Here is a 57,671-nt window from a genome sequence, read left to right as displayed (position 1 = left end):
AAGGATAGCTTTTAAAACAGGAGCAGAAACTGAGATTCCGGCATCTTTAAATGCTTGTTTTAAAATTGAAGTGAATTCTTCTCTATTTTTATACAGTTTGTCTTGGTCGAGTTGACGAAGCACATAAACAATTTGAGTCTGCAGTTTCTTGCCTTCTTCAATTTCGAAGTGCCCCGCATCTCCTTTTTTCTTCGAAGTAGCTAGATTACTAAATGCTTTTTGTTCGAGCACACGAGCAATTCGCTCTTCTGAAGTTTGGAAATTAAGTCGTAGTGGACGTTCTACTGTAATCTTTGAATATCCGAAGTCTTCATTATCAAAGATTTTCACGTGCTCATGTTCTTGAAAATCACCATATAATTTCACAATCTCGTCAATTTGATTATCCGTAATTTCATTTCGTTTACTACCCATCGACTTTTTCATCTTCTTTGAAAACCCTACTGCGTTGACTAATCGAACTTTTCCTTTTGTTAAAGGTGCTTTGTTATTTGTCAAAATCCAGATATAGGTCGCGATTCCGGTATTGTAGAACAAATCATTTGGTAGAGCGACAATGCCCTCAACTAAATCATTTTCTAAAACGTATCTACGAATTTCACTCTCACCGGAACCTGCATCACCTGTAAAAAGTGGAGAGCCGTTCATAATAATGGCTAAACGTGATCCTTGAGGATTCTCGGCAGATACAGGTTTCATTTTAGAAAGTAAGTGTAGTAGGAACAAAAGTTGTCCATCACTTGTTCGAGGTGTTCCTGGGCCAAATCGACCTTTAAATCCAAGCGTCTCAGATTCATCATTAATTATTTTTTCATGCGATTTCCAGTCCACTCCATACGGAGGGTTACTGATTAAATAGTCAAATGTTTCATTTGCAAACTGATCATTAGTTAAGGTGTTTCCAAGACGAATATTGCTTGCATCTTCACCTTTTATTAATAAGTCTGCTTTACAAATAGCATAAGATTCGTCATTAATTTCTTGACCAAAAAATTCTAGATGAGCAGTAGGGTTTTTCTTATGAAGATACTCCTGCGCAACTGAACCCATTCCTCCAGTTCCCGCTGCACAATCATAGAGAGTTTGAGTAAGACCAGGTTTACTTAAGATTGATGAGTCATCATGAAGAAATAAAAGGTTTGTCATCAGTGTAATTACTTCACGAGGTGTGTAGTGATCCCCTGCTTCAGCATTCTCGTTAAAACGGCGGATTAGTTCTTCAAAAACGTAACCCATCTCCACATTGGAAACGACTTCAGGGTGCAAATCAATCTCACTAAAACGCTTGATTGTTAAATAGAGAAGATTGTTCTTCTCTAACTTCTCGATTTGCCGATCGAAATCAAAGTGATCCATGATGTCGCGAGCTACTTTCGAGAATCCACGGATATAATCACGTAAATTGTCTGCGATGTTATCTGAATCCGAAAGAAGTTTATTGAAATCATAGTTACTTGTATTGAAGAAGTTTTGTTTTGAAACACGAGTTAGTACTTGTTCACGTGCTTCTTCGGCAAGGTTTTCATATTGTTTCTTAGAAGCTAGTACGTCTTCTTTTGTGCTCTCAAGTACGCAGTCAAAGCGGCGTAATACGGCAAGTGGTAAAATCACTTTTCCGTAATCTTCTGGTTTGTATGGTCCGCGTAATACTTCAGCGATTGACCAGATAAAGCTTACTTTGTCTTGAAAATTGATCATCTAGTATACCTCATTCTTGTTGATAGTTTTGTATGTATTCCCTTTCATTTTACCTATTCGGTAAGCGCTTTACTAGGTGTAAAGTAAAATTAGGAGGTGTTTGGAAGTGCAGATAGACCATTGAGGCTCAAAATTTGTTAGCACTATCTTAGATTAAGATATACGGAGCCTGTCACAGCCACAATTCTAGATCGACAGCTGACGAGCCACAGTTCTTCGACTCCGTCTCGAACTGAGTCTCATCATCTGCCAGAATTGAGTCTAAAACAGGCACCTCACCCCCCGTCTTACTTTTTGGATGAATTTAAATGTAGAGGACTCTTAAGTGTGTAGAGATCTGAAAAGTAACTTGTCTGTTTGTCTAAACTTGCTGTCCTAGACTGTGATTATACGAACAATGAATCGGGCCTTGCGTTAGCACAGCCCGCCCCAAGATACTCACATAGAGAATGCTTGAGTATCTAGATATAAAGGTAGAGGCAGAGCCGACTCGAATTTATGAGTGTTTGCAACTTCTCAGTAAAAAGAAGTACCGATATGTGTTTGGTCTGCTATCTGAGGTTGATTATGTGGAGAACTAAGAAGAATAGTGGCCGATTCGCTCAAAAAGCGAATCGGCCACTGTTGGTTTTTATTTCTTTGACAGAATCGAACCTCGGGTTGAAGAAGAAATTTCTATCGTTGTGCTTTTTTCTTTTCATACGGAGCCTGTCACAGCCACAATTCTAGCTTGGCAGTTGAAGAGCCACACTTCTTCGACTTCGTCTCGAACTGAGTCTCATCATCTGCCAGAATTGAGTCTAAAACAGGCACCTCACCTCCCATCTTTCTTTCTGGAGGAGTTCAAACTGGAGGAGTTCAAAGACTAAAAGAATAGCGGGGACAAGCACCTCACCCTTCCCGTCTTCTTTCTGGAGGAGTTTTAAAAACTTAAAGTAACGCCTTTGCCTTCTGAATTTGAAGACCGACTTGCTCAAAGCCTGTTCCACCAAGTGAGTTACGGCGGCGGACGGCCTCGCGCGGTGCAAGTGCTGTAAAGATATCGTCTTCAATTAAAGACGAGTAGTCTTTATATGTTGCAAGTGGCACATCTTTTAAGAAAATGCCTTGCTGGATGCAATAAAACACGAGACGCCCGGTCACGTCATGCGCTTCACGAAACGGCATACCTTTTGCTGCCAGATAATCTGCAAGCTCTGTCGCATTGGAGAAATCCGATTCGACAGCAGCTTCTAACGTTTCCGTGCGCACTGTCATCGACTGAATCATTCCAGCAAAAATCTTCAATGAACCTGTGACAGTTTGAACTGTATCGAACATTCCCTCTTTATCTTCTTGCATATCTTTGTTGTAGGCGAGCGGCAATCCTTTCAACACGGTCAGTAACCCAAAGAGATTCCCGTACACACGTCCCGTCTTCCCACGGATCAGTTCTGCCATATCCGGATTTTTCTTTTGCGGCATGATGCTCGACCCTGTTGAGAACGCATCCGATAATTCAATAAATGAAAACTCCTGGCTCGACCACAAAATGATTTCTTCGGCAAGACGAGAAAGATGCGTCATGAGAAGTGACGAAGCACTCAAAAATTCAACGATGAAATCACGATCACTGACAGCGTCTAAACTGTTTTCGTAGACACCGGAAAAACCTAATAATTCTGCTGTGCGTTCACGGTCAATCGGAAATGTCGTGCCAGCGAGTGCACCGGCACCAAGTGGCGACAAGTCCGTACGCTTCAAGCCATCTTGAAAACGCGCTTTGTCACGTTCAAGCATCCAAAAATATGTCATCAAGTGATGACCAAAAGAAATCGGTTGGGCTCGCTGCAGGTGCGTATATCCTGGTGCAATCGTTTCAATATGCTGCTCGGCTTGAGAAACCAATTGCTTTTGAAAGTCTTCGATAAGCACAATGATTTCTTCCGTACGTGTTTTTAAATAGAGATGCATGTCCGTAGCGACTTGATCATTTCGACTGCGTCCTGTGTGAAGCTTCCCGCCGACTGGACCAATCAAATCGATCAAATGTTTCTCTAGATTCAAATGGATATCTTCTTGAGCAACAGAAAAAGTAAGTTCTCCATTTTTTGCTTTCTCTTGAAGCGTTAGAAGTCCGTCCATGATTTTCTCCGCGTCACTGCGCGATAGAATGCTTTGCTCTGCCAGCATCTGAACATGTGCAAGGCTTCCAGTAATATCTTCTAAAACGAGCGCTTGGTCAAAGTGGATCGATGCACCAAAATCATCGACCCATTCCTCTGCCGTCTGTTGAAAGCGCCCTCCCCACAATTTCGTCATACTGTCACCTTCTGCTCCTGTTGTTTGTTCACGACTGCATGTACTTTTGTTGGAAGACCCCATAGTTCGATGAAACCGACTGCCGAAGCGTGATTGAATGCATCGTCTGTTGAGTACGTCGCAAGCTTTTCATCATACAATGAATTTGGAGATTTACGGCCTTCGACAATCGCATGCCCTTTGAACAATTTCACACGAACCGTTCCGTTCACGTACTGTTGCGTTTCTTTCAAAAATGCTTGTAATGCCGTGCGAAGTGGCGAGAACCAAAGTCCCTCATAGATGAGTTCTGTCAATTTTTTCTCCATCACCGGCTTAAAATGTGCAAGCTCTTTGACAAGTGTGATATCTTCTAACTCCTTATGCGCCACTAAAAGTGTGTGCGCTCCTGGAATCTCATACACTTCACGTGATTTAATACCAACTAAACGGTTTTCGACGTGATCGATACGTCCAACACCATGTTTACCAGCCACTTTGTTTAATTCTTGAATCAAATCGCTCAAGAGATACTCTTGCCCGTTCAACGCGACAGGGACTCCTTGTTTAAATTCAATCTCAATCACATCCGGTGTATCCGGTGTGTTTTCAAGTGCATTCGTTAAATCGTATGCGTCTTCAGGTGGTGCCGCCCACGGATCTTCTAGAATGCCACATTCGTTAGCACGTCCCCATAAGTTTTGATCGATGGAGAACGGGCTATCGAGATTAATAGGAATTGGAATGTTCTTTTCTTTTGCGTAGGCAATCTCTTCATCACGGCTCCATGACCACTCACGTACCGGAGCAATTACTTCTAGGTGTGGTGCAAGGGCCTGGAACGAAACTTCAAAACGTACTTGGTCGTTTCCTTTACCTGTACATCCGTGTGCAACGGCAGTTGCTCCGACCTGCTCTGCTACTTCGACTAATTTTTTTGCAATTAGAGGACGAGAAAGTGCAGAGACAAGTGGGTACTTTTGCTCGTACCATGTATGAGCCTGCATAGACGTAAGTGCATATTCCGTCGCAAACTCTTCTTTCGCATCAATCACGTAGCTCTCAGTGGCTCCGACAAGCAATGCTTTTTCTTTAATAAAATCGAGGTCCTTACCCTCCCCAACATCTAGGCAGACAGCCACTACTTCATATCCTTGCTCCTTCAACCATGTAATGGCAACCGATGTATCTAGACCACCGGAGTACGCTAAGACAACTTTTTTCATACTAAAAACCTCCATGTATTTTTATGCATAATGATTTATCAATATGCATATACTAGCATGGAGGTTATAAAAATACAACACTTTAATTGTTTATTCACCAATAATTTGTGACAGCTCTTTGTCATGAATCGGTGGAAACTCGATTCCACGGCGAGACAATTCCGCTTCGATGGTATCAATTGCCTTCTTCAAAACTTGCAACCGTGCATGTTTTTTGTCATCAGCTGCCACAACAAACCATGGGGCGTGCTCTGAATCGGTTTTTTCCAACATGTCTTGTGCTGCTTCTACATACTGGTCCCATTTGTCCCGATTACGCCAATCTTCGTCTGTTAATTTCCACTGTTTGAAAGGATCGTTTTTTCGTTTGATGAAGCGGCTGAGTTGTTCATCATTTGAAATTTGAAGCCAGTATTTGACGAGAATATAATCCTCATCACTCAATAGCCGTTCAAACTCATTGATTTCATTATATGCACGCTTCCATTCTTGCTTCGTTGCAAATTTCTCGATGCGTTCCACTAATACTCTGCCGTACCAAGAGCGGTCGAAAATGCTGATTTGTCCATGCATCGGCAATTTTCGCCAAAAGCGGTGCATATAATGATACCGTTTTTCGTGTGGACGAGATGCAGAAATGGGATGCACGATAAATCCACGGGGATCAAGTCGCTCTGTCAATCGTTTGATGGCGCCGCCTTTTCCTGCAGCGTCCATTCCTTCGAATACAAAAATCAAACCGACTTGCTGTTTGCGGAGTGTGAGTTGCAAACTTAACAGATGATATTGTAGTTTTTTCAGTTCCACCTTATAGTCTTCTTTTGATAACGTATTTTCTTTTTTCGGGATGTTATTTAACTGCACTTTCATTCAGACACCTCCAGTTTCTCCCTATTATAAGTGATTTCTGAAAATTCGGTAGCTAATCTTTGAAAAAGTTCATAGAATGCGGAATAATAACAACATACCCGAGAAAGGTGATGAGATATGTCGAAATTATTTGAACCTGCAAAGCTTGGTAAACTCGAGCTTAAAAATAAAGTGATCATGGCACCAATGTGTCAGTATTCTGTTGAGGCAGAGGATGGTCACCCTGAGGACTGGCATCTTGTGCACTACACATCGCGTGCGGTCGGCGGCGTCGGGCTCGTTATCGTCGAAATGACAGATGTCGAACCAGACGGACGCATCACAAATCGTGATTTAGGATTATGGGACGATGCACATATTGAATCACATGCTCGCCTTGTTTCCTGTGTAAAGAAAAATGGAGCAAAAATTGCCGCCCAGATTGCACACGCTGGACGCAAAGCAACAGATGCTGTACAACCGGTCTCCTCTTCTACAGTTCCCGTAACAACGGATGCGGACTGGAAAACCCCTCGTTCCCTTTCGACGGAAGAAGTACACGAGATGGTAAACAAATTTAAAAAGGCAACTGAACGCGCGATAGCAGCTGGGTATGATGCGATTGAGCTGCACGGCGCACATGGGTATTTGATCCACCAGTTCCATTCTCCAGCTATCAACAAGCGACAGGATGAGTATGGAATTGACCTTGCCCGCTTTGGAGTCGAAGTGATTCAAGCAGTCAAATCGGTCATGCCAGCAGACATGCCGCTTATCTTCCGAATGTCAGCGATAGAGTATATGGATGGCGGCTATGATTTGGAGCACGCACTAGACATTGCACAACGTTATAAAGAAGCAGGGGTGGATGTATTTCATATTTCAAGTGGTGGTGAAGCACCTCCTGGACAGAAAAAGCCATCGAATGAACCTGGTTACCAAGTTGGGTTTGCACGTGCGTATAAAAAAGCTTTCGAACTTCCTGTGATTGCTGTAGGGCGTTTAGAAGATGCAATCTTAGCAGAAAAAGTAATTGCAGAAGGCGATGCAGAATTTGTTGCAATTGGTCGCGGATTACTCCGTGATCCATATTGGGCCCTTCATGCACAAGAACAATTAACAGGTTCTGTCGTACCGCCAAAAGCCTACGAACGCGGTTTTTAAGTTCTTTCCCTCACATGATGGTTGTGAGGGTTTTTTATTGCAATTTTTTAGTAATATCGGCCTATAGTACCAACCCTTGAATTCAAAGTAAGTAGAAGGTTCTGTTTTTGAACTATTCATTGTTTTCTGATTAATTATTCATTATACTGAATCATTATAGAAAAGGAGGCAGTTTATGGAACCTATCAAAGAAAGCGGTTACACCCGAGAGTATCCATATGAAGAGATTTCTGAACAGAATAACTTCAAATCTCTCAAGAAACGAAAAAACAAATTCATAGTAGGTATTTCGATTTTCTTTTTAACAGCGTATCTAGCATTGCCCATCCTGACTTCGTACACGACGATTTTAAACACCCCTGTAATTGGTGATATTTCACTTGTATGGATTTATTCATTCCTGTTGTTTATTATGACCTGGACACTTTGCATGATCTACGTTAAAAAAGCAAATGGCTTTGATAAAGAGGCCGAAAAGATCAAAGAAGATGCAGTTGGTGAGGTGACACGATGAGTGGAGTAGGAATCTTTTTCTTCGTTGCTATCGTCGGGTTGACCTTATACGTTACATATCTTGCTTCAAAGCGCACGAACTCTGCCAGTGAATTCTATACTGCAGGAGGTGGCCTGACAGGATGGCAAAATGGAATCGCCATCGCCGGAGATTACTTATCGGCCGCGTCTTTCTTAGGAATTGCAGGAGCTATTGCATTATTTGGCTTCGACGGATTCTTCTTCTCCATCGGCTATTTGGTTGCCTACCTTGTTGTTTTATACATCGTAGCGGAACCATTACGAAATCTTGGTCGCTACACACTTGCTGATATGATTGCTGCGCGCTTCAATCAGAAAAAAGTACGGGGCGCAGCAGCGGTCAGCACAATCACCATCGTACTTTTTTATATGATTGCACAGTTAGTAGGTGCCGGTGCACTTATTCAATTACTTCTTGGCATTGATTATTGGATTGCTGTTTTGATTGTCGGTACTATGATGACAATTTATGTATTGTTCGGTGGAATGGCTGCAACCAGCTGGGTCCAGATTATCAAAGCTGTTCTTTTGATGGTCGGAACAGTTGTGATCTCTTTCCTCGTTCTCTGGAAATTCAACTTCAACATCTTAGGGATGTTCTCGGAGATGAAAACAGCGACAGCACACGGGGAAGCATATTTACACCCAGGTGTTCGCTATACAAATGGAATTGATACAATCTCTATGATGATTGCCCTTGTACTAGGTACAGCAGGGCTACCGCACATCTTGATGCGTTTCTTTACAGTAAAAGATGCAAAAACCGCACGCAGTTCTGTCGTCTATGCAACGTGGATTGTAGGAATTTTCTACATCTTGACGATTTTCCTGGGCTTTGGCGCAGCGGCATTTGTAGGTTCTGAACAGATTGTAGCAGCAAATGCAGCTGGAAATATGGCAGCTCCTCTCCTTGCAGAAGCACTCGGTGGCGACTTGTTGCTATCCTTTGTATCGGCTGTCGCATTTGCAACCATCTTAGCTGTAGTAGCAGGGCTTGTGCTTTCCGGCGCCTCTGCATTTGCACATGACTTGTATGGACAAATCATTAAAAAAGGAAAAGTGACTGAAAAAGAGCAGATGATTGCAGCACGTAGTGCATCGATCGCAGTTTCTGTTATCTCGATTATTTTGGCACTTGGCGCTCAAAACATGAACGTTGCATTCCTTGTGTCTCTTGCTTTCTGTATTGCAGCATCCGCTAACCTGCCGGTGATTATTTACACCATCTACTGGAAGCGTTTCTCAACAACAGGTGCACTGGCTGCTATTGTTACAGGTCTTGTGACAGCACTTGTCCTTGTAATTTTAAGCCCGAACTTATGGGCGGCAGATGGGTCCATGCTATTCACTGGTGAACCTCTCTTCCCTCTTACAAACCCTGCACTTGTTTCCGTGCCAGCTGGTTTCTTAGGAGGATGGATCGGAACACTCGTTGGGCAACGTGCTGATTTGAAAAAATATGCCGAAGTCGATGTTAAAGCAACCATTGGGTTGAAATAAAAAAAGTAGAGGGCCTCGGCTCTCTACTTTTTTGCGTATATGCGTTTACCGTACCGTTCAAATAGCAGCGGGGCAAGTTGCGCAAGCTTTGCACCCGCACCAAGATGACCAGGTACTAGTACTTCTCCTTTTGGAGAGTCAAGCTGCTGCATGACAATGTCTCCCACTTGTTCAATTGAGAGAATGTGTTTTCCTAGCGCTTTTTTATAACCACCTGATTGATCTGTTTTATCGATAAAGGGTGTATCGATTGGTCCTGGCTGCACGATACTAACGTCCACTCCTGAGTCCATCAGCTCCATGCGAAGACCTTGAACGTAACCAGTTAACGCGTGTTTTGAGGCAGCATACACACTTGCTTTAGGTGAGGCCATTCGACCTGCTAGTGAACCGATGAAAAGTAACAGCCCCTTGTTCTTTTGTTGCATGAACGGACTATGGTAGCGAGCAAGCAACATCGGTAGTTCTACATTGATCACTAGCATTTCACGAATTTCCTCAGGTGTTAGCGTGTCGTGTGTTTTAAAAAATCCCACCCCCGCATTGATGACCACAACATCATAATCTGTTTCAAGTAATTCAAGTGGCCAGTCTGTCTGTTCATGTTGCAGCGTCATATTCCATGCCACCGCACGAACTCCGACTGTTTGTAAATCAGCAAGTGCCTCTGCATTACGCCCTGTTACCGTCACTTTGTATCCTCTTTTTACTAGTTGATGCGTGACGTAGAGACCAAGACCACTAGTACCGCCTGTCACTAGTACTTTTTTAGGCATTACGATAATAAATCACCCCTTCACTCGTCACTTCTTCTACTAGTGAAAGATCCGAAAGATAGTCGACTTGCCCGATTGTCTCAGACAGGGTCAATCCAAGTTCTTTTTCGTAAACTTTTGGAAAGAGACGCTTCGTCAATTCAAAGATGGAGAGTGATTCATCTCCTAGCAAAGTTTGGACGTGCATCGCTCTCTGATGCTGTCTCTCGAGGCGGTATGTAATGAGCGGGTGCACATCTTTTACAACATCTCCATGCCCACTGTAGATTTGCTCTACCGGATAATCGAGCATACGTTTTAAAGAAGCATTATACTGCAGCAATGCTTTCGGTCGTCCGGATGATTTTAAGAGGGGTGGTTCAATCAATGGATTCGAAGAAATATGTGCAATCACGTGGTCCCCACCGATCATCCAGTTTGTCTTTTCATTGTAAAAAGATAATTGACTTTGGGCGTGTCCAAGTGTTTCGAGCACCATGATGTCCGGATGTCCTGGTAACTTTTCACCGTCTTGAAGAATACCATCTAAAGGACGATTTCCCATCAATTGGATTGGTCGTCTCATCTTTTCAATCCATTGATGATAGTGTTCTGGAACGCCTTCCTCTTTTAATTGTTCAAGGTAGAAATCGTCGTGATAGGAAAAAAATGCTTGATCTCGTTTAAACCACACATCATTGTATGCATGACCCAGCAACGAGGCATTCTCAAAGAGCTCTGTCCAACCGGAATGGTCTGGATGATGATGCGTTAACACGACTTGTTCGATATCAGCTGGAGCCACGTTTAGATCTTTCAGCTGGGCCTCTAGTAGTTGCCTAGCTTGTTCCGTTTTTGGACCGACATCAAAAAGTGTCAAGGAGTCCCCTTTAAGCAAATAGCTGTGCACATCTCCAACAGCAAAAGGAGTCGGAAGTGTTAGTGTATGAATCATTTTGGGCCTCCTAAAATGAATGGTTATTCATAGTGTACTATGAATGCAATATGACGTCACTAGTAGCATTGACAAGTTAGACGGACAACTCTATAATTCGAATCATTATACTTGAGGAGGCGTTTTCCATGAAGATTGTGTTTTTTGGAGCTGGTGCAATGGCAGAAGCGATTATTAGCGGGTGGGTGAACTCTCCCAAACTTCCTCCTCTTTCGTTGTACGTGACCAATAAGAGTGATGATCAAGCGCTCACAGACCTACAAACAAAATACAAAATTGAGCTCATGAAAGATCATCCAACATGCTTAGAGGATGCAGAGTATGTTGTGCTTGCGATGAAGCCAAAAGATGCTCAGCAAGCCTTCCAGGCGATTCAGCCTCTGCTCCCAAAGCATGTAACTGTATTGTCGGTGATAGCTGGTATTGATTTAGAGGTCTTGACTCATGCCTTTCCTGGCCATCCAATTGTGCGTATTATGCCGAATACATCCGCTACTATTGGGAAAAGTGCTACGGTTATGAGTCACACGCCTACAGTTATAGAATCGAACTTACACTTTGTAAAAGCATTGTTTGAAGCAATTGGAACTGTCGAGGTAATGGAGGATGACCAGATGCATGCCGTGACTGCGTTATCAGGAAGCGGACCTGCTTACATCTACTTTGTCACCGAAGCATTGCAACATGCCGCACAGAAAATCGGTTTACCACAAGAGCAAGCGAACGCGCTGATCTTACAAACATTAGATGGAGCTGTAGCAATGCTGAAAGAGACAAATGAAAAACCCGCCACACTAAGAAAGCGTGTGACGAGTCCTGGTGGGACGACAGAAGCTGGGCTGAAACAAATGAAAGACCTAGGTCTCGATACGGCGATTGTAAAAGGCATTGAAGCAGCCTGTACACAATCTGCTCATTTAGGGGAAGTTGTAAAAGATTCAATGCTGCCATCGCGCAGCAGTTTGTAATGCATAAAATCAGATGCAATAAAAGATGGACAGCCGCTCTCTTTTAGTTCCGCTAAAAGAGACGGCTCGTTTTCATTTGTAAACCGTGCACTGATATGAGTTACGATTAAATGTTTCGCCTGCGCTTCGTTTGCCACTTGTGCCGCTTGTCGGAACGTCGAGTGCCCATAGTCTTGTGCCATTTTCTTCCCTGTATCGTCGAACGTTGCTTCATGCACGACGATGTCCGCCTCTTTAGCAAGTGCAATAGAGGATTCAGTGAAACGCGTGTCACCTAGAACAGTAACTGTAAATCCTGGTTTCGGTTGTGAAGTAACATCTCCACTTTTGACTACTCGCCCATCTTCTAGCACGATATCCTCCCCTGCTTTTAACCGTCCAAGTAGTGGACCTCTCGGCACGTGAAGTTCACGTACTTTTTCCATTAACAATGTCCCAGGCTGATCATTCTGTTCAATACGAAATCCATAACACGGAATGACATGATCCAATCGTTCTGTCAGGACTCGGAACTCCGTATCTTCAAACACCACACCCGGTTCGATTTCAATAATTTCAAGTGGATACGTCAAGTGAGTGCGAGAAAGTTTGAGTGACAACCGGATATACTCTTCGATTCCGCGTGGCCCATATACCGTGAGTTTTTCCGTACCACCAAGGAACGAGCGTGATCCAAGTAGGCCGGGTAAACCGTAAATATGATCTCCATGCATGTGTGTGATGAATATCTTTTCGATGCGCCGAGGTTTTAGTGACGTATACAAAAGCTGATGCTGCGTTGCTTCTCCACAATCAATCAGCCAGTATGTGCCCCGTTCTTCCACGAGATTGACAACAATAGAGGTCGTATTGCGTTGTTTAGACGGCATACCTGCACCGGTCCCAAGAAAAAGTAGTTCCATTCAATCGTCCTTCTTTCGCCTATGATCGTTTAAAAAGTCTTTACTAAAACTTGATGTAGAGCCAGTTTTCTTCTTTAGTTTAATTCCTTTTTGAATGCTTGTTTTCCCGTATTTCTTCTGCAAATCTTCTATAAGATTTCGGACAGGCTCTTCTTTAGCAATTTGTTCATACGATTCAAATGTCAACTGCTCGGTGATTTCACCGGGTTCTTTTAAATCCTGTACAGTCACTCCAACAAGTCGAACAGGCTCTTCGTTCCAAAGTTCTGTAAACAGCTGCTTGGAAATTCTTGCGATATCAGCTTTTTTATAAATGGATTCTCGAAATGTGCGACTTTTCGACTTGTTCTGCCAGTCGTGGTAGCGCACTTGAACGTTCACCACATAGCCGACGTAGCCTTTTTCTTTTAAACGGTCTGCCACTTTTGTCGAGAGTTGGTCGATGTGTGCAAAAAGCGCTAGTTTGGATGTTTCATCAATGGACAACGTTTTTGAGTTCCCAACACTTTTCCGCTCATAGACTGAGTCAGGATCCACCAGCCGTCTGTCAATTCCATGTGCGCGTCTCCATAGTTTTTCGCCGTGTTGACCAAGCATTTCTTGTACCTGTTTTTCAGATAAACGGGCAAGATCCCCAATTGTTTGGATGCCTTTGTCATTTAGCTTTTTTTCTGTCTTGTCACCAACACCATGCATCTCTCCTACTGCAAGTGGCCATAGTACTTGGGGAACATCGCGTTTGCGTAAAATCGTAATGCCCATGGGTTTTTTCATACCACTCGCCATCTTTGCTAGAAACTTATTGGGCGCAATACCAATACTGCATGGCAAGTCTAGCTCTCGCTTGATTCGATCTTGGATCGTATGCGCGAGTTGGATAGCCTGTGCCCCTTCTACGATATCTGTGACATCTACATACCCTTCATCAATTGAAACCGGTTCAACGAGGGAGGTATAGTCGCGCAAGATAGCAAACATGGCTTGTGAGGCGATTCTGTAGCGCTCAAATGTTGGTGTAACGAAAAGAAGCGAAGGGCATTTGCGCTTCGCTTCCCAAACGGGCATTGTTGTATAAATCCCGTAAGCTCGTGCTTCATAGGAACACGTGATGATGATACCTTTACGCTCTTTTGGGTTGCCGGCCACTGCGACTGGCTTCCCTTTCAAAGTGGGATCATAGGCCTGTTCAACAGAAGCGAAAAAACTATTCATATCCAGATGAAACAAAATTCTCGCCTGTTCGGCCATATGCTTTCCTCCTTTAGCGTTTGATTAGATGTGTCACAACATCTGCAAGCTTTTCTAGCTGAGCGATTGGCATCGACTCGTTTGTCGTATGGATTTCTTCATAGCCGACAGATAAGATAGCTGTCGGGATCCCAAGTCCATTGAATACATTGGCATCACTTCCGCCTCCGCTCCGTTTAATGGATACTGGAATTTCAAGTGCTTCAAATGAGTGTTTTGCGTAGCTGACCACTTCGTCTTGTTCACTGAAAGAGAATCCTGGATACATCAATTCTGTCTTCGTCTCCGCCGACGCACCAAGCGACGTTGCAGTCGTCTCGAATGTATCAACCATATGCTTTACCTGGGCATTTACTTTTTCTTCTGTCAGTGCACGGGCTTCTGATAAGATATGGACTTCCGGACAGACGATGTTCGTCGCCTTTCCACCTTCAAAACGACCGATGTTTGCTGTTGTTTCGTGGTCAATGCGACCAAGATTCATCGCACTGATGGATTTTGCTGCGACTGTAATTGCTGAAATCCCTTTTTCAGGTGCTACTCCAGCGTGTGCCGGTTTTCCGGTGATGGTCGTCCAGAGCTTTGCTTGGAAAGGTGCTGCAACGACAATACCGCCAACCTCTCCATCGCTATCGAGTGCATAACCAAAATCAGCATCGAGTAGAGATGGGTCCAGTGCTTTTGCCCCAACTAAGCCACTCTCTTCCCCAACGGTGATAACCACTTGCAACTGACCATGGTGTGCTTCCGATTCGTTCACGCGACGTAACGCTTCAAAAAGTGCTGCAATTCCCGCTTTGTCATCTGCTCCAAGAATCGTCTCACCTTCAGACACGATGCGGTCGCCCTCGCGTACTGCTTTGATGTCTACCCCTGGTGTCACGGTATCCATGTGCACGGAGAACAATAGTTTTGGTAATGCTGCGTCTCCTGGTTTTGTTGCAATCAAGTTTCCAGCACCGAAGCCTGTTTTTTCTTTTGCATCATCTTCTAGAACGGTAAATCCTAAGTCTCCAAGTTTTGTCTTTAAGACGGGTGCAATGATTTGTTCATTTCCAGTCTCTGATGGAATTTCAACAAGTTCAATAAATTCTTCGAGTAGTCGTGTCATGTGTCTCTCCTTACAACGGGATATTTCCGTGTTTTTTCTTTGGCCGTGTTTCTTTTTTCGTGCGCATCATCTCGAGTGCTTGAATAAGTTTGATACGTGTCTCACGTGGATCGATGACGTCATCTACCATACCCATAGATGCTGCTACGTAAGGATTCGCAAATTTCTCGCGGTATTCTTCGATTTTTTCAGCACGCGTTGCTTCTGGGTCTGGACTTCCTGCGATTTCACGCGCAAATATAATGTTCGCTGCACCATTTGGTCCCATTACGGCAATTTCTGCGTTTGGCCAAGCAAATACAACGTCGGCTCCGATAGATTTTGAATTTAAAGCTACGTATGCACCGCCATACGCTTTCCGTAAGATAACTGTAATTTTAGGAACGGTTGCTTCTGAGTACGCATATAGGATCTTCGCGCCGTGGCGAATAATCCCTCCGTGCTCTTGCTTGATGCCTGGGAAGAAACCCGTCACATCTTCAAATGTGATGAGTGGAATGTTAAATGAGTCACAGAAACGGATAAAGCGCGCAGCTTTATCGGATGAATCGATGTCAAGTCCTCCAGCCATCACTTTGGGTTGGTTACAGATCAGTCCGACCGTTTCGCCTTTAATCCGTGCGAATCCAACTACGATGTTCCGCGCAAATTCTGATTGCACTTCTAAGAACGAATCGGCATCGACCACTTGCTCAAGAACGCGGCGAATATCGTACGGACGAATTGCTTCAAACGGTACGATATCAGCAAGGTCTGGACGCTCATCCGATTCTGGTTGTGTTTCCATGATTGGCGTCTTTTCTTCATTGTTCTGTGGCAAGTATGTAAGCAATTTTCGTACTTCTGCCAGCACTTCTTCTTCTGTAGCACCACGGAAATGCGCATTCCCGCTGATTGTGTTATGTACTTTTGAACCACCCAGGTCTTCTGAGGAAATCTTTTCGCCAGTAACTGTTTCGATTACTTTAGGTCCAGTGATAAACATTTGGCTTGTTTTATCTGTCATAAACACAAAGTCAGTGATTGCAGGCGAATAGACAGCCCCACCCGCACATGGGCCTAAGATGACAGAAATTTGAGGAATAACACCTGAATAGATCGCATTGCGATAGAAAATCTGACCGTATCCATCAAGTGAAACTACGCCTTCTTGAATACGAGCCCCGCCAGAATCATTGAGTCCGATGAATGGCGCTCCATTTTTCGCTGCAAGATCCATTACGTTTGCAATTTTAAGTGCATGCATCTCTCCAAGCGCACCGCCAAATACGGTAAAGTCTTGTGAGAACAAATAGACTGGTTTGCCAGCGACTTTACCATACCCTGTGACAACTCCATCTCCAGGTCCTTCAAGCTTGTCCATGCCGAAGTCGGTTGTTCGGTGTTTGATGAAAGGATTTAACTCTACAAATGTACCTTCATCGACTAATAAATCGATTCGCTCGCGCGCAGTTAATTTGCCTTTTTCGTGTTGTTTTTCGATGCGCTCATCGCCACCGCCAAGTTCAATCGTGCGTTTTCGGTCATACAATTCATTGATTTTATCGTACATATCCATTAGTTTTTCGCCTCCGACTGTTTTTCGCAAAGTTCATAAAGTACACCGTGAGAAGATTTTGGATGGATAAATGCAACTAGTGCTCCACCTGCTCCTACTTTCGGTTGTTCTTGAATGAGACGTACCCCGTTGTCTTTCAAGTCATTCAGTCTAGCTTGAATAGATTCTACTCCAAACGCAATATGGTGCATGCCTGGACCTTTCTTTTCCAAAAAGCCATGGATAGCACTGCTTTCAGATAATGGTTCGAGTAATTCCAATTTCAAGTTGCCCGCATCAAGGAAGGCCACTTTCACTTGCTCACTTTGAACTTCTTCGACTCTCAGCAGTGGAAGCCCTAATGTTTCTATATAGTATGGAAGCGCTTCATCAATTGAATGAACTGCAATTCCAATGTGATCGACTTTTTTCATCCTCGTCATCCCCTTTCACACTTATCTTCTATTGTAGCGATTTCAAAAAAGGTTGGCTACCTCTTTTGTGTCTGATAAAATAAGGGTAGTCAACTAGAGGAGCGATGTTTGGATGCGAAATGAAACCTTTCGAAAAGTTATTATTTACTTGATGATCATTACAATGTTATTATCGACGTTTGTATTTGGGTTAAGTTTTCTACTTTAAGATGTGGAGAACGCCACTCTAGAAACTCCGAGGAAATCCGGCGTGCCCGTGAAGGCGTTTTTCAGCCTTTGCGGGTGCGACGGATTCCGCAGTGTGTTTCTGGCGTTTGCAACTCGATTTCATCAATGGCAGTGGCTATAGGTTCTAAAAGAGAAAAATCAGTATCTCCTCTTGAAATTTAAAGAGGAGATATTTTTTTAGTTATTGACGTTGAGACTTGGCATACACATTAGAAATTAGTTTCCATAACATGACTTCGGTAGATTAAAATTGATTTCGGTAGAATAAATCGTGATTTGGGTAGAATAAATTTCACTTTCAGCCGATGAACGACCGCTCAGTTTCCTAAACTAGAAAAAGCGCTAAAGCCCCTCATAAATAGAGACTTCAACGCTTTTCAAATAGTCCTACTTAACTTAATACTCTTCGCAGTGTTCTTCAAATAAACCTTGCAAGTTTGCAATCACACTCATCGGGTCGTGGCCTTCAATTTCATGACGGCCTACTTCCGCTACCATCTGTCCGTCTTTTACAAGTACGAAAGATGGAGAAGATGGCAAATGCTCGTCGCCAAACTTATCACGTGCGTAGAATGTTGCTTCTTTGTCTTGTCCTGCGAATACTGTCACTAAGTGATCTGGACGACGATCATAGTGTACTGCATGTGTTGCTGCTGGACGTGCAATACCGCCCGCACATCCACATACTGAATTCACCATGAAAAGAGTCGTACCCGGGCGTTCTAAAGCGCGGTCCACATCCTCAGGTGTACGTAATTGTTCATAGCCTGCTGCATCCATCTCGTTACGTGCTGTTGTAACGATTTCATTCATATATAGGTTAAAATCCATACTCATCGTGTAAACACTCCTTTATAGCTGTATTGTATCAGACTTTTGGTCACTTTAAGAAGTAAAAAGTTTAGCGAGTGCTTGTTCAATGGTAAGTTCGGAGTCTGCCACTTGCTTCTCAAGCTCTTTCATCTTCTGCTTCTTTGTCCCATCTGAAAAGAAACGACGGACAAGTTCATCCGTCACGGAGTTTTGAAACCATTCCCGTTGTTGCGACGCACGCCGCGCTGCAAATCGTCCCGATTCATTCGTCATTTGTTGAAATTCTTGAATCATCGACCAGACATCCTCTAATCCCGTTCGCTTATACGAAGATACTGGGAGAGCTCTTGGTGTCCAGCCTTCCGTCGCAGGTTGGATAAAATGCAAAATCTGTTTATACTCCGCAACGGTTTTTTTCGCAAATGCTTCGTTCGGTCCATCTGCTTTATGCACAACAATGGCGTCTGCAAGCTCCATAATCCCTTTTTTCATCCCTTGCAACTCATCTCCTGCGCCGGTTAACGTCAAAAGCAAGAAAAAATCGGTCATACCACGGACAGTCGTCTCGGATTGACCGACCCCAACTGTTTCAATCAGCACAATATCAAACCCAGCCGCTTCACATAGCAGCATGGTCTCTCGACTTTTCTTGTGAACACCGCCTAGCGTTCCTGAAGTAGGCGAAGGACGGACAAAAGCATTGGGCTCTTTGACGAGTTGCTCCATCCGCGTCTTATCACCCAGAATGCTTCCACCAGAACGGGAAGAAGTAGGATCAATGGCTAGAACTGCCACACGGTGGCCTTCATCACAAAGCATTTTGCCAAACGTTTCAATGAACGTGCTTTTCCCTGCACCTGGCACACCGGTAATCCCAATTCGTAGAGATTGTCCAGATTTCGGGAGAACGGTTTGTAAGAGCGTCTGGGCTAGCTCATGGTCTTGATTGCGCTGGCTTTCAAGCAATGTGATTCCTTTTGCAAGGGCGATGCGGGAACCTGCTAAAATATCATCCGCAAGTTGCACCACATCAATTGGTTTATCGATTTTTTTTACAAACTTTTTCATGAAGAAACTCCGGTTTCTTCATAGCCGAGTTGACGGTAAATTTCTTCAATCACTTTCTGAGCAGCGACGGGGATAACTGTTCCCGGTCCAAAAATAGCGGATGCTCCGTTTTCGAGTAAGAATGCGTAATCTTGACTTGGAATAACGCCGCCGACAACGAGTAAAATGTCTTCACGGCCAAGCTTTTTCAATTCTTCTTTTAATTCCGGTACAAGTGTTAAGTGACCTGCAGCGAGTGAACTAACACCAATCACGTGTACATCATTTTCAACTGCTTGTAACGCTGTTTCTTCAGGTGTCTGGAACAGTGGCCCCATATCAACGTCGAACCCGAGATCCGCAAATGCTGTCGCGATTACTTTCGCGCCACGGTCATGTCCATCTTGTCCCATCTTAGCAATCATAATTCGCGGGCGTCGACCTTCATTTTCTAAGAAATCTTCTGCCATTTGTTTCACGTCATCTACTTCTTGTGCTTCTAAATAATTGGAGCTGTACACGCCACTGATGGAACGAATAATTGCTTTGTGACGACCGGACACTTCTTCAATTGCGTCGGAAATCTCTCCAAGAGTCGCCCGGTGACGCGCAGCTTCCACAGCATATGCTAACAGGTTGCCTTCACCCGACTTCGCAACATCTGTTAAAGCAACTAGTGCTTGCTGGACAGCTTGTTCATCGCGAGTCTGACGAACACGTGCAAGACGCTCAATTTGAGATTTGCGTACAGCTGTATTGTCGATTGCTAAAATATCGATTGGGTCTTCTTTATCTAATCTACGATAGTTGACACCGACAATTTTTTCCTGCTTCGAATCAATCTGAGCTTGGCGAATTGCAGCAGCTTCTTCAATCTTCATTTTAGGAAGACCTGTTTCAATTGCTTTAGCCATTCCACCTAGACCCTCAATCTCTTCGATATGCGCCCATGCTTTTTTGATTAATTCATCTGTAAGGGACTCTACATAGTAAGAACCGCCCCAAGGATCAATGATAGACGTCATCTTTGCTTCTTCTTGTAAGAACAGTTGCGTATTGCGTGCAATGCGCGCAGAGAAGTCTGTAGGGAGTGCAATCGCTTCATCCAGCGCATTCGTGTGAAGAGATTGCGTATGCCCCATTGCTGCGGCATTCGCTTCAAGAAGTGTGCGCGTCACGTTATTGAATGGATCTTGCTCTGTTAAACTCCAACCCGACGTTTGCGAGTGCGTGCGTAGTGCCAATGATTTTTCGTTTTTCGGGTTAAACTGTGCAAGTAACTCCGCCCAGATGTGACGAGCAGCGCGCATCTTGGCTACTTCCATGTAGTAGTTCATGCCAACTGCCCAGAAGAACGATAAGCGGGGTGCAAAGCGGTCAATGTCCATACCTGCCGCTAAACCTGTTCGCACATATTCCAGTCCATCTGCGAGTGTATAGGCAAGCTCGATGTCCGCAGTCGCCCCTGCTTCTTGCATGTGATAACCGGAAATTGAAATCGAATTGAATTTTGGCATGTGCTGAGATGTGAATGCGAAAATATCCGCAATGATTTTCATCGACATTTCAGGTGGATAGATGTACGTATTACGAACCATGTACTCTTTCAAAATGTCATTTTGAATCGTTCCTGTTAGCTGCTCAGGAGTAACGCCTTGTTCCTCCGCGGTCACAATGAAAAATGCAAGAATTGGAAGAACTGCTCCGTTCATCGTCATCGAAACAGACATTTGATCTAATGGAATTCCATCAAATAAGATTTTCATGTCTTCCACTGAGTCAATGGCAACCCCGGCTTTTCCTACGTCTCCTTTTACACGTGCATGATCCGAGTCATATCCGCGGTGCGTCGCAAGGTCAAATGCTACAGAAAGTCCTTTTTGCCCCATCGCCAAATTACGACGATAAAACGCATTACTTTCTTCAGCTGTTGAGAATCCTGCGTATTGACGAACCGTCCATGGTTTTGTAACGTACATCGTTGGATACGGTCCACGGGTAAATGGCACCATTCCAGGGAAATCATTCACATGCTTCACTGCTTGTAGGTCCGCTTCTGTGTAGACAGGCTTGATAGAGATTCCTTCGTTTGTTTTGATTGTCATTTGACTTCCCCCTGACCTTTGAAGACTGCAACAAGTTCTGATCCTTTTTCTAGAAGTGACTGTCCAGCATAAATCGCTCCTTGCACTCCGTATTCTCTCCATGCCGCAAGCTTTGGATGATTGCCTGCAACGTTCAGTGTTCCCTCAAAAGAGTGTCCACTCTCTACAAAGGCTTCACTATCTTCATCTGTTCCTGCAACTACTGCATATACGTATGCATCATGTACCTGATGGAACGTTTCTACATCGATGACTTGTGCATCCCAGCCATAGACGGAAAGCACACCTTTGATATAATCTACTCGCGCTTTGGATGCTTTATACTCTCCGGCTTGAATGATAACAACTTTATCACTGTAGGAGTGTAACTCATTTCTTAGTTTCTCAAATGGTTCTGCAAGACGCTTATAGCCATGATCAGACACACTAGTACCTGCGACATCTACAGGGTTTGCGTACGATGTTGTTCCAATCAATGCTTGTTTGCGTTTCGCAAGACGCTCAAGCTGGAAAGTAAACGATGCTTGTGCACGATCTGCAAACCACTGTGCGCGTTCTTCAACAGAAAGCTCAACAGTTTGTAAAAATAGTGTCCAGGCTTCATTGGCCAATTGATCTGTCAAACTCTCAACTGCGTATGCTCCTGCTGAAGGGTCTTGGACAGCCGTTACAAAACTTTCATGACGAATGACTTCGACAACATTTTCTGCGAGGCGCTCGCTTGTAGCTGTAGCTCCTGTCAATTCGTCATATGGATAAACTGCGACCGCATTAGCGCCTCCGATGACTGCAGAAAATGCGCTGTTTGCACTACGAAGCAAATTAACAGGTGGGTCGTAAAGTGAATACGAACGGAGTGATGTTTCCGCATATATATGTAAAGTCGTTGGTTCTACTTTTCGCGCATGACAAAATGCATGCCAAACAAGACGTGCCGCTCGTAACTTTGCAATTTCCATAAAGAAATGCGTATCTACTGCGAATCCGACTTGTGACGGCAACTGATGATGCGTCTCTGTAAAATCATGAGCAGCAGTTAAAAACGCCACTAATTCGGTAATAGCGTCAGCGCCTTCTCGGTGTACAGGACGTGTGTCCACTTCTATAGAATCTAGTGGTTTAGTAAAGGTCGCTACCTGACTATTCCAGATTGTATGCAAAGTAGAAGCTTGTTCTCTCAACTTGTCTGTCCGCTCAAAATAAAGAGGCTCTATAGAAATACCTTCTGGTGTTTGCGTTGTCAGTACACGCCAGTCTTTCCCTTTTAATGAATCCGTCACCAGCTGCTTCCAGTCGTTAGCAGTTGGTTGTTCCCTGTTGTCTACCATTATCCGTTCCTCCCCGTGAATCCGTTTCCATTCCACTTTCTAGTGTACTAGATTTTTTCGAGATAAACAAAAAGTCGTCCAAAAAATTGGACGACTTCGACATCTTAATAAACAGATGTGTTTTCTTTAGTCATGTTTTCTAAAATCTCTTTTACTCGCGCTAAGAAGCGTCCGCAAACGAGACCGTCAAGCACACGGTGATCTAGTGATAGACACAAGTTGACCATGTCACGCGCAGCAATCATACCGCCGTCCATAATCACTGGACGCTTTACGATGGATTCCACTTGAAGAATTGCAGCTTGTGGGTAGTTGATGATTCCCATAGACTGAACAGAACCAAATGAACCGGTATTGTTCACTGTAAATGTTCCACCTTGCATATCGTCTGATTTCAATTTACCTGCACGGACTTTGCCTGCAAGTTCATTGATTTCACGTGCGATGCCTTTGATTGTTTTTTCATCCGCATGTTTGATAACAGGAACGTAAAGAGCATCTTCCGTAGCGACTGCGATGGAGATATTGATGTCTTTTTTCTGAATAATCTTGTCCCCAGCCCACATCGAGTTCATCATTGGGAATTCTTTCAATGCTTGTGCAACAGCTTTTACGAAGAACGCAAAATACGTGACATTGAAGCCTTCTTTTTGTTTGAACTCAGTTTTGATCGAGTCACGGTACTGAACAAGGTTCGTCACGTCGACTTCAATCATCGTCCAAGCATGTGGCGCCTCATGTTTACTGCGTAACATGTTTGCTGCAATCGCTTTACGGATACCCGTAACCGGAATTTCAACATCACCAGGTAAAGTTGGGATGTCTTGTTTCGGTGCAGCAGCCGTCGTTTGCGCAGCAGGAGTAGACTTTGGTGCTTCTTCTACTGGTGCAGCAACTGGCGCTTCTTTTGCTTGTGGTAGTTCACCTGAATCAATGATTTTTTGAAGGTCTTTACGCGTGATGCGGCCTTCTTTCCCAGATCCTTCGACCAAACTTAAGTCGATGCCATGTTCGCCTGCCATTTTTAACACAGCAGGTGAGAAGCGACCAGCACCCGCTGGACGTTCTGCTTTTGCAGGGGCTGCTTTAGATTGCTCTTGTTGTGGTGCAGATTTAGACTCCTCTTTCGGTTGTTCGCTTGTTTTTTCAGCTGGCGCTTCTTCGGTCCCGCCACCTTCTGTTTCGATCGTACATACGACTTCACCAACAGCCAAAGTATCTCCTTCAGCAGCAATTAATTCTTTGATAACACCCGTGAACGAAGATGGGATTTCAGCAGTTACTTTATCTGTATTCACTTCAGCTAGTGGATCGTACTTGTTTACGTGATCTCCAGGAGAGACGAGCCACTTTTCAATCGTACCTTCTGTAACACTCTCGCCAAGCTGAGGCATTTTAATTTGTTCAAGTGCCATGTAAAGACCTCCTTGTTAGAATTCTGCAAGCTCACGCATTGCTTTTTCAACTTTATCTGGATTGATCATGAAGAACTTCTCCATCGTTGGTGCATATGGCATTGCTGGAACATCTGGTCCTGCAAGGCGCTGAACAGGAGCATCAAGATCAAATAAGCAGCTTTCAGCGATGATTGCTGCGACCTCTGACATGATACTTCCTTCCTTGTTATCTTCTGTTACAAGTAATACTTTACCCGTTTTCGATGCCGCTTCGATGATCCCCTCTTTATCCAGTGGATAGACTGTACGAAGGTCGACTACGTGTGCAGAGATGCCGTCTTTTTCTAAGCGTTCTGCTGCTTGTAGTGCAAAGTGAACCGCTAATCCGTAAGTGATGACCGTAATGTCTTCTCCTTCACGCTTCACATCCACTTTTCCGATTTCGATTGTATAGTCTTCTGTCGGAACTTCACCTTTGATCAAACGATACGCACGTTTGTGCTCAAAGAATAGCACTGGATCCTCGTCGCGAATCGCAGCTTTTAACAAGCCTTTTGCATCGTAAGGTGTAGAAGGAATGACAATTTTAAGTCCTGGTTGGTTTGCAAAGACCGCTTCAACAGATTGTGAATGATACAGTGCACCGTGAATGCCTCCACCAAAAGGAGCACGAATAACCATTGGACATGTCCAGTCATTGTTTGAACGATAGCGAATACGCGCTGCTTCAGAGATAATTTGGTTCACAGCTGGCATGATGAAATCTGCAAACTGCATCTCTGCGATTGGACGTAGTCCGTACATCGCTGCACCAATTCCGACACCTGCGATTGCTGATTCAGCAAGTGGTGTATCAAGAACGCGGTATTCTCCGAATTGATCATATAAACCATTTGTAGCTTTGAATACGCCACCTTTACGGCCAACATCTTCTCCAAGAACGAATACGCGCTCATCGCGTTCCATTTCTTCTTTCATTGCAAGTGTGATGGCATCGATATAAGACATAATCGGCATTAGTTGTCGCCTCCTTGCTCAGCATATACATGTTTCAGTGCATCTTCTGGAGCCGCATACGCTGCGTTTTCAGCGTAATCTGTAGCTTCATTGACTTCCTTCATGATGCGGTCGTTTAATTCTTTTTCAGACTCATCTGTTAAGACGCCGTTTTCTTTTAAGTACGCTGCAAATGAAAGGATAGGATCAAGTTTTTTACCTTCTGCAATCTCTTCAGCAGATTTGTACTGGCGATCATCGTCATCGGATGAGTGCGCCGTTAAACGGAATGTCACAGCTTCGATTAGAGAAGGACCTTCCCCATTACGTGCACGTTCTACTGCTTCTTTTGTAACACGGTAGACTTCGATTGGGTCTTTCCCGTCTACTTCAAAACCAGGCATTCCATAAGCGATTGCACGATCCGCAATATTTTTACTAGCGACTTGGCGATCAAAAGGTACCGAAATCGCGTATTTATTGTTTTCTACCATTGTGATACATGGCAATTTATGAACGCCCGCAAAGTTCAATCCTTCGTGGAAATCGCCTTGGTTTGAAGAACCTTCTCCAAGTGTTACGAAAGAAACAAAATCTTTCTTTTCAATTTTTGCTGCAAGTGCGACACCTACTGCATGCGGTAACTGTGTCGTTACAGGAGAAGAACCTGTTAGGATTCGGTTTTTCTTCTGTCCAAAGTGACCCGGCATTTGGCGACCGCCAGAGTTTGGATCTTCCGCTTTCGCGAAAGCCGAAAGCATTAAATCACGTGCTGTCATACCAAAATGCAAGACAACACCCATATCGCGATAATACGGTGCAATGTAATCTTTATCAGTATCTAGTGCATAGGCTGCTCCTACTTGAGCGGCTTCTTGTCCTTGACATGAAATAACAAATGGAATTTTACCTGCACGGTTGAGTAACCACATACGCTCATCAATACGGCGTGCCAGTAGCATTGTTTCGTACATTTTCAACACATCGTCGTTTGTTAGACCGACTTCTTCATGACGTGTAGACATTTGATTTCCCCCTTTTAACTATGAATGGCTTTTCCATCGACTGCTAATGCTGCTTCACCCATGATTTCAGATAGTGTTGGGTGTGGGTGAATAGTTGAACCAATTTCCCATGGAGTCGCATCTAATACCATTGCTAGACCTGCTTCAGAGATTAAGTCTGTCGCGTGCGGTCCAATCATGTGTACGCCTAAAATATCATTTGTATCTTTATCAGCAATAATCTTTACAAAACCATCTGATTCACCGTAGACAAGTGCTTTTCCGATAGCTTTGAATGAGAATTTTCCAGTTTTGATGTTGTAGCCACGCTCTTTAGCTTGTGCTTCCGTCATCCCAACGCTTGACGCTTCAGGGTTTGAGTAAACACAACGAGCAACTTTTTCAGTTTCCATCGCGTGCACGTCTTCCCCTGCAATATGCTCGACAGCAGTGATTCCTTCGTGACTCGCCACGTGTGCAAGTTGAAGACCTCCGATAACATCTCCGATTGCGTAGATGTGCGACTCTTTTGTTTGATACGTGTCTGATACTTGAACGAATCCATTCTCAACTACAATATCTGTGTTTTCGATACCAATTTTTTCGACATTTGCTTGGCGACCAACGGACACTAGCATTTTTTCTGCTTGGAAGCTCTGCATTTCGCCTTTGATTTCAGCTTCGATAGTGACACCATTGTCTACTTTCAACGTCTCTGAGACCACTTTCGCTGAAGTAACGATCGTGATACCTTTTTTCTCAAGAATTTTTTTCATTTCTTTAGAAATGGCATCATCTTCAGTAGGAATAATACGGTCCGCATACTCAATGACTGTGACTTCTACACCAAAATCATGTAGCATTGATGCCCATTCAATTCCAATGACGCCACCGCCAACGATGATGATTGACTTTGGAAGTTCTGTCATTTCGAGCGCTTCATCCGACGTCATCACGAATTCTTTATCGATTGTAAGTCCAGGCAATGTACGTGGACGAGAACCCGTTGCCAAGACGACATTTTTCGGGATCAGCATTTCATTTTCTTCTCCATTATTCATTTCAACAGAAATCGTTCCACCTGGAGATGGACTGAAAATAGAAGGTCCGAGCATACGACCTGTGCCCTCATATACATCGATTTTGCCTTTTTTCATCAATCCTTGTACACCTTGATGCAATTGATCGACAATCGATTGTTTGCGTTTTTGCACTGCGCTGAAATCAAGTGTGACGTCACTCGTGATGACACCAAATTCATGCGCCCGATCCTTCGCTGTATGATACACCTCTGCAGAGCGTAATAGGGCTTTACTCGGAATACAGCCTTTATGCAAGCATGTTCCTCCAAGCTTTCCTTTTTCAACAATGGCAGTTTTTAGTCCAAGTTGAGCTGCGCGAATAGCGGCTACGTAGCCACCCGTTCCACCGCCTAGTATGACGATATCATATTCTTGTGCCATGCAATCCCTCCTCTAGTTCGGATAATTCTTCGGTTGTTCTTCTCCACTCAATACGCGGTAGGCTCCTTCTGCAAGAGCCTGCAATTCATCTTCTCCTGGATAGGTCACGACATCTGCAATCCAGCTTATACGATCTGCAATTTCAGCGACAAATGCTTTGCCATATGCAAGTCCACCTGTTAATAAAATGGCATCGACTTTTCCAGACAATACAGCACTTTGCGCACCGATTTCTTTTGCGACTTGATACGCCATCGCGTCATAAATCAATTTTGCCTCTGTGTCGCCGGCCTCAATTCGTTTCTCAACGGTCACGGCGTCATTTGTACCTAGATAGCTTACGAGACCACCTTGACCTACAATCATTTTCATAATTTCATGTTGGTAGTATTGACCGGAATAACACATCTCGACTAGATCTCCAATTGGAACACTGCCTGCACGTTCTGGACTAAATGGTCCATCTCCGTGTAGTCCATTGTTAACGTCGATTACTCGGCCGTTATGGTGTGTTCCGACCGTGATTCCGCCGCCCATATGCACAACAATTAATGAGAGTGCGTCATATGGTTTGCCAATTTCTTTTGCATAGCGTCTTGCGACAGCTTTTTGATTAAGCGCATGAAAAATTGAGCGACGTTCAAGTTTTGCAGTTCCTGAGATACGTGCTAAGTCCTGCAGTTCATCGACCACTACTGGGTCAACAATGAATGCCGGGATATTCAACCCCTTTGCAATCTCATTGGCAATGATACCTCCAAGATTCGAAGCATGTTGACCCGAATAGCCGGCACGTAAATCTTCTAACATTTGGTCGTTGACGGCATATGTACCGCCTTCGATTGGACGTAATAGTCCTCCCCGCCCACAGACTGCTGAGAGTCGGGAAATATTCATTTGTTCTTCATCCAATGCCTGTAAGATCATCTCTTTCCGAAAGGCATACTGATCGATGATAGATGGAAATTTTTCAATTTCATCTGTGTTGTGACGAATCGTTTTTTCAAAAAGTAACGTTTCATTCTCATAGATACCGATCTTCGTGGAGGTCGAACCTGGATTTAGAACTAGGATACGATAAGGTTCCATTGCAATAGCCTCCTCTTTTTTGCTTATCGGTTTGTTAATGAATGTTTACCATTTTGTAAGAATTGGCGACGTGATTTTGCCATACGTGCGATACGGTCTTCTGCCAGACGGTCAGCCGCAGCGTATGAAGCGATGCCTTCTTTTTTAGAGATTTCAAAAATACGAGCAATTGTGTCATAGATTCCTTCAACGCGTTTCATAGCACGCTCACGGTTGTAACCATTTAACTCGTCAGCTACGTTCATAACACCACCTGAGTTGATTACATAATCCGGTGCATACACGATACCCAGTTCGTTCAGCTTGTCACCGTGGCGTGGCTCTTTTAATTGGTTATTTGCAGCTCCTGCAACAACTTTTGCTTTTAATTGTGGAATTGTTTCATCATTGATGATGGCACCAAGCGCACATGGAGCAAAAATGTCCACATCTTGTGAGTAGATCTCAGACACGTCTACTTGTGTTGCACCGAATTCATTAACAGCACGGTCTACAGAGGCTTGATTGATATCTGCAACTGTTAAGATAGCACCTTCTTCGTGTAGGAATTCACATAATTTGTACGCTACGTTTCCGACACCTTGTACCGCTACTTTTTTACCTGCAAGAGAATCTGAACCAAATGCTTCCATAGCTGCTGCTTTCATCCCCATGTAAACGCCGTAAGCCGTAACTGGTGATGGGTTTCCTGAAGAGCCGAATGCTGGTGAGATACCTGTTACATAATTTGTTTCTTCGTGGATCAAGTCCATGTCTGCAACTGTTGTACCGACATCTTCTGCTGTGATGTAACGACCATTTAGACCTTGAATGAAACGACCGAACGCACGGAACATCTCTTCGTTCTTATCTTTCAACGGATCACCGATAATAACTGTTTTTCCTCCACCAAGGTTTAAACCAGCTGCTGCATTTTTGTATGTCATCCCTTTTGCTAGACGAAGTGCATCTTCAATTGCTTCTTCTTCCGTAGCATAGTTCCACATACGAGTTCCACCAAGAGCTGGCCCAAGTGTTGTGTCATGAATTGCGATAATCGCTTTTAGTCCTGAAGTTTTGTCCTGACAGAAAATCAATTGCTCGTAATCGTAAGTCTCCATATATTTGAAAATTTCCATTTGTAATTCCTCCAATTAAGTGTTTTATATACTTGCAAGTGCGATTGAGTACAATTTACTTTCTGCACTATCAGCACGGGAAGTTAGTATGATTGGCACTTTCGCACCTTCAATGATGGCCCCAACTTTGGCGCGACCGAAATACATAAATGATTTGTACAAGACGTTGCCTGCTTCAATGTTCGGAACGAGCAAGATGTCTGCTTGTCCCGCTGAATCAGACGTAATGCCCTTTGCTTTCGCAGACGCAACAGAAATCGCATTATCAAACGCGAGTGGACCATCCACAATACATCCTTTAATTTGCCCACGTTGATACATCATAGTGAGTAGCGCTGCTTCCGTACTCGACGGCATCGAAGGATTCACAACTTCTACTGCACTGAGCGGGGCAACCACTGGTTCATGTAAGCCCATTCGATGTGCAACGGCCACTGCATTCACTAAGATATCTTTCTTTTGTTTCAAGTCCGGCGCAATATTCATAGCAGCGTCTGTGACAAACAATAAACGGTCAAACTCTGGAAACTCGAAGACAGCGACGTGTGAAATCGTTTTTCCTGTTTTTAACCCGTTGTCATCGCGCAGCACTTCACGTAGCAAAGATGCTGTGTCGATATGGCCTTTCATCAGTGCATCCGCGCGCCCATCACCTGCCGCTTTTACAGCTTCTCTGATAGCGACATGTGTAGATTTTACAGGATATACTTCACAGGCCCCTGACGCACTGACAAATTCAGGTAGTGCCGCACAATTCTCTTCAGTATCGACGAGTAAAAACCTGGCGAGCCCTAATTCAGTGGCTTGGCGAATCGCTTCTAACACTTCTGGATCGTTTGCACAGGCGACTGCGATTGTCTTCGTCGACTTCATTTGCACTAGTTCCTCAAATGATTTCATCCGAAATTCCTCCTTTACTCTTCGACACCTAGTTTTTCAATTTTGTAATACAATGTCCGAAGGGAAATATTTAATTTTTTTGCAGCTTCCGTCTTGTTCCCTTTAAAGGAAGCGAGCGTATCTTGAATTAGCTTTCGCTCGTATTCTTCAACAAGGTCTGAAAGCGATCCATCTGGCAGTTCAGGTTTCGACTTTCGAATCGTTGTCAGTGGAAGATGTCTTTCTTCTACTAAGCGCTCATTCGCATTCATGAAAATCAGTGTTCGACTGATGACATTTTCAAGTTCCCGGACATTCCCAGGCCAATCGTAGGATTCGAGTGCTTTTAAAGCCCGACTAGAGAACCCATCAACTTGTTTGCCGAATTCTTTATTCAGTCTCACTAACGCATGATCGAGGATGAGTGAAATGTCTTCAATCCTCTCACGTAACGGCGGGATATAAATAGGCATTTTGTTCACTTGGAAATAAAGCTCCTCCAGGAAGTGGCCATCTCGCATACTTTTTTCAAGCTGATCACTTGTGGAAGCAATTAAACGGAACTTGTCGTTTGAAAGTTCTTTCAGTAATTTTCTCTGATGTTCAATCGAGAGTTCTCCGATTTCATCTAAAAACAGGGTACCTCCTGAAGCTTGTGAGATGAAGGGTTCCTGTTTTGAACCATCAAACAATTGATCTGTTGCTTCTTGAGAACTGCAATTCACTCGTATGAACTTGTTATGCTTTCGTTCACTTTTTCGGTGGATAGCGTGTGCGAAAAGATCCTTCCCGACTCCCGTCTCTCCTCGCAACAATATGGTTACAGGAACTCCGGCAGCGAGTTTTGCTTGGTCTTTAGCGAACTGAATTTTGTCAGATTGTCCAATGATATCTTCAAATGAAAGATTGGATTCTAGTGACCGAATTAACAAGCGTGCACGGTCAAGCTCTTTCATCATCGTTCGCATTTCTGTGACGTCGTGTATGACGCCAACACTCCCCTTCAAGCGATTGTTGACGATGACAGGCGCAACGTTCACAATTACTTCTTTACGATCTTTTCCAACTTGCAATTGCTTCCCTCGCACTGGTTTGCGCGTTTCAAGTACTTGCCTGTGAATACTTTCGCCGTTCATAATATCGGCCTCAGCAGGCTTACCGATAATATCTTTCTCTTCAAGTCCAGTAATCCTTGTATATGCCGGGTTGATCAGAAGACCCACTCCATTTTCATCCACTACGGATATTGCATCATCTGATGACTGAATAATGGCCTCTAACATCATTTGAATTTCTCGCAAATTCGTCAAATCTTCCGCCATTTGTTGAATCTCAGAAATATCTTTAAAAACAGCAAATGCACCAATTCGTTGACCGTCTCCAGTCGTCAATGGGAAACGAGACGTAACAATTTTGGTACCGCTTTCAAGAGTTAATTGTTGATTGGACTCCGAGCGTCCCGTCTCGATAACTTGTAATAGGCGACTGTGCGGAATAACTTCATGTATAGGTTTGCCGAGCACTTTTTCTTTTTTTACGTTGGTCAGCTTTGCAGCTCGTTCGTTGAAGAATGTGATTTTCCCATTTTGATCGACACTTATGATTCCTTCATCCATTGAATCAAAAATAATTCGCTGGATTTGTCGTTGCGCATCCATCAATTGAAAAGAACGATTCTTCTCTTCAATCAACTGCACTAAGATAGAAGCAATTTCTCCAGGAATAACAACAGTAGAGCGGTCCCGCTTTTCTAATAGTCGGGTGAATAAATTCGAGTCCCCTGTTGCATCAATGATGATATCGAGGTCTGGACTTATGTAGGTTTCCCAATGAGTATCTGTTGGTATTCCTAACTCTTTTGCAACAGCCATAGCAGGTGCTAATGGATTTTCATCGATAACTGCAGTAAATGAAAAGTTGCCGAGATTATTAAGGAGTCGGAGGATAGCTGTTCCACCTCGCCCTGCTCCAAGTAAAAGTATATTTTGCAATATATTGCACACCTCCTTGGTGTTAGTGCAAGTTGTTGCATTTCCACTCTATAATACCGTAAGCTGACTCGATTGACAATCATTTTTACACATGCGATAGTAAATAACAGATAAGGAGTTGACTGGTTTGGCACGTTTAGCAGCACTGATTGTCCTTGTAATTCCTGGAATACTAGCGGCATACGGAATCAAGTTAATGCGTGATACATTTTTCGGAATTAGTAATCTAGGTACTGCTCCACTATGGTTTCAATTTGTTCTAGGACTAGCTTTAATGGTACTAGGTATAGGTTTCTTTGCAGGATTTTTACTTAGACGAGACCGTAAAAATGGACGGGTATCTGAACGATTCAAAGAAAAAAAGGCTAAATCCGATTGAGGATCTAGCCTTTTTTTATATGGGGTTAGGTATGTAGGGGAAGCGTTTCGCGGGCGCGGGCTGAGCCAAAATCGAGTTGTGAACGCCAGAAATACACTACGGAATTTCTCGAGCGGCGTTCTCCACATCTAAAACAAGGTCTCAGCTTCCGCTTTTAATCCCGCTGGAGTAACCCCTACCCACTAGTAATGTTGCGTTCTTAACCTATTACAAATAATCCATCATACCTTATTAAAGCCTTTTTGCTTTTGTTCAACTTTATCTGGAAAATCGGTGATCCATCCAATTACACAAGGTCTTGGAGATGTTAAATACTTTTCTTTTCCGGTCAGACCGTAAAACCTTATGGAATAGCGCTCGCATAACTCGTTTATCCAAGAGGCATTGTAATAGCGCTTGTTGATATGCAACGTCTTCAACCACGGATAACTTTTTAATTCTTCCCAGTCAGTAGACTTCTTAGCGATTAAACACCACTCGTAGTCTGGATAGTTGGCATGTCCAATGGCTAAAATCGAAAGATCGAACGATGAAAAGTGAACATCTGAAAACGGTTTAATAAGTTCTACGACTTCCCGAATCTTTTCTTGCTTCCCCATATAAGTCTCTTTCAGCTCAACATTTAACGCAACATCATAGACTCTTGCAAACTCTATAAATTGTTGAAGCGTTAAAATACGGTGTCCAAAAAAACGACGAAGGAAACGTTTTCCGACTTTCCATTGTAATACCTCTTCTGCAGCGACGTCGCGGATCTGTTTGTTTTGACCCGTTAAGCGAAACAAGTCTAAATCATGAATAACCATGTGCTGTCCATCTGCAGTTAGTTGTAAATCAATTTCAATCCCTTTTGCATTGCGGGAAATGGCCTCTTTAAATGCGGCAAGAGTATTTTCCATCTTATAACCGGATGCACCTCGATGCGCATAAATCGGAAGCATGTGTAAAACTCCTTTAACTTGCCATATTCTCTAGACGAATTTTGTCTGCAATCATGGCAATAAATTCTGAATTGGTTGGTTTGCTCTTTAAGTGGTGAACAGTGTATCCAAATGTTTGCGAGATCGTCTCGTAGTTTCCTCGATTCCATGCTACTTCGATTGCATGACGAATTGCGCGTTCTACACGGGACGGTGTCGTATCGAATTTGTCTGCAATTTCAGGATAGAGAACTTTTGTGACCGAACCGAGCAATTCAATATCATTGTAAACCATTTGAATGGCTTCTCGTAAGTAGGAGTATCCTTTAATATGAGCTGGAACACCGATTTCTTTAATGACGTTTGTGATTGTGAAATCGATGCCTTTCGTTTTTGGAGCTGTTCGAACAGTAGTAGCTGAGGTTTGATTGTGAGCCGTACCTGCTACCTGCAAAATTTGCTGCACAAGGCGATCGAATTCAAATGGCTTCAACATAAAATACGCAGTTCCGAGATCTACCGCTTGCTTCATGACTTCTTCTTGACCAAACGCAGTCAGCATAATCACTTTCATTGTCGGGTAGAGTTGCTCTTTGTGTAAATGGTCCATTACCGCAATACCATCCAAGTGCGGCATAATAATATCAAGTAATAGCACATCTGGAACTTGTTCTTCAAGTAAATCTAAACATTGTTTTCCGTTATATGCTGTATGGATAACTTCTATCGATGGATGCTCCTTAAAATAATCTGCAATCGTCGCTACTAAATCTCGGTTATCATCTACAATCATCACTTTAATCTTTTCCATGTCATTCATCCCCTGTCTTCATTCATCTACTTCCTCACTATAAAGAAAATAGGTCTTTTGTTAAAAAAATCTTTTGTAGGATAATTTCTTTCTATTCTGACATCTTGTGACAATTCGCTGTTCATTTTGTCGAATAATCTTCTCTATAGTATAACGTGTTTGTACAAAATTCTCTAGAGACAACAAAAAACCAGGTCACGCTCATACTCGAGCGTAGCCTGGCAGAATTAGTAGTGGTTTTGTCACTTTAAAACCAGGGTGTTTTGGTTTTGAAGGTACAATCTGGTCAACCGCTGCTAAACGAATTAGTGTGTTCGAAAGGAAGTGATTCATGATTGGTATTATTTTTTTGTTTGTGCTTGTGCAAGTAATTCTGCAGCATGATGGAGTGTAATTTCAGATATTTCTTCTCCCGCCATCATTCGGCTTAATTCTTCTGTTCGCTCTTCTAGTGACAATTCTTGAATTTTTGTTTTTGTTCGGTCGGCTTCTACATGCTTTTCAATGCGCAAATGCGAATCGGCAAGAGCAGCAACAGCTGGCAAATGCGTAATAACAAGAACTTGAGAATCTTTAGCAATTTGCCCAATCTTCTCAGCAATCGCTTGCGCCACTCGTCCGGAAACGCCGGTATCCACTTCATCAAAAATAATAGAAGTGATTTCCTGATGTTTGGAAAAAATACTTTTTAGCGCAAGCATGACACGACTCAGTTCTCCACCCGATGCAACTTTCGTTAACGGTTTCAATGGTTCGCCTACATTGGTGGCAATGTAGAATACGACATGATTTTTTCCGTTCTCTGTAAAGTGCGAAAGTTCTTCCACACGAACATCCATAATTGCTCGGTCCATATAAAGTGCACTGAGCTGTTCCATGATACGTGTACTTAACTCTTCAGCAGTCTGCTTACGAATGGTCGATAGCTCATCTGCCTCAAGTTGCAAGTCTTGTTCGATCTGAGCAAGTTTTCTTTCTAGTTCTTCAATCTCTTGGTCGCGGTTGGTCAGTTGATCAAGTTGACGTTTAATTTTTTCACCATATGCAATGACTTCATCCACCGTTTGACCATATTTCCTCTTTAGTGTTTGAAGCAATGCAAGACGATCTTCTACATATTGAACACGTTGTTCATCAAACTCCATCGAATCCAACTGATTTTGGATTTGTGACTGAACATCTTCAAGAATGAAATAAGCATTTGCAAATTCTTCGCTAATCTTGCCGTACGTAGTATTTACACTCTGAATATCTTGAAGCGCATGCAACACCACTCCAAGATAATCCATTGCGCCAGATTCTGCCGTAAGTGCTTGGGAAGAAGTTTGAAGCTTATCAACAATTTTTGAGTAGTTCTGCATCTCTGTCCGTTCTGCAGACAACGTCTCTTCTTCTCCACTGATTAACTCCGCTTCTTCAATCTCATTTAATTGAAAACGATAAAGATCCATACGATGTGTCATTTCCTGATCATCCATCTGTAGACCCTTCAACCGTTTTTTTGTTCGATTGTAGGCTTCGTAAACTTGAGAATATGCGTCTTTGGCATCTACAAATTGTTTAGAAGCAAACTGATCCAATAAATTAATATGGGATCGTTCATCCATAAGCTCTTGGCTTTCGTGTTGTCCGTGTATATCTACAAGTGTACTTCCCACTTCACGTAGAACAGCAATGGTCACCAATTTACCATTAATTCGGCATGTACTTTTGCCATTTGCATTCAATTCACGGCGCAATATTATGCTCTCTTCGTCCGTAGGTATCCCGAGCTCTTCAAGTTTTTTATAACTTGAATGAGACGTTGAGTTTAGCGAAAACATGCCTTCTAGCTCTGCTTTTTTTGTACCATGCCGAATGAATTCAGAAGATCCACGTGCACCACATAGTAACTGGACGGCATCGATAATAATCGATTTTCCGGCTCCTGTTTCACCCGTCAACACGGTAAGTCCTTCTGTAAAGCTAACAGTCAATTCATCAATAATGGCAAAATTCCGTATAGACAGTTCAGCTAACATATCAACCCTCCTTACAGCATCTCAAGCAATTTCGTTTTGACAAGATCCCGATCCTTTTCTTCTCGACAAAGGATCAGGCATGTATCATCCCCACAAATGGTACCTAGGATTTCCTCCCAGTCCAAATAATCAATCAGAGAGCCGATTGCGTGAGCATTTCCAGGTAAAGTTTTCATAACTAAAAAGTGACTGGCCCCATCGATTGAAACAAATGCATCTGTCAACGCGCGTTTTAATTTTTGCATTGGATTAAAGCGCTGATCTGCTGGCAAGCTGTATTTATAACGTCCATCTGGCAACGGGACTTTTACTAAATGCAATTCTTTGATATCGCGGGAGACAGTTGCTTGTGTAATTGCAAACCCTTCTGCTTTTAAGATATCGACTAAATCATCTTGTGTCTCGACTTCATTATTTGAAATGATGTCGCGAATGCGAATATGACGTTGTCCTTTATTCATTGGTATCCACTCCATTGATTGTATATTTATACCTTCGTACTTATACAGTATCATTCAGGGGGTGTCGCGACAAGTGCGACAAAAAAACTATGGACAGATAGCGTCCATAGTTTAGGCATTTAATGTTGTATGTGCATCCGCAACAATTTTTTTGAAATCTAGCACTTGTGCAGGTTCATTTGATTTTTTTAGATAAAATAAAAATTCAATATTGCCCTCTCCACCTGTAATAGGGGAGTACGTGGCATCTATAACCTCAAAACCAGCTGTGTTGGCGAATTTCTCCACTTGATATAGAACATCACTGTGTACTTTGGCATCTCGGACAATCCCTTTTTTCCCAACGCGGTCTTTTCCTGCTTCAAACTGAGGTTTAACAAGGGCTACAACGTCTCCACCGTCTACAATTATAGAAGCGAGCGGAGGGAAAATTAAATTCAAAGAGATGAAAGACACATCAATAGTTGCAAGCGTTGGCAGCCCCTTTGTGAAATCTTCTGGCTTGCTGTAACGGAAATTTGTGCGCTCCATTACCGTCACCCGCTCGTCACTACGTATTTTCCAATCGAGTTGGTTATACCCAACGTCCAGTGCATAAGCGTGCGTAGCCCCATTTTGAAGTGCACAATCTGTAAATCCACCAGTAGAAGAGCCAATGTCGAGTAAAATCGCTCCCTCGATGTCTAGATCAAATACTTCAATCGCCTTTTCAAGTTTCAAGCCACCGCGGCTGACATACTTTAGTCGTTGACCTTTTAAGACAAATTCACTTGTAACCTCTATTTTCTCTCCGGGCTTCGTGATTTGCATCTCATTGACATACACTTGACCCGCCATGATTGCTCGTTTTGCTTGTTCACGGGATGTAAACAGTTCTTTTTCAACGAGTAGAATATCCACTCGTTCTTTCGGTACTTGACTCATTACACAGTTGCCTGCTGCAATTGTGACTTGATTTGCTTTTTCAAATCTTCAACAGAGATATGAATATCGTTTAGAAGTTCAGGTACATCACCGTGTTCGATAAACTCATCTGGAATACCGATTCGCGTAACAGGTACATCTAGCTTCTGTTCGTTGTAATGTTCAAGAACACTGCTACCAAAACCACCTTGTAATACGGCTTCCTCAAGTGTAATAAGCGGAATTTGGCGTGCTGCTAAAGAGGCCAGCATATTTGCATCCAGCGGTTTGATGAAGCGTGCATTTACAACTTCTACTGAAATACCTTCTGCTTTTAGTTCTTCAGCTGCTTGCATGGCCATTGGAATCGTCGTACCAAATGTCAATACCGCTACATCCGTACCTTGTTCTAAGACTTCCCAGCTACCGATTGGAATTGTCTTCAACTCCGAATCGAGTGGCACACCAAAGCCGTTCCCTCGAGGATAGCGAAGAGCAATTGGTCCATCATTGTACTCAATGGCCGTCTTCACCATGTGTTGACCTTCATTTTCATCTTTTGGCATCATGATCACCATGTTCGGCATATGACGCAAGAATGCGATATCATAGACACCTTGATGTGTTTCACCATCTGCCCCTACTAATCCAGCACGGTCGATACCTAAAAATACGTTTAAGTTTTGGCGACAGACATCGTGAAGCATTTGATCATATGCGCGTTGTAAGAAAGTTGAGTAAATCGCCACATATGGTTTCATTCCATCCATTGCCATACCTGCTGCCATCGTAATCGCATGTTGTTCCGCTATCCCGACATCAATCATACGGTCCGGGAATTCAGATGCAAAGCCTTCTAATTTGGAACCTACCGGCATTGCAGGTGTAATTGCGACAATGCGCTTGTCCTCTCGCGCGAGCGTTCGAACTGTTTCTGAAATCAAGCCACTCCAAGAAGGGCCTTTTGCAGCAGACTTAACAAAATCCCCTGTTTCCATTTTGTAAGGACCTGTACCGTGCCACGTACCGACTGTGTCGAGTTCAGCTGGTTTAAACCCTTTTCCTTTTTTCGTGAGAACGTGTAAAATGACTGGTCCCTCAGCATTTTTAGCAAACTTGATGTTTTCCTCTAAATCTTCAAAATCATGTCCGTTGATTGGCCCTAGATATGTGAAGCCCATCTCTTCAAAAAATGCACCTGATACCATCAAATATTTTAAGCTGTCTTTGACACGTTCAGCAGTTGAAGCAATTTTCCCACCAACGGCAGGAATCTTCTTCATCAAGTACTCAATATCATCTTTTGCTTTATTGTAAGAACCATGTGTGCGAAGTTTCCCTAAGATGTTATGAAGGGCTCCGACGTTTGGTGCAATTGACATTTCATTGTCGTTTAAGATGACAATCATCTTTGTTTTTTCATGTCCGATATGATTTAGTGCCTCAAGTGCCATACCACCTGTTAATGCACCATCACCGATGATCGGAATGACGTGATTTGATTTTCCTAATACATCACGAGCTTTCGCCATCCCCATTGCTGCAGATAGAGAAGTAGAACTATGTCCAGCTTCCCAAACATCATGTTCACTTTCCACGCGTTTTGGGAATCCACATAATCCTTTAAATTGACGAAGCGTATCAAACTGGTTTGCACGTCCCGTTAAAATCTTGTGTACGTAAGCTTGATGGCCTACATCCCAAATAAATTTGTCTTCCGGCGAATTGAACGCTTTATGAAGAGCGAGTGTCAGTTCTACAACACCTAAATTTGGTCCAATATGACCACCTGTTACAGATAATTTTTCAATAAGAAAATCTCGAACATCTTGACTGAGTGATTCGAGTTCTTCGTTTGACATCGTTTTCAAAAAGGATGGACTTGTTATAGTATTCAGATCCACTTCCATCACACACCTTATCTTGTTATTCCTCTAGTTATAGGTAATTTTAATAATAGCATTAAATGTCTGTTAAAATACAGCGAGAAGTTAGTTCTCACGGTAGCTAATATAGTCTGCAAAACTTTTTAGTAACCCGTCTTGCTTTCCGATTGCTGTGAGAGCACCTGCTGCTTCTTTGTGATAACGATCACGTTCAGCAATCGCACCTTCTAAAGTTAGTAGCGCTGGATAGGTACTTTTGTTTGCAGCTTCGTCTTTACCAGCCGTCTTCCCAAGACTAGCTGAGTCAGAAGTCACATCTAAAATATCGTCCTGGACTTGGAACAAAATACCGAGAGCGTGCGCATATGTCATTAATTCTTTTTTCTCTTCAAGTTGCACATTTGCAAGAAGCGCACCGGCTTCAATACTGAAGCGAAGAAGTGCACCGGTTTTTAGTGCATGGATTTTTTGCAAGTGCTCTAGTTCCACAAGCTTCCCCTCTGCCTCCATATCCATCAATTGCCCACCGACCATTCCGGCAGCTCCTGCTGCTTCTGAAAGAAGCGTGATCAACGCTACTTTTTGACTATCCGTATACTGGTTTGATGAGCTAATAAGACGGAAAGCTTCTGTTAGTAAAGCATCTCCTGCCAAAATCGCTGTTGCCTCACCGTATACGATATGATTGGTTGGCTTCCCTCGACGTAAGTCATCATTGTCCATTGCCGGCAAATCGTCATGAATAAGGGAATACGTATGTATATACTCCAAGGCACATGCTGCATCAAGCCCTTTTTCTAATGGAACACCAAACTCATCCAACACAGCCAAAAGAAGCATAGGGCGCACACGTTTGCCCCCTGCTTCTAAAGAATATAGCATGGACTCTTTTAGAGAGTCGGTTAAAGGTTGTGTACGAATCGCCTCGAGCAAATACTGGTCTACTTGCTCAAGGTGCTGCCCGATAAAGTCTTTCACATTTTTCACGTACTTATACCTCCTCTTCCGCTGAGATAAACTGAACAAGCTGCTTTTCAGCTTCTTGCAGTTTTGTTGAACATTGTGCGGATAGTTCCATCCCCTGTTTATAAAGGTCAATTGACTCCTCGAGTGGCACATCGCCTTGCTCGAGCTTACGTACGATTTCTTCTAATTGTTTCATCGCTTCTTCAAATGTTCGTTCCATTCGTTTCACCCTTTTCTATGGATTCAATACGTGCTATGGCAGTTCCATCCTGAAAATGAATCGTTAGTTCGTCATTTTTTTGAAGTTGATTTACAGAACGAATCACTGTGCCTTCTACTTCCGTATAGACAAACCCTTTTTTCATCGTCTGTAGTGGGCTCAATGCTTCTAATGTGCGCAACGTCTCAACAAACTGACGTTTTTTGGAGGTTGTGTTTTGTTTGACCACATATTGTAGACGATCCGTAAGTGTTTGGAGTGCTTTTTGCTCCATTTGTACACGTTTGTCTGGTGACAAATGGTCCAATCGATTTGTTAACTGCGAATAGTGATTTGAGTAACGATCCGTTGAAATTCGGAGGACCGATTCTAACCGTTCGTGTAGCCGAAGATGTTGCTCTACATACGGACGATATAATCGAGAGGCATCCATATAAACAACGGATTTTTGAACTCGCGTGAGTCGGTCTTTCGCATGAAATAGTTTATTCGAAGTTGCTGTGCGCAGGCGCGTTTGTTGATCAGAGAGTACTCGCACCAATTGCACGCGGTCTGGTACAGCAAGTTCAGCTGCAGCAGTTGGTGTTGGGGCACGTAAATCCGAAACGAAATCTGCAATCGTCGTGTCAGTCTCGTGACCAACAGCGCTAATTATAGGGACTTGACTGTTCGCAATTGCCCGAGCGACAGGTTCTTCATTAAATGCCCATAAGTCTTCAATCGAACCACCCCCGCGTCCGACAATTAAAACGTCTAGATCCTGTACCCGATTTGCTTTTTGGATGGATTCAACGATAGATGCTCCTGCACCTGAGCCTTGAACAAGTGTAGAGAACACGGTGACACGTGCAAGTGGGAAGCGACGTTCGAGCGTCGTTAGAATGTCACGAATCGCTGCGCCTGTTGGGGATGTGATGACTCCGATGTGAAGTGGAATTTTCGGAAGTGGTTTTTTCAATGAGGCTGAAAACAGTCCTTCTTGTTCGAGCTTACGTTTTAATTGCTCAAATGCCACAAACAATGCCCCGATGCCATCCGGCTCCATTGATTTTACATAAAATTGATAATTCCCCGCACTTTCAAACAGACTGATATCCCCTGTGACAAAAACATTCATGCCTTCTTCAGCTCGAAATGAAAGTGTTCTTGCTTGTCCCGCAAACATCGCACAGGAAATACGTGCCCCCGCATCTTTCAATGTAAAGTAGATATGTCCATTTGAATGGTATTTCACATTGGACAATTCACCTTTTACATACACTTTTCTTAGATACGGATCGGCATCGAATTTCTTCTTAATATACCGAGTAAGTGCTGTCACGGTTAAATACGCATGTTCCGTCATACCAACGCCCCTTTAGGTAAAAGAAGCTTGTACAAGACGTACAAGCTCGAGTGGTGTAGTTATTTTTTTTGTGCCATACGTTCAGCGCTTAAACATGTATTTTCCATTAACATTGCAATTGTCATTGGACCAACGCCTCCCGGAACGGGTGTAATCGCACCAGCGACAGACTTCACAGAATGAAAGTCGACGTCACCTGAAAGACGGCCATCGGAGTTGCGGTGAATGCCGACATCGATGACAGCGGCGCCAGGTTTAACATGCTCAGCAGTAATCATCAGCGGTTGTCCTGTTGCTACAATTAGAATATCTGCTTGCTTTGTGTATGAAGCAAGGTCTTCTGTGCGCGAATGCGTGTAGGTTACAGTTGCATGGCGGTTTAATAGAAGTTGGCCCATCGGTTTGCCGACGATATTACTTCGTCCGACAATGACAGCGTGTTTGCCTTCAATTGGAATGGCTGCATAGTCAAGTAATTGAATGACTCCAAATGGTGTACAAGGAATAAACCCGTGTTGATTCAACAATAGCTTGCCAACATTCAATGGATGAAAGCCATCAACATCTTTGTCTGGGTGAATCGCTTGTAACACTTTATTTTCATCAATATGACCTGGAAGTGGCAGTTGGATTAAGATCCCATGAACAGATTCGTCATTGTTCAAGTTCTCAATCAGTTCCAACAACTCTTGCCCAGTTACAGTGGACGGCCGTGTTAGTACAGTTGAATCCATGCCTAAACGTTTGCTTGTTTTTTCTTTACTTCCTACATAGGTCTGTGATGCTGGATCGTCTCCCACTAAAACGACCGTTAGCCCTGGGGTAATGCCAGACTGTTTTAAAGTTTCAACACGGTCTTTCACTTTTAAAATTACTTGTTCTGCAATTGCTTTTCCATCAATGATTGTCGCTGTCATGTCGCACACTCCTACTTGTTGATGTATTTCGATAATACGCCATTTACAAATCGGCTAGACTGTTCGTCTCCATATGCTTTTGTTAATTCTATTGCTTCATTCACAATTACAGGTTTCGGTGTATCTTCTGTATGTTCAAGCTCAAAAACCGCCATACGTAAAATCGTCCGCTCGATTTTCGGGAGACGATTCAATGACCAATTTTCAAGTTTTTGTTCTAAGCTCTCATCAATTTCTTCTCGGTGCGCGAGTGTCCCTTTGACAAGCGTGTCATAGAACACGTCCTTTTCTTCGGTCACATGCAACATCGCTTCATTGACGTCCATCTCGGAATGATCGAGTTGGAACAACACACGCAGGGCATGCTCGCGGGCTTCTCTTCTTTTCATAGACTTGACTCCTTTTTCACTTCACTATGCTTTTCATCATAGCATAGAAATGGCGGTTACAAAACTTAATTCCCTATTCAGAAAGTTTTTGAGTAATCAAAAAAAGAAGTGCCTCACAGAGGTTCTGTGAAGCACTCTTACTTAATTGGATTCAGGTGTTTCGAATTGAATTCCTGTCACGTGAACATTGACTTCTTTGACTTCAAGTCCCGTCATATTTAAAATCGCTTGACGGACATTTTGCTGAACTTCTTGAGCAACAGTCGGTACAGCCTTACCGTAGCGAATGGTACAAAACACATCGATGAACAACCCTTTGGCAGAGATGTCTGTTTTGATTCCTTTGCCATGCACTTTTTTGCCTAAGAGTTCAACAACTCCAGCAGCAAAGTTTCCACGAGTTGCAGCCACTCCATCTACTTCATGTGCTGCGATTCCTGCAATAACTGTCAAGACTTCAGGAGCAATCTGAATTGATCCGAGATCACCTTTACCTGTAGACATCTGAAAAAATTCTTGGTCTTTTGTTTCAGCCATTGATTGTCTCCTCCTTCATGATTTCGTATGTTTCTAAAAACTTCGTGTCAAAGTCACCTGAGCGGAAGACTTCGTGATCCATTAAACGCAAGTGGAATGGAATCGTTGTTTCGACACCGTCGACGATGAACTCTTGTAATGCACGCTTCATCTTCAATACAGCTTCTTCACGCGTTGGGGCATGCACAATGAGTTTAGCGACCATTGAGTCGTAGAATGGTGGGATTACATAACCTGGGTACACTGCGGAATCAACTCGAACACCGTAGCCACCTGGCGGGAGATACATGACGACCTTCCCTGGGGATGGCATAAAGTTTTTCGATGGGTTTTCAGCATTGATCCGGCACTCAATTGACCAGCCATTTAATTGAATGTCTTCCTGCTTGATTGTCAATACTTCTCCAGAGGCAACAAGAAGTTGTTGTTTGATCAAATCGACGCCTGTTACCATTTCGGTTACAGGATGTTCTACTTGGATACGTGTATTCATTTCCATGAAATAGAACGAATCGTTAATATGGTCGTAAATAAATTCGACTGTTCCTGCTGATTCATAATTCACAGCAAGCGCTGCTTTTACAGCTGCGTCTCCCATTTTTTGACGCGTGGCTTCTGAAAGTGCTGGAGACGGTGCTTCTTCCACTAGTTTTTGCATGCGACGTTGAATCGAACAATCACGCTCTCCTAAGTGAATTGCATTTCCGTGCCCATCTGCTAACACTTGAATTTCCACGTGGCGGAACTCTTCGATGAATTTTTCTAAGTATACACCAGGGTTACCGAATGCAGCTTGTGCTTCTTTTTGCGTGATTTTGATTCCTGTCACGAGTTCTTCCTCAGAACGGGCCACACGAATCCCTTTCCCGCCACCACCGGCAGTGGCTTTGATGATCACAGGGTACCCGATGTCTGATGCGATAGATTTCGCATCTTCAATTGTCTCTACAATACCTGTTGAACCAGGGACTACAGGAACGCCAGCTGCACGCATGGTTTCACGAGCGACATCTTTCGTCCCCATTTTTGAAATAGCCGAGCTAGATGGCCCGATGAACTTGATGTTGCAAGTCTCACATAGTTCTGCAAAGTCTGCATTTTCTGCGAGGAACCCATACCCTGGGTGAATCCCGTCGGCTCCAGTTAGTTTTGCAACGCTCATAATGTTTGAGAAATGTAAGTATGAATCTTTTGATGTGCGGGGTCCAATGCAATAGGCCTCGTCAGCTAGTTGCACATGCAGTGCTTCTTTATCAGCTTCAGAATAGACGGCGACTGTTTGGATATCCATCTCTTTACAAGCACGGATTATACGCACTGCGATTTCGCCACGATTGGCAATCAATACTTTTTTCATAGTCGTCACCTCTTCGATGAATTATTTAATAGAGAACAATGGCTGACCGTATTCTACTAATTGGCCGTCTTTTACGAGAATCTCGACGATCTCTCCTTCGATTTCAGCCTCTATTTCATTAAATAGTTTCATCGCCTCAACGATACACACGACTGAACTTGCAGTAACTTTGTCCCCTACTTTTACGTATGCATCTGCGTCTGGAGAAGAAGCTTCATAGAACGTTCCAACCATTGGAGAAGTAATTGTTTTATAGGCAGATGTATCAGCAGCTGGAGCTGATTGTTCAGAGGCTGCTTTTGGTGCTTCTTGAGCCGGAGCTGCTTGTTCAGCGACTGGAGCAGCAACTTGTGGTGCAGATGGTTTAGCAACAGGTGCTTCTACTACCGTCGTCGTAATGCCATGTTTTTTTAGTTTTAGTTTTGTGCCTTCTGATTCAAATACAAATTCATCTAATGAAGATTGATCCATTAATTTGATAATTTCTCGGATTTCTTGAATTTTCATTGCTATCAAACTCCCCTATTTAAGTAATGACATTCTTTCCACAGTCTATTCTACCGTTTTTCAACAAAACGCGCACTCTTTTTTAGTACCTGCTCTTATATTTCCCACTTTTCAAACAATAAAAATACTCGCACAAGGCGAGTCTTTAATACGCTGAATAGTCGACTTGGACTTTAGTAGCTTCGGGATATTCTTTTTTCACTGCGTAGATAATGTCATTCGCTTCTTCTGGACTGACCATCTCTGCCGATACATTCACTAACACGTGATCTTCTTGAATTCTCACCAAAGCTTCCGGATAGCCGAGTGATGAATGAGAAATTATTGAGCGCGTGAGACGTATGCGCCTTCTGAAGTATTGATGATCAAACGATCTCCAACATTGATGAATAAAGGAACAGTAACCATTACACCGGTTTCAAGTTTCGCAGTTTTTGAACCGCCACCAGACGTATCTCCTTTGATTCCTGGCTCTGTCTCGATTACTTCAAGCTCGACAGTGTTTGGTAGCTCGACACCAAGCGTTTCGCCTTTATATTGGATAATGCTTAGTTCCATGTTTTCTTTCAAGAACTTCAACTCATATTCGATAGACGTTTCAGGAAGCTCTACTTGATCGTAACTTTCTGTATCCATGAATACGTGCATGTCACCATTTGCATAAAGATACTGCATTTTGCGCGTATCGATCTGTGCTTTCTCTACTTTTTCACCTGCACGGAATGTACGCTCATTCACTGAACCACTGCGAAGGTTGCGAAGTTTCGAGCGAACGAATGCAGCGCCTTTACCTGGTTTTACGTGTTGGAACTCGATAACGCGGTACAAGTTGCCATCAAACTCGATTGTCAGGCCTGTTTTAAAATCGTTTACTGAAATCATGTGATTTCCTCCTATAAAATAACTAATTCTTTTGATGTATGCGTCAGTTTTTCAACGCCTGTTTCTGTGACTAAGGCGTCATCTTCAATGCGCACACCACCGATTCCCGGAAGATAAATTCCTGGTTCAATTGTGATAACCATTCCCGGCTCTAATACAACATCTGAACGAGATGACAATCCAGGTCCTTCATGTACTTCTAAACCAATTCCGTGACCAAGTGAATGACCAAATGCCTGGCCATATCCTTTTGATGCGATGTAGTCGCGAGAAATAGCATCTGCCTCTTTCCCTGTCATACCCGGTTTGATTTTTTCAAGTGCAAGCAATTGAGACTCCAGTACGACTTGATGAATTTCTTTCAGCTGATCAGTGGGTTCACCTACTGCAAGAGTACGTGTTACATCCGAGACATACCCATTGTAATAAGCACCGAAATCCAGTGTAACAAAATCGCCTGACTCAATCACTTTATGTGTTGCGACACCGTGAGGAAGTGCTGAACGGACACCGGAGGCTACAATGATATCGAATGAAGAAGAAGTTGCACCTTGCTTTCGCATGAAGAACTCTAATTCGTTTGAGACATCAAGTTCTGTCATCCCTGGTTTGATGAACGTCAAGATATGTTCATATGCATCATCTGCAATTTTACATGCGTGCTTAATAATAGTAAGCTCGTCTTCGCTCTTAATCAAGCGGATTTTTTCAACAATTCCAGAAGTCGGAACAAGTTCTGTTTCGAGTGCTTTTTGGTAACGATCATACTCGGCATAAGACATCGCTTCTTGCTCGAAACCGACTTTCGTTAGCTGATGTTCTTTCACAACTTCAGCAACTGCTTCGATTAACGTGGTTTTTTGCTCAATGATTGTATAGCCTTCGATTTGTGCATTTGCTTGCTCTGTGTAACGAAAATCTGTAATGAAGAAAGCATCTGACTCCGTAATCAGTGCAACTCCTGCAGTCCCTGTGAAACCTGTTAAGTAACGACGGCTGTATGGGTTCGTGACGAGTAGTGCGGATAGTGAAGAATCGGTTAATGACTTGCGTACTTTTTGCAATTTCATGTAGTTGGCCTCCTATTTAAACACTAGTCTTAGTGTAGCATAGCCGAAAACGATTCCGCTATCCTTCAATGACACATAAAAAGCATTTTCCCATAGAGTACCAGAGAAAATGCTTTTTAACGTATTAGTTATGAATTAAAGTCCACACTTCAACTGCGCTCCACAGTTTGTACAAGTGTTACAGCCACCAAGTTCCTCAACCGTCCCTTTACGACACACTGGACACGTGTTGCCAACTTCTGAACCGATTGTCACATTTGTGCTGCGAAGATCTTGAATTGTATCGATTAAAACGATTGGTCGTTTTTGTTCTACTACTTCATCTTGCACTTCTGTCATATCATTTTCTTCTGCTTTTAGTGTCAATACTTGCGAGTCACGGCTACCGTCGACATAAACTGTTCCACCTTTTGCACCGCCATGGTAAAGACGCTCGTATACGCCTTCTACTTGTTCAACCGTATACCCTTTTGGCGCGTTTACAGTTTTCGAGATAGATGAATCAATCCAGCGCTGAATGATACACTGCACATCTGCATGTGCTTCTGGTTTTAATTCCATTGCCGTCACAAACCACTCTGGAAGTGTTTCAGAAGATGCATCCTGATTGCGCTCTAAGTACTCACTGACAATATCCGCTTTTACTTCGATGAATTTACCAAGACGGCCGCTACGATAGTAAGTGAACGAGAAGTATGGCTCAAGTCCAGTCGATACTCCAACCATCGTTCCAGTAGAACCTGTTGGTGCCACCGTCAATAGATGCGAGTTACGAATTCCTGATTCCAGAATAGACGCGCGAATCTCCTCAGGCATTCCTTGCATGAAGCCTGTCTCTGTGAATGCTTTGCGAAGGCGCTCTGTCTCTTGTTCTGTATCACCGACTAAAAACGGGAAGCTTCCGCGTTCTTTCGCAAGTTCAACAGATGTCTCATAAGCTGTTTCAGCAATTGTTTTGAAGATTTCATCAACGAGTACATTTCCTTCATCTGAGCCATATGGTTTCTCACAGTAAATCAGTAGATCCGCAAGTCCCATTACGCCAAGCCCTACACGACGCTCTCCAAGAGCTTGTACTTTATTCTCTTCTAAGAAGTATGGTGTCGCATCAATTACATTATCTTGCATGCGAACACCGACACGTACTGTTTCTTTCAGCCCTTCAAAATCTACTGTTTTCGTATCTTTTTGTGCGAATTGAGCGAGGTTGACCGCTGCAAGATTACACACACTGTATGGTGCAAGTGGTTGTTCTCCACATGGGTTTGTAGCCACTACTTTTTGACCGTATGCTTTTGCATTCGTCTTGTCATTGGCATTGTCGATAAAGAAAATACCAGGCTCTGCAGAGTACGTAGCACAAATATTGATGAGGTTCCAAAGCTCGCGTGCTTTGATCGTGCGGTATGTGCGCACTTCATAGCCCATTTGCTCCCATTCGCGAACATCTCCAACTTTATGCCATTCTCTGTTGTATACTTCCATATCTTCTTTCGAGTAGTTCTCAACAGCTGGGAAGCGAAGATCAAACTCCGAATCGTCTTCAACAGCTTGCATGAACTCTTTCGTCAGTGTGACAGAAATATTTGCACCCGTTAAGAACTCTGAATTATGAACACTGTAGTGTCCACCATCACGTAGTTTAGATTCCGCATCACGAATGATTGCTTCACTAAAGCCGCCCAACCCTGGAATTGCTTTGTAATTGACAATCCCTTGGTACATCTGTTCTTCCTGCATGGAAAGTGGCTTAAATTTTAATTTATCTTTTGCGAGTTGTGTAATCCATTCATCATGCGTATTCTCGATCAAATACCGCAAAATTCGCGGATTTTGCATCTTAGAGATGATGAACTCCGCAATATCTGGATGCCAGTCTGCAAGCATAATCATTTGCGCTCCACGACGAGATCCGCCTTGTTCAACAAGATGTGTTAATTTCGCAATGTCATCGAGCCACGAGACAGATCCTGAAGATTTCCCGTTCACTCCACGTGCAAGTGTGTTCCGAGGACGAAGTGTAGAACCATTTGTTCCAACTCCCCCTCCACGACTCATGATTTCCATAACTTGTTTGCGGTGATCACTAATTCCTTCGCGTGAATCTGGAACAAATGGCATCACGTAACAGTTAAAGTACGTTACGTCTGTTTCAGCGCCTGCTCCGTAAATGACGCGTCCAGCTGGGATGAAATTAAGTGAAACAAGTTGTTGGTAAAATTTCTCGAACCATTCTTTGCGTTTTTCTTCTGTCGTTTCAACACTTGCAAGTCCTGTTGCATTGCGAAGAGCGATTTGCTCATAAAAAAGCTCAAGTGGTTTTTCAATCACAGATAGCGGTCGTGTGATTTCACCTGTCTTTGCTTTTTCAGGGTCGTCGATTGCACTGCGATATTCTTCATCAATGCGAACGACAGCTGTTTTCTTGTCCCAATCTATTGAGACGATTTGCCCAAGTCCACGCGCAGGGAATTTTGGGTCTTCTTTTACTGTTAGTACAACAAAATCATCTGCTTGGAGTGTTTTTTTCTCCGTATCTTTGAAGGAATAACGATCGATCATCACCAGTCGTGAGACGCCCTTGTGTGTTAACTTCATATCTGGTGTGATGGGGTGAACTTGAGGAAATTTCTTGATTGCTTCGTTCAATTGTTGGATAGCTTGTTGATGTGTTTGTAGAGTAGATGGTGAGACCATGTAAATTCCTCCCGAAATAGATTATTCACTTCTTGACACAATATATAGTGTATATAGAAATCATAAAGCACAATATATTGAATGTCTAGTTTGAACTGACCTCTTTCAAAATATGAAACTTTGAACCTATTTCGGTGGAATTCCATAGCCCAGAAGTGGCGATTATTTTCTAAAATTCCATTCTGGTGAGCGATACCTTGATGCAGCTAGATTCTTCACATATGCTTGCTGTTGTTCATCAAGAGAAAAAGAAGTGAGGTGAATATTTAGAGCCGATTCAAAGCCATCACGGAAAGCGGGAATGCAGTGATCAACCGTTACCGGATTTGATACTATTTTGTTGATTGAGATAGCTTTTTGCCCTAAGCTCTTTTTCACTTTTTCTTTGTGGTCTTCAGAACTATAAGAAAAACAGTTAATATATTTTTCTTCGTCTAAATCCACAAGAATTGCTCCATGCTGTAAAATCACGCCACGTTGACGTGTTTGTGCAGATCCCGCAACTTTCTTGCCCTCCACAACCAATTCATAATAAGACGGCGCATCGAAACAGACAGCTGATTTTGGTTGGTTTAAGGACTCACGATCGCTTTCCGTTTTAGGAATAGAAAATTGTGCCTGCATTCCGAGATTGCGAAACCCCTGTAAAATACCTTCACTAATCACGCGGTACGCTTCTGTTACCGTCTTAGGCATGTCCGGGTAGTCTTCTGAGACGATGACGCTGTACGTCAGTTCATCTTCATGTAATACTGCGCGTCCTCCTGTGGGTCTTCTTACAAAATCAAGTCCCATGTCTTTTACAGCCTGCAAATTGATGTCGCGTTCCACCCGTTGGAAATAACCAATTGATAATGCAGCAGGTTGCCATTGATAAAAGCGAATGATAGGTGGGATGAGTCCTTCCGAATGCCATTCAAGCAGCGCTTCGTCTAAAGCCATGTTGTATGCGGCGTCTTGTTTACCGGAATCAAGGAAATACCAAGTGTTTGTCATTGAATTGCCTCCGTTTATCATTGAATCTCTCTACACTACTACATTATAATAGAAATAGAGAAGGGAGTAATGAAGTTGTTAGAAATCGTCTTAGGTATTTTAGGTGCCATCATTGTGTTTGGGATTTACACATTCTTTACTGGAATGAAAATGAAGAAATCTGTGACGACGCTCTCTCAGGATGAATTTATCCAGGGATATCGCAAAGCGCAGTTAATCGATGTACGTGAACCAAAGGAATTTGACGGTGGTCATATTCTAGGTGCCCGTAATATTCCTGCAAGTCAAATGCGTACGCGTATGAAAGAAATTCGCAAAGACAAGCCCGTTTACTTGTACTGTCAAAGCGGTGCTCGCAGCGCCCGTACAGCTCTCACACTTAAAAAGAACGGATATGACCAGCTCTATCAGTTAGAGGGCGGCTTCCGTAAGTGGACAGGTAAGATCAAATCCAAATAAATCGTTAATGAAATCAGTATCTACTCTTCCTTTTAGAGTGGATGCTGTTTTTTATTGATTAATGATTTAAATGGTAAGGTCTTGGGTGATTTTAGAAAGATGCGCGAAATAGTTTCCATAATACCAGGAAGTGGTGAACGTCAGGAAATAACCGTCGAATCTTTCGACTTAGCCACTGAATCTTTCCATTTATCCATCGAATCTCAAGACACAATTGCCAAACGCACAAAATAAAACGCCACTCGCAAAATCACGAGTGGCGTTCTCCACATCTTACTTTGAATATCGCAACACAGGCTTACGCGCTGCTTTCGTTTCATCTAGACGACCGATCACCGTCGTATGTGGCGCATTTTGCACCATTTCTGGATTCTCTTCTGTCTCTTTTGCGATTTGAATCAATGCATCACAGAATGCATCTAACGTTTCTTTAGACTCTGTTTCCGTCGGCTCAATCATCATTCCCTCTTCTACATTTAACGGGAAGTAGATTGTTGGCGGATGATAGCCAAAGTCAAGCAAGCGTTTTGCCATATCCAGTGTACGTACACCCAGTTTCTTCTGACGACGACCACTTAGTACAAACTCATGCTTACAGTGGCGGTTGTATGGAAGGTCGAAGAACGGCTCTAAACGACGCATCATATAGTTTGCGTTTAATACGGCATATTCTGTTACCGCTTTTAGCCCGTCTGGCCCCATTGAACGAATGTACGTGTATGCACGTACGTTGATTCCAAAGTTTCCGTAGAACGGTTTTACGCGTCCGATTGCTTGTGGACGGTCGTAATCAAATGTGTAACGGTCATCTTTTTTCACAAGGACTGGTGCTGGCAAGAACGGAATCAAATCTTTCTTCACGCCAACTGGACCAGAACCTGGACCACCACCACCGTGAGGACCTGTGAATGTTTTATGCAAGTTCAAGTGAACACAATCGAAGCCCATGTCGCCAGGGCGTGCTTTTGACATAACCGCATTTAAGTTTGCTCCGTCATAGTAAAGCTTTCCGCCGACACCGTGAATGATGCTCGCCATTTCTAAAATATGCTCTTCAAATAATCCGAGTGTGTTCGGGTTTGTCAGCATAAGCGCAGCTGTGTCATCACCTGCCACGCGGCGTAGATCTTCTAAATCCACTAGACCGAACTCATCTGATTTAACAGTTACTGTTTCAAAGCCCGCAACTGTTGCTGATGCTGGGTTTGTTCCGTGCGCTGAATCTGGAACAATTACTTTTGTACGATGGTGATCACCGTTTGACTCGTGGAACGCACGAATCATCATAAGAGCAGTCCACTCTCCGTGAGCTCCAGCTGCTGGTTGAAGTGTTACATCATCCATACCCGTAATTTCAATCAAATGCTCTTGAAGGTCGTACATCAATTCCATTGCACCTTGAACAGATGATTCATCTTGTAATGGGTGAACGTTAGCAAATCCAGGGAAACGCGCAACGCTCTCATTGATTTTCGGGTTGTATTTCATCGTACATGAACCAAGTGGGTAGAAACCTGAGTCTACACCGTGGTTTCGATTTGAAAGTGCCGTGTAATGACGCATAATATCTAACTCTGATACTTCTGGAAGCTCTGCTTCTTCCGCGCGCAACATACCTTCAGGCAGAAGAGAAGAAAGATCAACTTCTGGTACATCTAAATCTGGCAAGCTATAGCCGATTCGGCCTTCAGTGGATAGTTCAAAAATCAAGGGTTGGTTATCTTTATGCATAATAAGCCCCCATTTCCTGCACAAGTGCATCGATTTCTTCTTTCGTGCGTTGCTCAGTTACCGCAACTAATACGTGATCTTGAAGATCTTTATAATATGTGCCTAGGTGTAGTCCACCGATAATTTCTTTTTCTAGTAGATGAACATTCAAACCTTCTACACTGCCTGGTAGTTTCACAACGATTTCGTTGAAGTGTGCGCCATCAAATACTACTTTGAATCCAGCTGCTTCAAAAGCTTGCTTCGCGTATGCTGTCTTCGCGATGTTTTGAATCGCCATATGTTTTGTGCCTTGCTTTCCAAGAGCGGTCATCGCAACACTTGCAGCTAAAGCATTCAATGCCTGGTTTGAACAGATGTTTGATGTCGCTTTATCCCGACGGATATGCTGTTCGCGCGCTTGAAGTGTCAATACATAGCCACGTTGCCCTTGATCGTCAGTCGTTTCACCAACTAAGCGACCTGGCACTTTACGCATCAATTTCCCCGAAACCGCAAAGTAACCACAGTGTGGTCCTCCGAATGCTTCAGAAATCCCAAACACTTGCGCATCTCCAACTGTAATGTCCGCACCGAATTTACCTGGTGGTGTTAACACGCTTAATGCGAGTGGGTTGGAAGAGCTTACAAATAGGGCACCGTGTTCGTGCGTCATGTCTGAAATAGCTTGCATGTCTTCAAGTTGGCCAAAGAAGTTTGGATATTGAATCATTACGGCTGCAATCTCATTTGATAATTGCTCTTTTAATGCTGCAAGGTCTGTCTTCCCGTCTTTCTGTGCAACAACTTCAACAGCAATATTTTGACCGTGCGCATACATCTTTACAACATCACGGTACTCCGGATGTACAGCTTCAGAAATCAAAATCTTTTTGCGACGTGTGTGGCCTGCCGCTAAATTTCCAGCCTCTGCAAGTGCAGTTCCGCCGTCATACATAGAAGAGTTCGCAAGTTCCATCCCTGTCAATTCACAAATCATCGTTTGGAATTCAAAGATTGCTTGCAATTCACCTTGTGAAATTTCTGGCTGATACGGTGTGTACGCCGTATAGAACTCAGAGCGAGAAATCACATGGTCGACAATCGTTGGTTTGAAGTGATCGTAGACGCCTGCTCCGATAAACGATGCGTAACGTCGGCTGTCTGCATTTTTTGCAGCCATTTTTGTTAACTCTTTTAGTAACGCTGTTTCCGATTTTGCAGGTTTGATATTGTACTCCCCTTTGAATCGAACTTTTTCAGGGATATCAGAAAATAACTCATCAATAGAAGATACTCCAATTGTTTCGAGCATTTCCTTTTGATCCTGCTCAGTCATTGGTAAGTAACGGTGTTTGATCATAACTGGATCGCTCCTTTTATTTTTGTCGCTTGTAAAATGGCGTTGCTACAGTCACTGCTTTTAGACGCTTATTACGAATTTCAACTTCAACCTCTTGACCGAGTTCCGTATAGTCAGCCTTTAGGAGGGCAAGACCGATGTTTTTCTTTAAAGTTGGTGATTGTGTACCTGTTGTCACTTCGCCTACCTCTACGTCTCCAACGAATACTTTGTATCCGTGACGAGGAATTCCTTTATCGATCATTTCGATACCGACAAGTTTACGTGGTTTGCCTTTTGCGACAATTGCATCTTTTCCAATGAGATCTTCTTTCGCTGTTTTAACCGCAAAGCCAATTCCAGCTTCAAGTGGTGAGATATCTTTTGATAATTCTTGACCATAAAGAGGTAAACATGCTTCAAAACGCAGCGTATCACGTGCTCCCAAACCTGCTGGTACGACTTCACCTGAAGATAAAAGAGTTGTAAATAAATCAGGAAGTACTTCGTTTTTTGCATATAGCTCGAAACCGTCTTCTCCCGTATACCCTGTGCGAGAAATGATTACGTCTTTACCATCGACTTGTCCCTCAACAAACGTAAAGAATTTTAAGTCTGCTAGAGGTGTTTCTGTATAATTTTGAAGGAATTCTTGAGCTGCTGGACCTTGGAGCGCAAGTAACCCCCAGTCATCCGATTGATTGTCAATATGAACGTCGCCTGAGACATGCTCGTTCATCCAAGCTACGTCTTTGTCGATATTGGATGCATTTACGACTAACAAATACTTTTCATCATCAAATTTATACACTAACAAGTCATCAACTGTTCCGCCGTCTTCGTAACACATCGCCGCATACATCGCTTTACCAGGTACGAGCTTCGAGATATCGTTCGTGACAAGCTTTTGAATGAATGCTTCACTATCTGCCCCAGTGATCCAGACTTCTCCCATATGGGATACATCGAACAAGCCTGCTTTTGTACGGACAGCTTCATGCTCCTCTTTAATGCTAGAAAACTGCACAGGAAGGTCCCATCCACCAAAATCAATCGTTTTTGCTCCGTAATCAGCATACAAATCATACAAAGGTGTACGTTTCAAATCTATTCCTCCTCAGTTGAATTCATAGTATTGTGAATTTTTCGCATAAAAAAAGACAGAAACCCAATTTCGTGGGTCTCTGTCCTGTTACCTGAAAGTTTTGCCATAGGCTTATCTTCTTTGGTGGCTAGTGTTTAGCTCTCTCCAGAGGTGCGTCCAGTCCGAGTCTTTTTGCCTGAGAGATTCATGTACTAGACATTTGCTCCTTCGGCGACGCAAAATGCGTTCTCTCCCCGTACCTTCATCCGCAATTTATGCTGTTTTCAATACCTACATCCTAACATTCACGTATTGAAAACGCAATCTTTTTCTGTTTTTGAGTTTATACACGAACTATATAATGAAAATAAGTAATTAATGTTCGCCTTTTAAACGATTTACTTGAAATGCACAGTATTCTGTTATCTGTCGCAACGTTTTTCCTTCTGTTCGAATGACAATATGGGCTGCTTTTTTGTAAAATGGAAGCCTTTCATTGTACAATTTTTCAATTTGTTCACGAGTACTGCGCTGGACAATCGGACGATTTTTGTCGCGGTGAATTCGCATCCAAATATCTGGAAACACTGCATTTAAAAACAATACAAGTCCTGTCTCTCGCATAAGCTTCCTGTTCTCTTCTGCTATAGCCGCACCTCCACCGGTAGAGATTATACAATACTCATCTCTAAATCCTGCCAAAAATTCGGTCTCGAGCTTTCGAAAATGGGCTTCACCATATCGTTCAAAAATTTCTGGAATGGACATGCCTTGTTGTTTGACGATTTCTTTGTCCATGTCATAGAAGGGTATTCGAAGTGCGAAGCTCAGTCGCTTTCCGATTGCCGTTTTTCCACAGCCCATAAAGCCGATTAAGTAGACTTTTTTCACTACACTCACTCATTTACTTCGATTTGTTTTTTTCAGTATACACTATCCACCGCTGCTCTGCCTTCTCCCTATAGATTTTTTCCAGAGAATCATAAAAGTTGAGTTGAGCGAGGTAATGCGCCGATCCAAACAACATGGCTACGAGAAGTAGTTGAACAATTAATAAGGTGAGTGGCAAGATATACCCTCTAGAATACAACATCTCGATAAGTCTCCCTTTTAAACGTTTCACCAGACAGCAACTCCACAGAGAGTACAACTTTATTTTCATCTACTTTTATTGTGCAGGACGAGACATTCAA

At 43.2% G+C, this 57,671-nt stretch carries 54 protein-coding genes and 1 riboswitch (2 of these 55 only partly in view); of the genes, 7 read left to right on the top strand and 47 right to left on the bottom strand.

The features are described 5' to 3' along the window. The 4 genes from AB5N96_RS03065 to AB5N96_RS03050 all read right to left on the bottom strand — a co-directional run. Positions 1 to 1,698, bottom strand: the 5' portion of a protein-coding gene (locus AB5N96_RS03065; protein WP_499704609.1) for a type I restriction-modification system subunit M. 315 nt of this gene lie to the left of the window's left edge; the window shows 1,698 of its 2,013 coding nt (coding positions 1-1,698); its start codon is at positions 1,696 to 1,698; the stop codon falls past the left edge of the window. 930 nt (positions 1,699 to 2,628) lie between these two features. Then, on the bottom strand, positions 2,629 to 3,999 hold the full coding sequence (gene argH / locus AB5N96_RS03060; RefSeq protein ID WP_204589281.1) for an argininosuccinate lyase: 1,371 nt from the start codon (positions 3,997 to 3,999) through the stop codon (positions 2,629 to 2,631). Then, positions 3,996 to 5,204, bottom strand: coding sequence for an argininosuccinate synthase (locus AB5N96_RS03055; protein WP_204589282.1), 1,209 nt, complete (start codon positions 5,202 to 5,204; stop codon positions 3,996 to 3,998). The genes argH and AB5N96_RS03055 overlap by 4 nt, the downstream gene beginning before the upstream one ends. 90 nt (positions 5,205 to 5,294) lie before the next feature. Continuing rightward, entirely contained in the window at positions 5,295 to 6,074 is a 780-nt protein-coding gene (locus tag AB5N96_RS03050; RefSeq protein WP_204589283.1) for a polyphosphate kinase 2 family protein, read from the bottom strand. Positions 6,075 to 6,191: 117 nt separating this feature from the next. Between AB5N96_RS03050 and AB5N96_RS03045 the strand changes: the two genes are divergently transcribed. The 3 genes from AB5N96_RS03045 (at position 6,192) to AB5N96_RS03035 (ending at position 9,251) form a co-directional block, all read left to right on the top strand. Continuing rightward, positions 6,192 to 7,217, top strand: a complete 1,026-nt coding sequence (locus tag AB5N96_RS03045; protein ID WP_204589284.1) for an NADH:flavin oxidoreductase/NADH oxidase — start codon at positions 6,192 to 6,194, stop codon at positions 7,215 to 7,217. 175 nt (positions 7,218 to 7,392) lie between these two features. After that, on the top strand, positions 7,393 to 7,731 hold the full coding sequence (locus AB5N96_RS03040) for a DUF485 domain-containing protein (protein WP_204589285.1): 339 nt from the start codon (positions 7,393 to 7,395) through the stop codon (positions 7,729 to 7,731). After that, positions 7,728 to 9,251 (top strand): solute symporter family protein, encoded by a 1,524-nt coding sequence (locus AB5N96_RS03035; RefSeq protein ID WP_392456634.1) that lies wholly within the window; start codon positions 7,728 to 7,730, stop codon positions 9,249 to 9,251. Before AB5N96_RS03040 ends, AB5N96_RS03035 begins: the two co-directional genes overlap by 4 nt. A 23-nt stretch (positions 9,252 to 9,274) precedes the next feature. Here the strand turns inward: AB5N96_RS03035 and AB5N96_RS03030 are convergent, their stop codons facing one another. Then, on the bottom strand, positions 9,275 to 10,027 hold the full coding sequence (locus AB5N96_RS03030) for an SDR family NAD(P)-dependent oxidoreductase (protein ID WP_204589287.1): 753 nt from the start codon (positions 10,025 to 10,027) through the stop codon (positions 9,275 to 9,277). Continuing rightward, positions 10,020 to 10,961: an MBL fold metallo-hydrolase gene (locus AB5N96_RS03025; RefSeq protein WP_392456637.1), complete on the bottom strand. Its 942-nt coding sequence runs from the start codon at positions 10,959 to 10,961 to the stop codon at positions 10,020 to 10,022. The genes AB5N96_RS03030 and AB5N96_RS03025 overlap by 8 nt, the downstream gene beginning before the upstream one ends. A gap of 128 nt (positions 10,962 to 11,089) precedes the next feature. Between AB5N96_RS03025 and proC the strand changes: the two genes are divergently transcribed. Beyond that, positions 11,090 to 11,929 (top strand): pyrroline-5-carboxylate reductase, encoded by an 840-nt coding sequence (gene proC, locus AB5N96_RS03020; RefSeq protein ID WP_499704608.1) that lies wholly within the window; start codon positions 11,090 to 11,092, stop codon positions 11,927 to 11,929. Here proC and rnz read toward each other — a convergent pair. The 5 genes from rnz to mce are packed head-to-tail and all read right to left on the bottom strand — an operon-like array spanning position 11,875 to position 17,161. Beyond that, on the bottom strand, positions 11,875 to 12,831 hold the full coding sequence (rnz, locus tag AB5N96_RS03015) for a ribonuclease Z (RefSeq protein ID WP_392456644.1): 957 nt from the start codon (positions 12,829 to 12,831) through the stop codon (positions 11,875 to 11,877). The two genes, proC and rnz, sit on opposite strands and share 55 nt — an antisense overlap. Beyond that, the gene (locus tag AB5N96_RS03010; protein WP_499704607.1) at positions 12,832 to 14,079 is read right to left on the bottom strand and encodes a DNA polymerase IV; all 1,248 of its coding nucleotides are present in this window, start codon (positions 14,077 to 14,079) and stop codon (positions 12,832 to 12,834) included. 13 nt (positions 14,080 to 14,092) lie between these two features. Further along, positions 14,093 to 15,190: a M20/M25/M40 family metallo-hydrolase gene (locus tag AB5N96_RS03005; protein ID WP_499704606.1), complete on the bottom strand. Its 1,098-nt coding sequence runs from the start codon at positions 15,188 to 15,190 to the stop codon at positions 14,093 to 14,095. A gap of 10 nt (positions 15,191 to 15,200) precedes the next feature. Next, the gene (locus AB5N96_RS03000; protein WP_204589293.1) at positions 15,201 to 16,748 is read right to left on the bottom strand and encodes an acyl-CoA carboxylase subunit beta; all 1,548 of its coding nucleotides are present in this window, start codon (positions 16,746 to 16,748) and stop codon (positions 15,201 to 15,203) included. After that, a complete protein-coding gene (gene mce, locus AB5N96_RS02995) occupies positions 16,748 to 17,161 on the bottom strand; it encodes a methylmalonyl-CoA epimerase (protein ID WP_499704605.1) in 414 nt (137 codons plus the stop codon). The genes AB5N96_RS03000 and mce overlap by 1 nt, the downstream gene beginning before the upstream one ends. Before the next feature lie 112 nt (positions 17,162 to 17,273). Between mce and prli42 the strand changes: the two genes are divergently transcribed. Next, positions 17,274 to 17,369 carry a stressosome-associated protein Prli42 gene (prli42, locus tag AB5N96_RS02990; protein ID WP_165767453.1) on the top strand — a complete coding sequence of 32 codons (96 nt, stop codon included), beginning with the start codon at positions 17,274 to 17,276 and terminating at the stop codon, positions 17,367 to 17,369. Positions 17,370 to 17,785: 416 nt separating this feature from the next. On the opposite strand, the gene AB5N96_RS02985 is transcribed toward prli42, so the two are convergent. The 12 genes from AB5N96_RS02985 to AB5N96_RS02930 all read right to left on the bottom strand — a co-directional run bounded on the left by AB5N96_RS02985 (position 17,786) and on the right by AB5N96_RS02930 (position 32,619). Then, positions 17,786 to 18,226, bottom strand: coding sequence for a BrxA/BrxB family bacilliredoxin (locus tag AB5N96_RS02985; RefSeq protein ID WP_204589295.1), 441 nt, complete (start codon positions 18,224 to 18,226; stop codon positions 17,786 to 17,788). A 48-nt stretch (positions 18,227 to 18,274) separates the two neighbouring features. Continuing rightward, complete coding sequence (gene meaB / locus AB5N96_RS02980) at positions 18,275 to 19,270, bottom strand: methylmalonyl Co-A mutase-associated GTPase MeaB (RefSeq protein WP_499704604.1); 996 nt, start codon at positions 19,268 to 19,270, stop codon at positions 18,275 to 18,277. Next, complete coding sequence (gene scpA, locus AB5N96_RS02975) at positions 19,267 to 21,456, bottom strand: methylmalonyl-CoA mutase (protein ID WP_499704603.1); 2,190 nt, start codon at positions 21,454 to 21,456, stop codon at positions 19,267 to 19,269. Before scpA ends, meaB begins: the two co-directional genes overlap by 4 nt. After that, entirely contained in the window at positions 21,351 to 22,682 is a 1,332-nt protein-coding gene (locus AB5N96_RS02970) for a methylmalonyl-CoA mutase family protein (RefSeq protein ID WP_392453862.1), read from the bottom strand. Before AB5N96_RS02970 ends, scpA begins: the two co-directional genes overlap by 106 nt. Before the next feature lie 104 nt (positions 22,683 to 22,786). After that, on the bottom strand, positions 22,787 to 24,097 hold the full coding sequence (locus AB5N96_RS02965; RefSeq protein WP_204589299.1) for a dihydrolipoamide acetyltransferase family protein: 1,311 nt from the start codon (positions 24,095 to 24,097) through the stop codon (positions 22,787 to 22,789). 15 nt (positions 24,098 to 24,112) lie between these two features. Continuing rightward, positions 24,113 to 25,096 (bottom strand): alpha-ketoacid dehydrogenase subunit beta, encoded by a 984-nt coding sequence (locus AB5N96_RS02960; RefSeq protein ID WP_499704602.1) that lies wholly within the window; start codon positions 25,094 to 25,096, stop codon positions 24,113 to 24,115. Then, entirely contained in the window at positions 25,096 to 26,100 is a 1,005-nt protein-coding gene (locus AB5N96_RS02955) for a thiamine pyrophosphate-dependent dehydrogenase E1 component subunit alpha (protein WP_204589300.1), read from the bottom strand. The genes AB5N96_RS02960 and AB5N96_RS02955 overlap by 1 nt, the downstream gene beginning before the upstream one ends. Positions 26,101 to 26,114: 14 nt before the next feature. Then, the gene (gene lpdA, locus AB5N96_RS02950; RefSeq protein ID WP_499704601.1) at positions 26,115 to 27,542 is read right to left on the bottom strand and encodes a dihydrolipoyl dehydrogenase; all 1,428 of its coding nucleotides are present in this window, start codon (positions 27,540 to 27,542) and stop codon (positions 26,115 to 26,117) included. Positions 27,543 to 27,554: 12 nt separating this feature from the next. After that, positions 27,555 to 28,631 (bottom strand): butyrate kinase, encoded by a 1,077-nt coding sequence (gene buk, locus AB5N96_RS02945; protein WP_499704600.1) that lies wholly within the window; start codon positions 28,629 to 28,631, stop codon positions 27,555 to 27,557. Positions 28,632 to 28,654: 23 nt separating this feature from the next. Then, positions 28,655 to 29,749, bottom strand: a complete 1,095-nt coding sequence (locus tag AB5N96_RS02940; protein WP_392453866.1) for a Leu/Phe/Val dehydrogenase — start codon at positions 29,747 to 29,749, stop codon at positions 28,655 to 28,657. Between the two features lie 24 nt (positions 29,750 to 29,773). Next, positions 29,774 to 30,649, bottom strand: coding sequence for a bifunctional enoyl-CoA hydratase/phosphate acetyltransferase (locus AB5N96_RS02935; protein WP_499704599.1), 876 nt, complete (start codon positions 30,647 to 30,649; stop codon positions 29,774 to 29,776). Positions 30,650 to 30,663: 14 nt separating this feature from the next. Beyond that, the gene (locus tag AB5N96_RS02930) at positions 30,664 to 32,619 is read right to left on the bottom strand and encodes a PAS domain-containing protein (RefSeq protein ID WP_499704598.1); all 1,956 of its coding nucleotides are present in this window, start codon (positions 32,617 to 32,619) and stop codon (positions 30,664 to 30,666) included. Positions 32,620 to 32,746: 127 nt separating this feature from the next. Here AB5N96_RS02930 and AB5N96_RS02925 point away from each other — a divergent pair, with 127 nt between their 5' ends. After that, positions 32,747 to 32,998 carry a DUF2627 domain-containing protein gene (locus AB5N96_RS02925; protein WP_204589305.1) on the top strand — a complete coding sequence of 84 codons (252 nt, stop codon included), beginning with the start codon at positions 32,747 to 32,749 and terminating at the stop codon, positions 32,996 to 32,998. 221 nt (positions 32,999 to 33,219) lie between these two features. Here the strand turns inward: AB5N96_RS02925 and AB5N96_RS02920 are convergent, their stop codons facing one another. From AB5N96_RS02920 to AB5N96_RS02830, 19 genes are all read right to left on the bottom strand, one after another. After that, positions 33,220 to 33,939 (bottom strand): glycerophosphodiester phosphodiesterase, encoded by a 720-nt coding sequence (locus tag AB5N96_RS02920; RefSeq protein WP_204589306.1) that lies wholly within the window; start codon positions 33,937 to 33,939, stop codon positions 33,220 to 33,222. Between the two features lie 13 nt (positions 33,940 to 33,952). Next, positions 33,953 to 34,729: a sporulation transcription factor Spo0A gene (spo0A, locus tag AB5N96_RS02915; protein WP_204589307.1), complete on the bottom strand. Its 777-nt coding sequence runs from the start codon at positions 34,727 to 34,729 to the stop codon at positions 33,953 to 33,955. A 341-nt stretch (positions 34,730 to 35,070) separates the two neighbouring features. Next, on the bottom strand, positions 35,071 to 36,750 hold the full coding sequence (recN, locus tag AB5N96_RS02910) for a DNA repair protein RecN (protein ID WP_392453870.1): 1,680 nt from the start codon (positions 36,748 to 36,750) through the stop codon (positions 35,071 to 35,073). Between the two features lie 11 nt (positions 36,751 to 36,761). Further along, the gene (gene ahrC, locus AB5N96_RS02905) at positions 36,762 to 37,211 is read right to left on the bottom strand and encodes a transcriptional regulator AhrC/ArgR (RefSeq protein WP_204589309.1); all 450 of its coding nucleotides are present in this window, start codon (positions 37,209 to 37,211) and stop codon (positions 36,762 to 36,764) included. A 111-nt stretch (positions 37,212 to 37,322) separates the two neighbouring features. Next, positions 37,323 to 38,135, bottom strand: a complete 813-nt coding sequence (locus tag AB5N96_RS02900; protein WP_499704597.1) for a TlyA family RNA methyltransferase — start codon at positions 38,133 to 38,135, stop codon at positions 37,323 to 37,325. Beyond that, positions 38,135 to 40,018, bottom strand: a complete 1,884-nt coding sequence (gene dxs / locus AB5N96_RS02895) for a 1-deoxy-D-xylulose-5-phosphate synthase (protein WP_499704596.1) — start codon at positions 40,016 to 40,018, stop codon at positions 38,135 to 38,137. The genes AB5N96_RS02900 and dxs overlap by 1 nt, the downstream gene beginning before the upstream one ends. Positions 40,019 to 40,105: 87 nt before the next feature. Then, positions 40,106 to 40,987 (bottom strand): polyprenyl synthetase family protein, encoded by an 882-nt coding sequence (locus AB5N96_RS02890; RefSeq protein WP_338032423.1) that lies wholly within the window; start codon positions 40,985 to 40,987, stop codon positions 40,106 to 40,108. 4 nt (positions 40,988 to 40,991) lie between these two features. Then, complete coding sequence (gene xseB / locus AB5N96_RS02885; RefSeq protein ID WP_239584761.1) at positions 40,992 to 41,186, bottom strand: exodeoxyribonuclease VII small subunit; 195 nt, start codon at positions 41,184 to 41,186, stop codon at positions 40,992 to 40,994. Further along, the gene (xseA, locus tag AB5N96_RS02880) at positions 41,170 to 42,531 is read right to left on the bottom strand and encodes an exodeoxyribonuclease VII large subunit (RefSeq protein WP_204589313.1); all 1,362 of its coding nucleotides are present in this window, start codon (positions 42,529 to 42,531) and stop codon (positions 41,170 to 41,172) included. Before xseA ends, xseB begins: the two co-directional genes overlap by 17 nt. Positions 42,532 to 42,590: 59 nt before the next feature. Continuing rightward, positions 42,591 to 43,448 (bottom strand): bifunctional methylenetetrahydrofolate dehydrogenase/methenyltetrahydrofolate cyclohydrolase FolD, encoded by an 858-nt coding sequence (gene folD, locus AB5N96_RS02875; protein ID WP_499704595.1) that lies wholly within the window; start codon positions 43,446 to 43,448, stop codon positions 42,591 to 42,593. An 11-nt stretch (positions 43,449 to 43,459) separates the two neighbouring features. Continuing rightward, a complete protein-coding gene (gene nusB / locus AB5N96_RS02870; protein WP_204589315.1) occupies positions 43,460 to 43,837 on the bottom strand; it encodes a transcription antitermination factor NusB in 378 nt (125 codons plus the stop codon). 141 nt (positions 43,838 to 43,978) lie between these two features. Next, a complete protein-coding gene (locus AB5N96_RS02865; protein ID WP_204589316.1) occupies positions 43,979 to 44,374 on the bottom strand; it encodes an Asp23/Gls24 family envelope stress response protein in 396 nt (131 codons plus the stop codon). Then, on the bottom strand, positions 44,367 to 45,731 hold the full coding sequence (accC, locus tag AB5N96_RS02860; protein ID WP_499704594.1) for an acetyl-CoA carboxylase biotin carboxylase subunit: 1,365 nt from the start codon (positions 45,729 to 45,731) through the stop codon (positions 44,367 to 44,369). Before accC ends, AB5N96_RS02865 begins: the two co-directional genes overlap by 8 nt. Before the next feature lie 21 nt (positions 45,732 to 45,752). Continuing rightward, positions 45,753 to 46,238, bottom strand: a complete 486-nt coding sequence (gene accB, locus AB5N96_RS02855) for an acetyl-CoA carboxylase biotin carboxyl carrier protein (protein ID WP_499704593.1) — start codon at positions 46,236 to 46,238, stop codon at positions 45,753 to 45,755. A 145-nt stretch (positions 46,239 to 46,383) separates the two neighbouring features. After that, positions 46,384 to 46,524: a hypothetical protein gene (locus AB5N96_RS02850; RefSeq protein WP_499704592.1), complete on the bottom strand. Its 141-nt coding sequence runs from the start codon at positions 46,522 to 46,524 to the stop codon at positions 46,384 to 46,386. A gap of 35 nt (positions 46,525 to 46,559) precedes the next feature. Then, positions 46,560 to 47,120 (bottom strand): elongation factor P, encoded by a 561-nt coding sequence (gene efp, locus AB5N96_RS02845; protein ID WP_204589320.1) that lies wholly within the window; start codon positions 47,118 to 47,120, stop codon positions 46,560 to 46,562. An 11-nt stretch (positions 47,121 to 47,131) separates the two neighbouring features. Beyond that, positions 47,132 to 48,190: a M24 family metallopeptidase gene (locus AB5N96_RS02840; protein ID WP_499704591.1), complete on the bottom strand. Its 1,059-nt coding sequence runs from the start codon at positions 48,188 to 48,190 to the stop codon at positions 47,132 to 47,134. A 135-nt stretch (positions 48,191 to 48,325) separates the two neighbouring features. Then, positions 48,326 to 50,887: a vitamin B12-dependent ribonucleotide reductase gene (locus AB5N96_RS02835; protein ID WP_499704590.1), complete on the bottom strand. Its 2,562-nt coding sequence runs from the start codon at positions 50,885 to 50,887 to the stop codon at positions 48,326 to 48,328. A gap of 162 nt (positions 50,888 to 51,049) precedes the next feature. Then, entirely contained in the window at positions 51,050 to 51,883 is an 834-nt protein-coding gene (locus tag AB5N96_RS02830) for a lipoate--protein ligase family protein (RefSeq protein ID WP_499704589.1), read from the bottom strand. Between the two features lie 69 nt (positions 51,884 to 51,952). Between AB5N96_RS02830 and AB5N96_RS02825 the strand changes: the two genes are divergently transcribed. Then, positions 51,953 to 52,342 carry a rhodanese-like domain-containing protein gene (locus AB5N96_RS02825; protein ID WP_204589323.1) on the top strand — a complete coding sequence of 130 codons (390 nt, stop codon included), beginning with the start codon at positions 51,953 to 51,955 and terminating at the stop codon, positions 52,340 to 52,342. Between the two features lie 273 nt (positions 52,343 to 52,615). On the opposite strand, the gene gcvPB is transcribed toward AB5N96_RS02825, so the two are convergent. From gcvPB to AB5N96_RS02800, 5 genes are all read right to left on the bottom strand, one after another. Continuing rightward, a complete protein-coding gene (gcvPB, locus tag AB5N96_RS02820; RefSeq protein ID WP_392453877.1) occupies positions 52,616 to 54,073 on the bottom strand; it encodes an aminomethyl-transferring glycine dehydrogenase subunit GcvPB in 1,458 nt (485 codons plus the stop codon). Then, the gene (gcvPA, locus tag AB5N96_RS02815; protein ID WP_499704620.1) at positions 54,066 to 55,412 is read right to left on the bottom strand and encodes an aminomethyl-transferring glycine dehydrogenase subunit GcvPA; all 1,347 of its coding nucleotides are present in this window, start codon (positions 55,410 to 55,412) and stop codon (positions 54,066 to 54,068) included. Before gcvPA ends, gcvPB begins: the two co-directional genes overlap by 8 nt. Positions 55,413 to 55,431: 19 nt before the next feature. Then, positions 55,432 to 56,505: a glycine cleavage system aminomethyltransferase GcvT gene (gene gcvT, locus AB5N96_RS02810; protein WP_499704619.1), complete on the bottom strand. Its 1,074-nt coding sequence runs from the start codon at positions 56,503 to 56,505 to the stop codon at positions 55,432 to 55,434. Between the two features lie 147 nt (positions 56,506 to 56,652). Then, positions 56,653 to 56,744: riboswitch (glycine riboswitch) on the bottom strand. A 109-nt stretch (positions 56,745 to 56,853) separates the two neighbouring features. Further along, complete coding sequence (locus tag AB5N96_RS02805) at positions 56,854 to 57,369, bottom strand: shikimate kinase (protein ID WP_392453878.1); 516 nt, start codon at positions 57,367 to 57,369, stop codon at positions 56,854 to 56,856. Positions 57,370 to 57,557: 188 nt separating this feature from the next. Further along, a protein-coding gene (locus tag AB5N96_RS02800) for a ComGF family competence protein (protein WP_204589326.1) crosses the window boundary here: on the bottom strand, positions 57,558 to 57,671 show its 3' end. It continues 324 nt past the right edge of the window; only the last 114 of its 438 coding nucleotides appear in the window; its start codon lies beyond the right edge, outside the window; the stop codon is at positions 57,558 to 57,560.

The sequence above is a fragment of the Chryseomicrobium imtechense genome (genome assembly GCF_041475995.1).
In the GTDB taxonomy this organism is placed as follows: domain Bacteria; phylum Bacillota; class Bacilli; order Bacillales_A; family Planococcaceae; genus Chryseomicrobium; species Chryseomicrobium aureum.
This window is presented reverse-complemented; position numbering and strand designations above follow the sequence as displayed.

Coding starts and splice junctions, on each gene's coding strand:
- AB5N96_RS02840 (WP_499704591.1), bottom strand. CDS start 48,190: ATGAAATTGCAAAAAGTACGCAAGTCATTAACCGATTCTTCACTATCC.
- gcvPB (WP_392453877.1), bottom strand. CDS start 54,073: ATGCATAAAGATAACCAACCCTTGATTTTTGAACTATCCACTGAAGGC.
- rnz (WP_392456644.1), bottom strand. CDS start 12,831: ATGGAACTACTTTTTCTTGGGACCGGTGCAGGTATGCCGTCTAAACAA.
- proC (WP_499704608.1), top strand. CDS start 11,090: ATGAAGATTGTGTTTTTTGGAGCTGGTGCAATGGCAGAAGCGATTATT.
- AB5N96_RS03000 (WP_204589293.1), bottom strand. CDS start 16,748: ATGGATATGTACGATAAAATCAATGAATTGTATGACCGAAAACGCACG.
- efp (WP_204589320.1), bottom strand. CDS start 47,120: ATGATTTCAGTAAACGATTTTAAAACAGGCCTGACAATCGAGTTTGAT.
- AB5N96_RS03055 (WP_204589282.1), bottom strand. CDS start 5,204: ATGAAAAAAGTTGTCTTAGCGTACTCCGGTGGTCTAGATACATCGGTT.
- AB5N96_RS03005 (WP_499704606.1), bottom strand. CDS start 15,190: ATGACACGACTACTCGAAGAATTTATTGAACTTGTTGAAATTCCATCA.
- AB5N96_RS02955 (WP_204589300.1), bottom strand. CDS start 26,100: ATGTCTACACGTCATGAAGAAGTCGGTCTAACAAACGACGATGTGTTG.
- AB5N96_RS03010 (WP_499704607.1), bottom strand. CDS start 14,079: ATGGCCGAACAGGCGAGAATTTTGTTTCATCTGGATATGAATAGTTTT.
- buk (WP_499704600.1), bottom strand. CDS start 28,631: ATGGAACCTTATCGTATCCTAGTTCTAAATCCAGGTTCGACCTCCACG.
- AB5N96_RS02900 (WP_499704597.1), bottom strand. CDS start 38,135: ATGAGTCAAGTACCGAAAGAACGAGTGGATATTCTACTCGTTGAAAAA.
- AB5N96_RS02965 (WP_204589299.1), bottom strand. CDS start 24,097: ATGGCACTTGAACAAATTAAAATGCCTCAGCTTGGCGAGAGTGTTACA.
- xseA (WP_204589313.1), bottom strand. CDS start 42,531: ATGACGGAACATGCGTATTTAACCGTGACAGCACTTACTCGGTATATT.
- nusB (WP_204589315.1), bottom strand. CDS start 43,837: ATGAAAAGAAGAGAAGCCCGCGAGCATGCCCTGCGTGTGTTGTTCCAA.
- spo0A (WP_204589307.1), bottom strand. CDS start 34,729: ATGGAAAAGATTAAAGTGATGATTGTAGATGATAACCGAGATTTAGTA.
- AB5N96_RS03035 (WP_392456634.1), top strand. CDS start 7,728: ATGAGTGGAGTAGGAATCTTTTTCTTCGTTGCTATCGTCGGGTTGACC.
- AB5N96_RS02940 (WP_392453866.1), bottom strand. CDS start 29,749: ATGGAAATTTTCAAATATATGGAGACTTACGATTACGAGCAATTGATT.
- accC (WP_499704594.1), bottom strand. CDS start 45,731: ATGAAAAAAGTATTGATTGCCAATCGTGGCGAAATCGCAGTGCGTATA.
- AB5N96_RS02825 (WP_204589323.1), top strand. CDS start 51,953: ATGAAGTTGTTAGAAATCGTCTTAGGTATTTTAGGTGCCATCATTGTG.
- meaB (WP_499704604.1), bottom strand. CDS start 19,270: ATGAAAAAGTTTGTAAAAAAAATCGATAAACCAATTGATGTGGTGCAA.
- AB5N96_RS02835 (WP_499704590.1), bottom strand. CDS start 50,887: ATGGTCTCACCATCTACTCTACAAACACATCAACAAGCTATCCAACAA.
- mce (WP_499704605.1), bottom strand. CDS start 17,161: ATGAAAAAAGTCGATCACATTGGAATTGCAGTTCATTCAATTGATGAA.
- ahrC (WP_204589309.1), bottom strand. CDS start 37,211: ATGAATAAAGGACAACGTCATATTCGCATTCGCGACATCATTTCAAAT.
- AB5N96_RS02920 (WP_204589306.1), bottom strand. CDS start 33,939: ATGCTTCCGATTTATGCGCATCGAGGTGCATCCGGTTATAAGATGGAA.
- lpdA (WP_499704601.1), bottom strand. CDS start 27,542: ATGGCACAAGAATATGATATCGTCATACTAGGCGGTGGAACGGGTGGC.
- AB5N96_RS03040 (WP_204589285.1), top strand. CDS start 7,393: ATGGAACCTATCAAAGAAAGCGGTTACACCCGAGAGTATCCATATGAA.
- accB (WP_499704593.1), bottom strand. CDS start 46,238: ATGAAAATTCAAGAAATCCGAGAAATTATCAAATTAATGGATCAATCT.
- AB5N96_RS02960 (WP_499704602.1), bottom strand. CDS start 25,096: ATGCCGATTATGTCTTATATCGATGCCATCACACTTGCAATGAAAGAA.
- AB5N96_RS02865 (WP_204589316.1), bottom strand. CDS start 44,374: ATGGCTGAAACAAAAGACCAAGAATTTTTTCAGATGTCTACAGGTAAA.
- AB5N96_RS03025 (WP_392456637.1), bottom strand. CDS start 10,961: ATGATTCATACACTAACACTTCCGACTCCTTTTGCTGTTGGAGATGTG.
- AB5N96_RS03045 (WP_204589284.1), top strand. CDS start 6,192: ATGTCGAAATTATTTGAACCTGCAAAGCTTGGTAAACTCGAGCTTAAA.
- AB5N96_RS02830 (WP_499704589.1), bottom strand. CDS start 51,883: ATGACAAACACTTGGTATTTCCTTGATTCCGGTAAACAAGACGCCGCA.
- AB5N96_RS03050 (WP_204589283.1), bottom strand. CDS start 6,074: ATGAAAGTGCAGTTAAATAACATCCCGAAAAAAGAAAATACGTTATCA.
- xseB (WP_239584761.1), bottom strand. CDS start 41,186: ATGGAACGAACATTTGAAGAAGCGATGAAACAATTAGAAGAAATCGTA.
- AB5N96_RS02970 (WP_392453862.1), bottom strand. CDS start 22,682: ATGGTAGACAACAGGGAACAACCAACTGCTAACGACTGGAAGCAGCTG.
- AB5N96_RS03030 (WP_204589287.1), bottom strand. CDS start 10,027: ATGCCTAAAAAAGTACTAGTGACAGGCGGTACTAGTGGTCTTGGTCTC.
- prli42 (WP_165767453.1), top strand. CDS start 17,274: ATGCGAAATGAAACCTTTCGAAAAGTTATTATTTACTTGATGATCATT.
- recN (WP_392453870.1), bottom strand. CDS start 36,750: ATGTTAGCTGAACTGTCTATACGGAATTTTGCCATTATTGATGAATTG.
- folD (WP_499704595.1), bottom strand. CDS start 43,448: ATGACAGCGACAATCATTGATGGAAAAGCAATTGCAGAACAAGTAATT.
- AB5N96_RS02985 (WP_204589295.1), bottom strand. CDS start 18,226: ATGAGTATGGATTTTAACCTATATATGAATGAAATCGTTACAACAGCA.
- argH (WP_204589281.1), bottom strand. CDS start 3,999: ATGACGAAATTGTGGGGAGGGCGCTTTCAACAGACGGCAGAGGAATGG.
- AB5N96_RS02935 (WP_499704599.1), bottom strand. CDS start 30,649: ATGAAATCATTTGAGGAACTAGTGCAAATGAAGTCGACGAAGACAATC.
- scpA (WP_499704603.1), bottom strand. CDS start 21,456: ATGGAGAGAATACGGAGTGCAAGGAGCGATTTATGCTGGACAGTCACT.